Annotated in this window: 59 protein-coding genes and 1 other RNA gene (2 of these 60 only partly in view); 11 read left to right on the forward strand and 49 right to left on the reverse strand. The window is 66.6% G+C overall.

The window, feature by feature from the left end:
- Positions 1–1,934 carry the 5' portion of a preprotein translocase subunit SecA gene (secA, locus tag BM297_RS00525; protein ID WP_092427194.1) on the reverse strand. The gene continues 811 nt to the left of window position 1, outside the view, so 1,934 of the gene's 2,745 nt are visible here — the first part of the coding sequence; its start codon is at positions 1,932–1,934; its stop codon lies beyond the left edge, outside the window.
- A gap of 115 nt (positions 1,935–2,049) precedes the next feature.
- On the reverse strand, positions 2,050–2,976 hold the full coding sequence (locus tag BM297_RS00530) for a M23 family metallopeptidase (RefSeq protein WP_092427197.1): 927 nt from the start codon (positions 2,974–2,976) through the stop codon (positions 2,050–2,052).
- Between the two features lie 76 nt (positions 2,977–3,052).
- Here BM297_RS00530 and BM297_RS00535 point away from each other — a divergent pair, with 76 nt between their 5' ends.
- Complete coding sequence (locus tag BM297_RS00535) at positions 3,053–3,508, forward strand: DUF721 domain-containing protein (protein ID WP_092427200.1); 456 nt, start codon at positions 3,053–3,055, stop codon at positions 3,506–3,508.
- A gap of 72 nt (positions 3,509–3,580) precedes the next feature.
- Here the strand turns inward: BM297_RS00535 and lpxC are convergent, their stop codons facing one another.
- The 18 genes from lpxC to rsmI form a co-directional block, all read right to left on the reverse strand.
- Complete coding sequence (lpxC, locus tag BM297_RS00540; RefSeq protein ID WP_092427203.1) at positions 3,581–4,492, reverse strand: UDP-3-O-acyl-N-acetylglucosamine deacetylase; 912 nt, start codon at positions 4,490–4,492, stop codon at positions 3,581–3,583.
- Positions 4,493–4,603: 111 nt separating this feature from the next.
- Positions 4,604–5,770: a cell division protein FtsZ gene (gene ftsZ, locus BM297_RS00545; protein WP_092427206.1), complete on the reverse strand. Its 1,167-nt coding sequence runs from the start codon at positions 5,768–5,770 to the stop codon at positions 4,604–4,606.
- 59 nt (positions 5,771–5,829) lie between these two features.
- On the reverse strand, positions 5,830–7,074 hold the full coding sequence (gene ftsA / locus BM297_RS00550) for a cell division protein FtsA (protein WP_092427209.1): 1,245 nt from the start codon (positions 7,072–7,074) through the stop codon (positions 5,830–5,832).
- Positions 7,075–7,095: 21 nt separating this feature from the next.
- On the reverse strand, positions 7,096–7,956 hold the full coding sequence (locus tag BM297_RS00555; RefSeq protein ID WP_092427213.1) for a cell division protein FtsQ/DivIB: 861 nt from the start codon (positions 7,954–7,956) through the stop codon (positions 7,096–7,098).
- Between the two features lie 3 nt (positions 7,957–7,959).
- Positions 7,960–8,907 carry a D-alanine--D-alanine ligase gene (locus BM297_RS00560; protein WP_092427216.1) on the reverse strand — a complete coding sequence of 316 codons (948 nt, stop codon included), beginning with the start codon at positions 8,905–8,907 and terminating at the stop codon, positions 7,960–7,962.
- Positions 8,904–10,370: a UDP-N-acetylmuramate--L-alanine ligase gene (murC, locus tag BM297_RS00565; RefSeq protein WP_092427218.1), complete on the reverse strand. Its 1,467-nt coding sequence runs from the start codon at positions 10,368–10,370 to the stop codon at positions 8,904–8,906. The genes BM297_RS00560 and murC overlap by 4 nt, the downstream gene beginning before the upstream one ends.
- Entirely contained in the window at positions 10,363–11,433 is a 1,071-nt protein-coding gene (murG, locus tag BM297_RS00570; protein WP_092427221.1) for an undecaprenyldiphospho-muramoylpentapeptide beta-N-acetylglucosaminyltransferase, read from the reverse strand. The genes murC and murG overlap by 8 nt, the downstream gene beginning before the upstream one ends.
- The gene (gene ftsW / locus BM297_RS00575; protein ID WP_092427224.1) at positions 11,423–12,637 is read right to left on the reverse strand and encodes a putative lipid II flippase FtsW; all 1,215 of its coding nucleotides are present in this window, start codon (positions 12,635–12,637) and stop codon (positions 11,423–11,425) included. The genes murG and ftsW overlap by 11 nt, the downstream gene beginning before the upstream one ends.
- Positions 12,637–13,998, reverse strand: a complete 1,362-nt coding sequence (gene murD, locus BM297_RS00580) for a UDP-N-acetylmuramoyl-L-alanine--D-glutamate ligase (protein ID WP_092427227.1) — start codon at positions 13,996–13,998, stop codon at positions 12,637–12,639. Before murD ends, ftsW begins: the two co-directional genes overlap by 1 nt.
- Positions 13,999–14,004: 6 nt before the next feature.
- Positions 14,005–15,087 carry a phospho-N-acetylmuramoyl-pentapeptide-transferase gene (mraY, locus tag BM297_RS00585; RefSeq protein WP_092427230.1) on the reverse strand — a complete coding sequence of 361 codons (1,083 nt, stop codon included), beginning with the start codon at positions 15,085–15,087 and terminating at the stop codon, positions 14,005–14,007.
- Entirely contained in the window at positions 15,088–16,464 is a 1,377-nt protein-coding gene (locus tag BM297_RS00590; protein ID WP_092427233.1) for a UDP-N-acetylmuramoyl-tripeptide--D-alanyl-D-alanine ligase, read from the reverse strand. It abuts the gene before it with no gap.
- A complete protein-coding gene (locus tag BM297_RS00595) occupies positions 16,457–17,923 on the reverse strand; it encodes a UDP-N-acetylmuramoyl-L-alanyl-D-glutamate--2,6-diaminopimelate ligase (protein ID WP_092427236.1) in 1,467 nt (488 codons plus the stop codon). Before BM297_RS00595 ends, BM297_RS00590 begins: the two co-directional genes overlap by 8 nt.
- Entirely contained in the window at positions 17,923–19,659 is a 1,737-nt protein-coding gene (locus BM297_RS00600) for a peptidoglycan D,D-transpeptidase FtsI family protein (protein ID WP_092427240.1), read from the reverse strand. Before BM297_RS00600 ends, BM297_RS00595 begins: the two co-directional genes overlap by 1 nt.
- Positions 19,656–19,949, reverse strand: coding sequence for a cell division protein FtsL (gene ftsL, locus BM297_RS00605; RefSeq protein WP_092427243.1), 294 nt, complete (start codon positions 19,947–19,949; stop codon positions 19,656–19,658). Before ftsL ends, BM297_RS00600 begins: the two co-directional genes overlap by 4 nt.
- A complete protein-coding gene (gene rsmH, locus BM297_RS00610; protein WP_092427246.1) occupies positions 19,946–20,890 on the reverse strand; it encodes a 16S rRNA (cytosine(1402)-N(4))-methyltransferase RsmH in 945 nt (314 codons plus the stop codon). Before rsmH ends, ftsL begins: the two co-directional genes overlap by 4 nt.
- 1 nt (position 20,891) lies before the next feature.
- A complete protein-coding gene (gene mraZ, locus BM297_RS00615; RefSeq protein ID WP_092427249.1) occupies positions 20,892–21,347 on the reverse strand; it encodes a division/cell wall cluster transcriptional repressor MraZ in 456 nt (151 codons plus the stop codon).
- 309 nt (positions 21,348–21,656) lie between these two features.
- Positions 21,657–22,004, reverse strand: an RNA gene (rnpB, locus tag BM297_RS00620) — RNase P RNA component class A.
- 40 nt (positions 22,005–22,044) lie between these two features.
- Positions 22,045–22,899, reverse strand: coding sequence for a 16S rRNA (cytidine(1402)-2'-O)-methyltransferase (gene rsmI / locus BM297_RS00625; RefSeq protein WP_245768174.1), 855 nt, complete (start codon positions 22,897–22,899; stop codon positions 22,045–22,047).
- Positions 22,900–23,022: 123 nt separating this feature from the next.
- Between rsmI and BM297_RS00630 the strand changes: the two genes are divergently transcribed.
- The 4 genes from BM297_RS00630 to BM297_RS00645 are packed head-to-tail and all read left to right on the forward strand — an operon-like array spanning position 23,023 to position 26,347.
- On the forward strand, positions 23,023–24,828 hold the full coding sequence (locus BM297_RS00630) for a penicillin-binding protein activator (RefSeq protein ID WP_092427256.1): 1,806 nt from the start codon (positions 23,023–23,025) through the stop codon (positions 24,826–24,828).
- A complete protein-coding gene (locus tag BM297_RS00635) occupies positions 24,825–25,199 on the forward strand; it encodes a YraN family protein (RefSeq protein ID WP_092427259.1) in 375 nt (124 codons plus the stop codon). Before BM297_RS00630 ends, BM297_RS00635 begins: the two co-directional genes overlap by 4 nt.
- Before the next feature lie 24 nt (positions 25,200–25,223).
- Entirely contained in the window at positions 25,224–25,817 is a 594-nt protein-coding gene (locus BM297_RS00640; RefSeq protein WP_090305933.1) for a phosphoheptose isomerase, read from the forward strand.
- On the forward strand, positions 25,814–26,347 hold the full coding sequence (locus tag BM297_RS00645; protein ID WP_092427262.1) for a BON domain-containing protein: 534 nt from the start codon (positions 25,814–25,816) through the stop codon (positions 26,345–26,347). The genes BM297_RS00640 and BM297_RS00645 overlap by 4 nt, the downstream gene beginning before the upstream one ends.
- 83 nt (positions 26,348–26,430) lie before the next feature.
- On the opposite strand, the gene BM297_RS00650 is transcribed toward BM297_RS00645, so the two are convergent.
- The 11 genes from BM297_RS00650 to BM297_RS00700 all read right to left on the reverse strand — a co-directional run bounded on the left by BM297_RS00650 (position 26,431) and on the right by BM297_RS00700 (position 33,495).
- On the reverse strand, positions 26,431–26,829 hold the full coding sequence (locus tag BM297_RS00650) for a ClpXP protease specificity-enhancing factor (protein WP_092427265.1): 399 nt from the start codon (positions 26,827–26,829) through the stop codon (positions 26,431–26,433).
- A gap of 11 nt (positions 26,830–26,840) precedes the next feature.
- Positions 26,841–27,458, reverse strand: coding sequence for a glutathione S-transferase N-terminal domain-containing protein (locus tag BM297_RS00655; RefSeq protein WP_092427268.1), 618 nt, complete (start codon positions 27,456–27,458; stop codon positions 26,841–26,843).
- A gap of 89 nt (positions 27,459–27,547) precedes the next feature.
- Complete coding sequence (locus tag BM297_RS00660; protein ID WP_092427271.1) at positions 27,548–28,330, reverse strand: cytochrome c1; 783 nt, start codon at positions 28,328–28,330, stop codon at positions 27,548–27,550.
- The gene (locus tag BM297_RS00665) at positions 28,330–29,541 is read right to left on the reverse strand and encodes a cytochrome b (RefSeq protein ID WP_092427274.1); all 1,212 of its coding nucleotides are present in this window, start codon (positions 29,539–29,541) and stop codon (positions 28,330–28,332) included. Before BM297_RS00665 ends, BM297_RS00660 begins: the two co-directional genes overlap by 1 nt.
- Positions 29,541–30,134: a ubiquinol-cytochrome c reductase iron-sulfur subunit gene (gene petA / locus BM297_RS00670; protein WP_092427277.1), complete on the reverse strand. Its 594-nt coding sequence runs from the start codon at positions 30,132–30,134 to the stop codon at positions 29,541–29,543. The genes BM297_RS00665 and petA overlap by 1 nt, the downstream gene beginning before the upstream one ends.
- A gap of 251 nt (positions 30,135–30,385) precedes the next feature.
- The gene (gene rpsI / locus BM297_RS00675) at positions 30,386–30,778 is read right to left on the reverse strand and encodes a 30S ribosomal protein S9 (RefSeq protein WP_090305913.1); all 393 of its coding nucleotides are present in this window, start codon (positions 30,776–30,778) and stop codon (positions 30,386–30,388) included.
- Positions 30,779–30,794: 16 nt separating this feature from the next.
- Complete coding sequence (rplM, locus tag BM297_RS00680) at positions 30,795–31,223, reverse strand: 50S ribosomal protein L13 (protein ID WP_092427280.1); 429 nt, start codon at positions 31,221–31,223, stop codon at positions 30,795–30,797.
- A 267-nt stretch (positions 31,224–31,490) separates the two neighbouring features.
- Positions 31,491–32,312 carry a M48 family metallopeptidase gene (locus BM297_RS00685; protein WP_092427283.1) on the reverse strand — a complete coding sequence of 274 codons (822 nt, stop codon included), beginning with the start codon at positions 32,310–32,312 and terminating at the stop codon, positions 31,491–31,493.
- A gap of 77 nt (positions 32,313–32,389) precedes the next feature.
- Positions 32,390–33,007, reverse strand: a complete 618-nt coding sequence (locus BM297_RS00690) for an SOS response-associated peptidase (RefSeq protein WP_092427286.1) — start codon at positions 33,005–33,007, stop codon at positions 32,390–32,392.
- Between the two features lie 30 nt (positions 33,008–33,037).
- Complete coding sequence (locus tag BM297_RS00695) at positions 33,038–33,313, reverse strand: putative signal transducing protein (protein WP_092427289.1); 276 nt, start codon at positions 33,311–33,313, stop codon at positions 33,038–33,040.
- Positions 33,313–33,495: a CPXCG motif-containing cysteine-rich protein gene (locus BM297_RS00700; protein WP_092427292.1), complete on the reverse strand. Its 183-nt coding sequence runs from the start codon at positions 33,493–33,495 to the stop codon at positions 33,313–33,315. The genes BM297_RS00695 and BM297_RS00700 overlap by 1 nt, the downstream gene beginning before the upstream one ends.
- Before the next feature lie 93 nt (positions 33,496–33,588).
- On the opposite strand from BM297_RS00700, the gene BM297_RS00705 reads away from it, so the two are divergent.
- Entirely contained in the window at positions 33,589–34,749 is a 1,161-nt protein-coding gene (locus BM297_RS00705; RefSeq protein WP_092427295.1) for a 1-acyl-sn-glycerol-3-phosphate acyltransferase, read from the forward strand.
- A gap of 45 nt (positions 34,750–34,794) precedes the next feature.
- On the opposite strand, the gene BM297_RS00710 is transcribed toward BM297_RS00705, so the two are convergent.
- The 5 genes from BM297_RS00710 to BM297_RS00730 form a co-directional block, all read right to left on the reverse strand.
- On the reverse strand, positions 34,795–35,100 hold the full coding sequence (locus BM297_RS00710; protein ID WP_092427298.1) for a hypothetical protein: 306 nt from the start codon (positions 35,098–35,100) through the stop codon (positions 34,795–34,797).
- A 200-nt stretch (positions 35,101–35,300) separates the two neighbouring features.
- Entirely contained in the window at positions 35,301–35,888 is a 588-nt protein-coding gene (locus BM297_RS00715) for a YajG family lipoprotein (RefSeq protein ID WP_092427301.1), read from the reverse strand.
- Between the two features lie 155 nt (positions 35,889–36,043).
- Complete coding sequence (zapE, locus tag BM297_RS00720) at positions 36,044–37,138, reverse strand: cell division protein ZapE (RefSeq protein ID WP_092427304.1); 1,095 nt, start codon at positions 37,136–37,138, stop codon at positions 36,044–36,046.
- A 106-nt stretch (positions 37,139–37,244) separates the two neighbouring features.
- Positions 37,245–38,591, reverse strand: a complete 1,347-nt coding sequence (locus BM297_RS00725) for a tryptophan--tRNA ligase (protein WP_092427307.1) — start codon at positions 38,589–38,591, stop codon at positions 37,245–37,247.
- 23 nt (positions 38,592–38,614) lie between these two features.
- The gene (locus BM297_RS00730; RefSeq protein ID WP_092427310.1) at positions 38,615–39,250 is read right to left on the reverse strand and encodes an alpha/beta hydrolase; all 636 of its coding nucleotides are present in this window, start codon (positions 39,248–39,250) and stop codon (positions 38,615–38,617) included.
- Positions 39,251–39,363: 113 nt separating this feature from the next.
- On the opposite strand from BM297_RS00730, the gene BM297_RS00735 reads away from it, so the two are divergent.
- Entirely contained in the window at positions 39,364–39,789 is a 426-nt protein-coding gene (locus BM297_RS00735) for a Z-ring associated ZapG family protein (RefSeq protein WP_092427313.1), read from the forward strand.
- Between the two features lie 139 nt (positions 39,790–39,928).
- On the opposite strand, the gene cysN is transcribed toward BM297_RS00735, so the two are convergent.
- From cysN to BM297_RS00750, 3 genes are all read right to left on the reverse strand, one after another.
- Positions 39,929–41,830: a sulfate adenylyltransferase subunit CysN gene (cysN, locus tag BM297_RS00740; RefSeq protein WP_092427316.1), complete on the reverse strand. Its 1,902-nt coding sequence runs from the start codon at positions 41,828–41,830 to the stop codon at positions 39,929–39,931.
- An 11-nt stretch (positions 41,831–41,841) separates the two neighbouring features.
- The gene (cysD, locus tag BM297_RS00745; RefSeq protein ID WP_090347120.1) at positions 41,842–42,759 is read right to left on the reverse strand and encodes a sulfate adenylyltransferase subunit CysD; all 918 of its coding nucleotides are present in this window, start codon (positions 42,757–42,759) and stop codon (positions 41,842–41,844) included.
- A gap of 133 nt (positions 42,760–42,892) precedes the next feature.
- Positions 42,893–43,651: a Nif3-like dinuclear metal center hexameric protein gene (locus BM297_RS00750; protein ID WP_092427319.1), complete on the reverse strand. Its 759-nt coding sequence runs from the start codon at positions 43,649–43,651 to the stop codon at positions 42,893–42,895.
- 104 nt (positions 43,652–43,755) lie between these two features.
- Between BM297_RS00750 and algW the strand changes: the two genes are divergently transcribed.
- Positions 43,756–44,901 (forward strand): Do family serine endopeptidase AlgW, encoded by a 1,146-nt coding sequence (algW, locus tag BM297_RS00755; protein ID WP_092427322.1) that lies wholly within the window; start codon positions 43,756–43,758, stop codon positions 44,899–44,901.
- 68 nt (positions 44,902–44,969) lie between these two features.
- Here the strand turns inward: algW and hisC are convergent, their stop codons facing one another.
- The 10 genes from hisC to BM297_RS00805 form a co-directional block, all read right to left on the reverse strand.
- Positions 44,970–46,028, reverse strand: coding sequence for a histidinol-phosphate transaminase (hisC, locus tag BM297_RS00760; RefSeq protein WP_092427325.1), 1,059 nt, complete (start codon positions 46,026–46,028; stop codon positions 44,970–44,972).
- Between the two features lie 122 nt (positions 46,029–46,150).
- Positions 46,151–47,461, reverse strand: coding sequence for a histidinol dehydrogenase (gene hisD / locus BM297_RS00765; protein ID WP_092427328.1), 1,311 nt, complete (start codon positions 47,459–47,461; stop codon positions 46,151–46,153).
- Between the two features lie 191 nt (positions 47,462–47,652).
- A complete protein-coding gene (hisG, locus tag BM297_RS00770; protein WP_092427330.1) occupies positions 47,653–48,288 on the reverse strand; it encodes an ATP phosphoribosyltransferase in 636 nt (211 codons plus the stop codon).
- Between the two features lie 9 nt (positions 48,289–48,297).
- Positions 48,298–49,563, reverse strand: coding sequence for a UDP-N-acetylglucosamine 1-carboxyvinyltransferase (gene murA / locus BM297_RS00775; RefSeq protein WP_092427332.1), 1,266 nt, complete (start codon positions 49,561–49,563; stop codon positions 48,298–48,300).
- 22 nt (positions 49,564–49,585) lie between these two features.
- Positions 49,586–49,825 carry a BolA family protein gene (locus BM297_RS00780; RefSeq protein WP_092427335.1) on the reverse strand — a complete coding sequence of 80 codons (240 nt, stop codon included), beginning with the start codon at positions 49,823–49,825 and terminating at the stop codon, positions 49,586–49,588.
- Positions 49,826–49,930: 105 nt separating this feature from the next.
- A complete protein-coding gene (locus BM297_RS00785) occupies positions 49,931–50,239 on the reverse strand; it encodes an STAS domain-containing protein (RefSeq protein WP_092427337.1) in 309 nt (102 codons plus the stop codon).
- Positions 50,236–50,883 (reverse strand): MlaC/ttg2D family ABC transporter substrate-binding protein, encoded by a 648-nt coding sequence (locus BM297_RS00790; protein WP_092427339.1) that lies wholly within the window; start codon positions 50,881–50,883, stop codon positions 50,236–50,238. The genes BM297_RS00785 and BM297_RS00790 overlap by 4 nt, the downstream gene beginning before the upstream one ends.
- 19 nt (positions 50,884–50,902) lie before the next feature.
- Positions 50,903–51,373, reverse strand: coding sequence for an outer membrane lipid asymmetry maintenance protein MlaD (gene mlaD, locus BM297_RS00795; RefSeq protein ID WP_092427341.1), 471 nt, complete (start codon positions 51,371–51,373; stop codon positions 50,903–50,905).
- Entirely contained in the window at positions 51,373–52,170 is a 798-nt protein-coding gene (mlaE, locus tag BM297_RS00800) for a lipid asymmetry maintenance ABC transporter permease subunit MlaE (RefSeq protein WP_092427343.1), read from the reverse strand. The genes mlaD and mlaE overlap by 1 nt, the downstream gene beginning before the upstream one ends.
- Positions 52,170–52,979, reverse strand: coding sequence for an ATP-binding cassette domain-containing protein (locus BM297_RS00805; protein WP_092427344.1), 810 nt, complete (start codon positions 52,977–52,979; stop codon positions 52,170–52,172). The genes mlaE and BM297_RS00805 overlap by 1 nt, the downstream gene beginning before the upstream one ends.
- A gap of 205 nt (positions 52,980–53,184) precedes the next feature.
- Here BM297_RS00805 and BM297_RS00810 point away from each other — a divergent pair, with 205 nt between their 5' ends.
- The 3 genes in view from BM297_RS00810 to lptC are tightly spaced (at most 10 nt apart) and all read left to right on the forward strand, a layout consistent with a single transcriptional unit that may run on beyond the window.
- Positions 53,185–54,159 carry a KpsF/GutQ family sugar-phosphate isomerase gene (locus tag BM297_RS00810; protein WP_092427346.1) on the forward strand — a complete coding sequence of 325 codons (975 nt, stop codon included), beginning with the start codon at positions 53,185–53,187 and terminating at the stop codon, positions 54,157–54,159.
- A complete protein-coding gene (locus tag BM297_RS00815; RefSeq protein WP_092427348.1) occupies positions 54,160–54,684 on the forward strand; it encodes a KdsC family phosphatase in 525 nt (174 codons plus the stop codon).
- Positions 54,685–54,694: 10 nt separating this feature from the next.
- Positions 54,695–55,241, forward strand: the 5' portion of a protein-coding gene (lptC, locus tag BM297_RS00820) for an LPS export ABC transporter periplasmic protein LptC (protein WP_092427350.1). 23 nt of this gene lie beyond the right edge of the window; 547 of the gene's 570 nt are visible here — the first part of the coding sequence; the start codon lies at positions 54,695–54,697; the stop codon falls past the right edge of the window.

The following is a 55,241-nucleotide window of genomic DNA, read 5'->3' on the forward strand; positions in this document are numbered from 1 at the left end:
AGCTGCTTGCGGATGTCGAAGTTGCGCCCCTCGACCTTGCGCTGCGCCTTCTCGATGGCGTTGGTGACCATACGGTGCTCGATGGCCTCGCCGGACTGCATGCCGAGGGCCTTCATGAAGTTCTTCACCCGGTCGGAGGCGAAGATGCGCATCAGGTTGTCTTCCAGCGACAGGTAGAAGCGGCTGGAACCCGGGTCGCCCTGGCGACCGGCACGACCGCGCAGCTGGTTGTCGATGCGCCGCGATTCGTGGCGCTCGGAGGCGATCACGTGCAGGCCGCCGGCCTCGATCACCTGCTGGTGGCGCTTCTGCCATTCGGCCTTGACCTGGGCGATCTGCTCCTCGCTCGGATTTTCCAGGGCGGCGACTTCCACCTCCCAGTTGCCGCCGAGGAGGATGTCGGTACCGCGACCGGCCATGTTGGTGGCGATGGTCACCGCGCCGGGACGACCGGCCTGGGCGATGATCTCGGCCTCCTTGTCGTGGTACTTGGCGTTGAGCACCTTGTGCTCCATGCCGGCCTTGTGCAGCAGCTGGGAAAGATACTCGGAGCTGTCGATCGAGGCGGTGCCGACCAGTACCGGACGACCCTCGGCCCGGCAGGCCTTGACGTCCTCGATGACCGCCGCGTACTTCTCTTCCTGGGTCAGGTAGACCAGATCGTTGAAGTCCTTGCGCGCGACCGGCTTGTTGGTCGGGATCACCACCACGTCGAGACCGTAGATCTGGCGGAACTCGAAGGCCTCGGTATCGGCGGTACCGGTCATGCCGGCCAGCTTGTTGTACAGGCGGAAGTAGTTCTGGAAGGTGGTCGAGGCGAGGGTCTGGCTCTCGGCCTGGATCTGCACGCCTTCCTTGGCCTCGATGGCCTGGTGCAGGCCCTCGGACAGGCGGCGGCCCGGCATGGTGCGCCCGGTGTGCTCGTCGATCAGCACCACCTGGTTGTTCTGCACGATGTATTCGACGTCGCGATGGAACAGGGTGTGCGCGCGCAGGGCGGCGTAGACGTGGGTCAGCAGGCCGAGATTGTGCGCCGAATACAGGCTCTCGCCCTCGGCCAGCAGGCCGGCCTCGGTGAGCATGTCCTCGATGAACTGGTGGCCCTGCTCGGTGATTTCGACCTGGCGGGCCTTCTCGTCGATGCTGTAGTGGCCTTCCTGCTCGACCACGCCCTCTTCCGCCTCGACCTGACGCTTGAGGCGCGGGATCAGCTGGTTCATCTGCATGTACAGGCGCGAGCTGTCCTCGGCCGGGCCGGAAATGATCAGCGGGGTGCGCGCCTCGTCGATGAGGATCGAGTCCACCTCGTCGACCACGGCGAAGTTCAGCTCGCGCTGGAACTTGTCGTCCAGGCTGAACGCCATGTTGTCGCGCAGGTAGTCGAAGCCGAATTCGTTGTTGGTGCCGTAGGTGATGTCGGCGGCGTAGGCGGCGCGCTTGTCGACCGGGTCCTGGAACGGGCTGACCACGCCGACCGACAGGCCAAGGAACTCGTACAGCGGGCGCATCCAGTTGGCGTCGCGCCGGGCCAGGTAGTCGTTGACCGTGACCACGTGCACGCCCTTGCCTTCCAGCGCATTGAGGTACACCGCCAGGGTGCCCACCAGGGTCTTGCCCTCGCCGGTACGCATCTCGGCGATCTTGCCCTCGTGCAGGGTCATGCCGCCGATCAGCTGCACGTCGAAGTGGCGCATGCCCATCACCCGCTTGCCGGCCTCGCGGGCCACGGCAAAGGCTTCCGGCAGCAGCTTGTCGAGCGTTTCGCCCTGGGCCAGGCGCGCCTTGAACTCTTCGGTCTTGCCCCTGAGCTGCTCGTCGGAGAGCGCGACCATCTGCTCTTCCAGGGCGTTGATCGCCTGGACAGCCTTGGCCATGCGCTTGACTTCACGCTCGTTCTTGCTTCCAAAGAGTTTCTTCAACAAAGGCGCAAACATATCGGGAGGGTCTTCCATCTGTGGAAATGGAGGGCACTCCCGGGGAGTGCCCAGTGCCGGCGGCGCGGCAGCGAAGCAGGCATTCTACCCGGAAATGCCGACGAGAAAAGACGCCTCATTCACCACTGCTGGCACGGGCGATATAGCTGGCCGGATTGACCTGGCGACCGTTCTTCTTGACCTCGAAATGCACATGCGGACCGGTCGAGCGCCCGCTGCTGCCGACCAGGGCGATGGTCTGGCCGCGCTGCACCAGCTCGCCGACCTGCACCAGGTTGCGCTGGTTGTGCGCATAGAGGGTCGAGTAGCCGTCGGCATGGCCGACCTCGACGGTCCAGCCGTAGCCGGACTTGCGACCGGCCCAAGTCACCACTCCGGCGGCCACCGCGACGATCTCGGTGCCGCGCCGGGCGGCGAAGTCCACGCCCTTGTGGGCGCGGGCCCGGCCGTGAAACGGGTCGCTGCGCAGACCGTAGGCCGAGGACTGGTAGCCGCTGAGCACCGGCCGCCCGGCGACCTGGCTGGCGTCCTCGCGCTGGCGTGCTGCCAGCACCCGCTCCATCGCCTCCAGCTGCTGCTCGCGACCGTCGATTCGCGCCGCCAGCGCATCGAGACTGCCGAGCACTTCGCTGCCGCGGTACGGCTCGCTGTCCAGCCCTTCGTCCGGACCGCCCTGCCCGACCGGCTGGGAGAAGTCGAATTCGCCGCCATCCAGATCGGCCAGCTCGCTCAGCCGCTCACCCAGGGCATCGATGCGGATCATCCGCGCCTGCAGCTCGGCCAGATGCACGCCCAAGGCGTCCAGCTCGCGCTGGGCAGCGGCGCGCGCCTCGGCCAGTTCCTGCGGCAGGATACCGCTCGTCTCGCTGACCGCCTCGCCGGGAACCACCGGCAAGGGGTCGGGTCTTATCCACGAGCCCAGCACCACCCCGGCTGCCAGGCTGCAACCGAGCAGCAGGGTGGCCAGCAGCAGTCCGTGGCGAGGCGCCAGCGTCAGCGAACGCGCCGCGCCATGGCGACGACTCATGAAGATGATATGCATGGCGCATCCCGTATAGAAGTTTCGGTGCAGCCGTTTTGCTAAGATGGCCGCTCGGTTTTTCTCCAGGCGTCCTGCCATGTCTTTTCGTCCCCTGCCGGCCCGAGCTCCCGCGACACTGCTGCGCGAGACGAAAACGCTCAAGAACCTGCTCGGCGAAGCGCAGCGTCTCGGCCACCTGCAGCAACTGCTGGAAAGCCAGCTGCAGCCGGCCGCTCGCCCACACTGTCGGGTCGCAGCATGGCGCGATGACTGCCTGCTGCTGATCGTCACCGACGGCCAGTGGGCCACCCACCTGCGCTACCAGCAGAAACGCCTGCTGCGCCAACTGCGCAACCTCAAGGAATTCGCGAACTTAGCGAAGATTCTGTTCAAGATTCAACCAACAGCCGCCGAAAGGCATGCCACCGGTCGAAATCCGACGCTTTCCGCCAGCGCCGCCGACACCCTGCGCGCCGCCGCCAGCGGCATCGACGATCCGCAGTTGCGCGCCGCCCTGGAGCGTCTGGCCAGCCACACCCGACCGCCTGACTGAAGCGCGCAAAAAACGCGGACGAAAAAAAAGGCCACCCTAGGGGTGGCCTCAAGAGAAAGGGAGAGTCTTGCTTCAGCCGGCGGCTGCCGGGCGCATGTAGGAGATCGGCGCGGTGCTGGCGTCCTCGAAGGTCACCAGCTCCCAGGCATCCCGGTCGGCAAGCAGGGTACGCAGAAGGCGGTTGTTCAGGGCATGGCCAGACTTGATGCCACGGAACTCGCCGATCAGGCTGGTACCGAGCAGGTACAGGTCGCCGATGGCATCGAGGATCTTGTGCTTGACGAACTCATCCTCGTAGCGCAGGCCGTCTTCGTTGAGGACGCGGAACTCGTCGACCACGATGGCGTTGTCCACGCTGCCACCCAGGGCGAGGTTCTGCGAACGCAGGAACTCGATGTCGCGCATGAAGCCGAAGGTGCGCGCGCGGCTGACTTCCTTGACGAACGAGGTGCTGGAGAAGTCGACGCAGGCATGCTGGGTACGACCGTGGAACACCGGGTGATCGAAGTCGATCTCGAAGCTCACCTTGAAGCCGTCGAACGGCAGGAAGGTGGCGCTCTTGCCCTCCTCCTCCACGGTCACCGGGCGCTTGATGCGGATGAACTTCTTCGGCGCTTCCTGCTCCTGCAGACCGGCGGACTGGATGAGGAACACGAAGGGGCCGGCGCTGCCGTCCATGATCGGCACTTCCGGTGCCGACAGTTCGATATAGGCGTTGTCGATACCCAGGCCAGCCATGGCCGAAAGCAGGTGCTCAACGGTATCCACCTTGACGTCACCCTTGACCAGCGTGGTCGACAGGGTGGTCTCACCGACGTTCTCGGCCCGAGCCGGAATCTCCACCATGGGGTCGAGATCGGTACGGCAGAACACGATACCGGTATCCACCGGGGCCGGCTTCAGGGTGAGATAGACCTTCTCCCCCGAGTGCAGGCCGACGCCGGTGGCGCGGATGATGTTCTTCAAAGTGCGTTGTTTGATCATGGCTTTGGCCGTATCTGCACAAGTTGTGAACTGTTCTCAGTAATGGCGGGAATGATATCAGAGCCCGCCTTTACTGAATACCAATCACACCAATACTCCTGATATAGAAACTCAATCGGCCTGGCGACGCAGGAAGGCCGGAATATCCAGATAGTCGAGATCTTCCTGGGTGCTGGGCTTGACCGCCGGGGCCGCGCTACCGCCACCCTGACTGCTGCGCATCACGGTCGGACGCTCGAGGTCGCGGTAGTTCACCGAAGCGCCCTGCTGCACCGGAGTGGCTGCCGGCGCGTTGTCGACCACCTTGGTCGGCTTCTCCATGCGTGCGCCGAGACCGGTGGCGACCACGGTGACGTGCAGCTCGTCGCGCATTTCCGGATCGATGACCGCACCGATCTTGACGGTCGCGTGCTCGGAGGTGAACTGCTCGATGATGCTGCCGACTTCGGTGTACTCGCCCAGCGACAGGTCGAGGCCGGCGGTGATGTTGACCAGGATGCCGCGGGCGCCCTGCAGGTTGATGTCTTCCAGCAGCGGGTTGCGGATCGCCGCCTCAGCGGCTTCACGGGCGCGGTTCGGGCCGCTGGCGTGGCCGGTCCCCATCATCGCCATGCCCATCTCGCTCATCACGGTGCGCACGTCGGCGAAGTCGACGTTCATCAGGCCGGGGCGCTGCATGATGTCGGAGATGCCGCGCACGGCGCCGGCCAGCACGTCGTCGGCCTTGGCGAAGGCGGACAGCAGGCTGGCGTCCTTGCCGAGGATGGTCAGCAGCTTCTCGTTGGGAATGGTGATCAGCGAGTCGACATGCTCGGACAGGGCGCGGATGCCCTCGTCGGCGATCTGCATGCGCCGACGGCCCTCGAAGGGGAACGGGCGGGTAACCACGGCGACGGTGAGGATGCCCATCTCCTTGGCCACCTCGGCGATGATCGGCGCCGCACCGGTACCGGTGCCGCCGCCCATGCCGGTGGTGATGAACACCATGTTGGCGCCCTGCAGGACCTCGGCGATGCGCTCGCGGTCCTCCAGCGCGGCCTGGCGACCGACGTCGGGATTGGTGCCGGCACCGAGCCCCTTGGTCACGTTCATGCCCAGCTGCAGGATGGTCTTGGCGTCGACCTTCTTCAGTGCCTGGGCATCGGTGTTGGCACAGATGAAATCGATGTCGTCGATGTTGCTGCGCAGCATGTGGTTGACCGCGTTGCCGCCACCACCGCCTACACCGATGACCTTGATTACCGCATTCGATTCAACGTTATCGACTAATTCGAACATTTTCCCTCTCCTTTCCCTTTTTTCTTGTCCAACCGACCTGACCATGCGGTGGCCGACTGTCAGAAATTGCCTTGCACCCAGCGCTTGATGCGCTCGAATACCGGCGGTTTGCTCTCTTCGCTGCTGCTGCCACCGCCGGAATGGCTCGGCGAGCCCTGCTTGCGCAGGCCGTACAACAGCAGACCGACCCCTGTCGCATAGGCAGGGTTGCGCACGACATCCTCCAGGCCCCTGACACCTTGCGGCAGGCCCAGACGTACCGGCATGTGAAAGATTTCCTCGGCCAGCTCGACGGCACCTTCCATCTTCGCGGTGCCACCGGTGATCACGATCCCGGCCGGGAGCAGGTCCTCGTAGCCACTGCGGCGCAGTTCGCCCTGTACCAGCGAGAACAGCTCCTCGTAGCGCGGCTCGACCACTTCGGCCAGCGCCTGGCGGGACAGTTCGCGAGGCGGACGATCGCCGACGCTCGGCACCTTGATGGTCTGCCCGGCGCCGGCCAGTTTGGCCAGGGCGCAGGCATAGCGAATTTTGATCTCCTCAGCATACTGAGTCGGTGTACGCAGGGCCATGGCGATATCGTTGGTAACCTGGTCGCCAGCGATCGGAATTACCGCAGTGTGACGGATCGCACCCTCGGTGAAGATGGCGATATCGGTGGTACCACCGCCGATGTCCACCAGGCACACGCCCAGCTCCTTCTCGTCGTCGGTCAGCACCGAGTCGGACGAGGCCAGCTGCTCGAGGATGATGTCGTCCACCTCCAGCCCGCAGCGGCGCACGCACTTCTCGATGTTCTGCGCCGCATTCACCGCACAGGTGACCACGTGCACCTTGGCTTCCAGACGCACGCCCGACATCCCCAGCGGCTCGCGCACGCCTTCCTGGTTGTCGATCACGTAGTCCTGGGCCAGGGTGTGCAGCACCCGCTGGTCGGCCGGGATCGCCACCGCCTGAGCGGCGTCCAGGACCCGCTCGATGTCGGCGCGGTTCACCTCGCGCTCGCGAATGGCGACGATGCCGTGCGAGTTCAGGCTGCGGATATGGCTGCCCGCCACGCCGACGAATGCCGAGTGGATCCGGCAGCCGGCCATCTGCTGCGCCTCGTCGATGGCATGCTGGATGGCCTGTACGGTGGACTCGATGTTGACCACCACGCCCTTCTTCAGGCCCCGCGAGGGATGGGTGCCGATGCCGACGATTTCCAGCTGGCCATCGGCCGCCACCTCGCCGACCAGCGCCACCACCTTGGAGGTGCCGATATCCAGGCCGACGACCATTTTGCCGCTTTGCGCGCTTGCCATGATCCCAGTTCTCTCCTCAAGTCACTGCAGGGCCCCGGTGTTCGCACCGGGAACCGGCGCCGCCGGCATCTCGCGCCACGCCACGGCCAGGCCGTTGGGGTAGCGCAGGTCGACGCGCGCGATGTTCGTATTGTGTTCTTTCAGGGTCTTCTCATAGACGCTGACGAAACGGCGCATCTTTTCCACCACATGATCACGCCCGAGCAGCAGCTCGATGCCCTGGCCGGTGGTGAGGAACCAGCTGCCGCGCTCGCGCAGCTCCAGACTGGCTACCGTGAAGTCCAGCGGCCGCAGCAGCTGGCTGAGCATCTGGTACTGCTGCATGATCTGCTGCTGGGCGCGTTGCGGCCCCCACAGCTTGGGCAACTGCTCGTAGCCGCCCAGTTCGCCCGGGGCGAAGGCCACGCCCTGGTTGTTGAGCAGCGCCTCGTCGCCCCAGCGCGCCACCGGCAACTGCTCCTCCAGGCGGATCAACAGCTGATCGGGCCATACCCGGCGTACCTCGGCCTCGGCGATCCAGGGCATCTGTTCCAGTTCGCTGCGCATGCTCGCCAGGTCGACGCTGAAGAAACGGGCGTCGGTGAACGGCGCGACCTTGGCCGCCACCGCCTCGCGACTGACATAGTGCAGGTCGCCCTGCACGCTGACCCGCGCGATCGGCTGGTCGGCGTAGGGCAACAGACGCTCGCTCAGCTCATAGCCAGCAAAACCCAGGCCAAGCAGCGACAGCGGCCAGGCGAGATGCCTGAGACCACTCAGCGACAGGCGTGGCAGACGCAGGCGCAGAGGTTCGCGCACCACCATGCGGCTGGCCCCGCGAGGGGCCGGCTTGCGCAGCGGGCCTACCGGGCCCGGACGCTGGTGACGCAGCAGCGCGATCATGGATCAGCTCCTTGCCTCCAGGCTGTCGGCGAGGATCGCCAGCACCAGGTGCTGGAAATCCAGGCCGGCCGCCCGTGCGGCCATCGGGACCAGGCTGTGGTCGGTCATCCCCGGAACGGTGTTGACCTCCAGCAGCCAGAATTGCCCACCCGCATCCTGCATCACGTCGGCACGGGCCCAACCGCGGGTGCCGACCGCTTCGCAGGCGCGCGCAGTGAGCGCCTTGAGTTCCTCTTCCTTGTCCGCCGCCAGGCCGCAGGGGATCTGGTAGCGGGTGTCGTCGGCCAGGTACTTGGCCTCGTAGTCGTAGAAGCTGTGGGTGGTGCCCAGGCGGATCGGCGGCAGTACCTCGCCGCGCAGCATGGCGATGGTGAACTCCGGCCCGCTGATCCACTGCTCCACCAGCACCTGCGGGTCGTGACGGCGCGCGGCCTGCCAGGCTTCGAGCAGTTGCTCGAAGCTTTCCACCCGCGCCATGCCGATGCTCGACCCCTCGTGGGCCGGCTTGACGATCAGCGGGAAGCCCAGCTCGGCGGCCGCCAGTTCGCAGTCGGCGGCGCTGGCCAGCACCGCATGGCGCGGCGTGGGCAGACCCAGGCTCTGCCACACCTGCTTGGTGCGCAGCTTGTCCATGGCCAGCGCCGAGGCCAGCACGCCGCTGCCGGTGTAGGGAATGCCCAGACACTCGAGCAGGCCCTGCATGCTGCCGTCCTCGCCACCGCGGCCGTGCAGGACGATGAAGGCGCGATCGATCTTCTCGCTGGCCAGACGCTGCAGCAGGTCGGCGCCGACATCGATGCCGAAGGCGTCCACGCCGGCGGCCTGCAGGGCCGCCAGCACCGCCGCACCGGACTTCAGCGACACCTCGCGCTCGGCGCTGCGGCCGCCGTACAGCACGGCGACGCGACCAAAAACGGCGGGATCCAGATTGAGGGACAGGGTGTCGGTCATGCCGGTTTCCTCGCGGCGCCCGCCTCTGGGGCACCGAACAACGGGTTGTTGATCAGTTGCGGAGCGACGCCGCCGATGTCGCCGGCACCCTGGCAGAGCAGGATGTCGCCGGCACGCAGCAGCGGCTTGAGCAGCGGCGCCAGGTCGGCGCCGCGCTCGACGTAGATCGGATCGAGTACGCCGCGCTGGCGGATGCTGTGGCACAGCTGGCGGCTGTCGGCGCCGGGGATCGGCTCCTCGCCGGCCGGATAGACCTCCAGCAGCAGCAGCACGTTGGCCTCGCCGAGCACCTGGACGAAGTCCTCGTAGAGGTCGCGGGTGCGGCTGTAGCGGTGCGGCTGGTAGACCATCACCAGACGGCGCTCCGGCCAGCCGCCGCGCACGGCCTTGATCACCGCCGCCACTTCACGCGGGTGGTGGCCATAGTCGTCGACCAGCATCACGCTGCCGTTCTCGACCGGCAGTTCGCCGTACACCTGGAAGCGCCGGCCGACGCCCTGGAAGCCGGACAGGCCGGCGACGATGGCCTCGTCGGCGATGCCCTCGTCGGTGGCAATGGCGATGGTGGCCAGGGCATTCAGCACGTTGTGGTTGCCCGGCATGTTCACCGACACGTCGAGCGGCTCGCGGTCCTTGCGCAGCACGGTGAAGAAGGTGCGCATGCCTTCCTGGCGCACGTTGATGGCGCGCAGGTCAGCGCCCTCGTCGAAGCCGTATGTCACGGTCGGGCGGGCCACCTGCGGCAGGACCTCGCGCACCACCGGATCGTCGACGCAGAGCACCGCCAGACCGTAGAACGGCAGGTTGTGCAGGAACTCGACGAAGGTCTTCTTCAGCTTGTTGAAGTCGCCGCCGTAGGTGCTCATGTGGTCGGCGTCGATGTTGGTGACCACCGAGACCATCGGCTGCAGGTGCAGGAAGCTGGCGTCGCTCTCGTCGGCCTCGGCGATCAGGTAGCGGCTGGCACCGAGCTGGGCGTTGGTCCCGGCTGCATTCAGGCGGCCGCCGATGACGAAGGTCGGATCGAGGCCGGCGGCGGCGAACACCGAGGCGAGCAGGCTGGTGGTGGTGGTCTTGCCGTGGGTGCCGGCCACCGCGATGCCGTGGCGGTAGCGCATCAGCTCGGCGAGCATCTCGGCGCGCGGCACCACCGGGATGCGCCGCTCGAGGGCCTGGGCGACTTCCGGGTTGGCCGGATTGATGGCGCTGGACACCACCAGCACGTCGGCCTGCGCGACGTTCTCGGCGCGGTGGCCGAGGAAGATCTGCGCGCCGAAGCTTTCCAGCCGCGCGGTCACCGGCGAAGCCTTGAGGTCGGAGCCGGACACCTGGTAGCCGAGGTTGAGCAGCACCTCGGCGATGCCGCACATGCCCACCCCGCCGATGCCGACGAAGTGGATGCGGCGGATACGGCGCATGCGGCGCACTTCGGCCGCGTTGCTGTTGAGAGGCGCATCAGCCATGGGCCACCTCCAGGCAGATGTCCACCACCACGCGGGTGGCATCGGGCTTGGCCAGGCGGCGGGCGACGGTGCCCATGGCCACGAGTTTTTCACTGTGCATCAGGACCTCGGTCAGCTGCGCGGCCAACCCGGCCGCGTCAGTGGCATGTTGCGGCAAAAGCACGGCGGCGCCGGCCTTGGCCAGATATTCGGCATTGCGGGTCTGGTGGTCGTCGATCGCGTGGGGCAGCGGCACCAGCAGCGACGGCAGGCCGGCGGCGGCCAGTTCGCTGACCGTCAGCGCGCCGGCGCGGCAGATCACCAGGTCGGCCCAGGCGTAGGCGCGGGCCATGTCGCGGATGAACGGCACCACCTCGGCGTCGACACCGGCCTCGGCGTAGCGCGCCCGGGTCAACTCGGCGTGCTGCTTGCCGGCCTGGTGATAGACCTGCGGACGCAGCGTCTCGCCGACCTGGGCCAGCGCCGCCGGCAGCAGCTTGTTCAGCGGCTCGGCGCCGAGGCTACCGCCGAGCACCAGCAGGCGCGCCGGACGTCCGGCGCGGTCCTGCCGCGGCGTCTCGAGGAACAGCTCCTCGCGCACCGGATTGCCGGTGGTACGCCGCCTGGCGCTGGCGGCGAAGGTCTCCGGAAAGGCCTCGCAGACCCGGCTGGCGAACGGCGCCAGGCTGCGGTTGGCGGTACCGGCCACGGCATTCTGCTCGTGGATGATCAGCGGCACGCCGGCCAGCCGGGCGGCGATGCCGCCGGGGCCGGTGACGAAGCCGCCCATGCCCAGCACGCACACCGGCTGCAGCTCGCGCAGCACCCGGCGCGCCTGCCACAGCGCCTTGACGATCTGCAGCGGCGCCTTGAGCAGGGACAGCGCTCCCTTGCCACGCAGGCCGCTGATCTCGATACGGTGCAGCGGCAGCCCGGCCTGCGGCACCAGCTCGTTCTCGATGCCGCGCGGCGTGCCCAGCCAGTGCACGGCGTAGCCGCGCGCCTGGAACTCGCGGGCGCAGGCCAGCGCGGGGAACACGTGGCCACCGGTGCCGCCGGCCATGATCAGGACATTACCGGGCATGGCGCGGCTCCTCCTCGGCAAAATCCTCTTCGGTAAATTCCATCTCGGCATTTCCCAGCTGGTTGCGCCGTTCCCAGTCGATGCGCAGCAGCAGGGCCAGGCTGATGCAGCAGACCACCAGCGAACTGCCGCCGTAACTGAGGAACGGCAAGGTCAGACCCTTGGTCGGCAGCAGGCCGACGTTCACGCCGATGTTGATCAGGAACTGGCCGATCCACAGGATCGCCAGGCCGTAGGCCACATAGGCGGAGAAGTACTGCTGGTCCCTCTCGGCGCACAGACCGAGGTACAGGGCACGCAGGGTCACCAGCACGAACAGCGCCACGGTGAGCAGCGCACCGACCATGCCCAGCTCCTCGGCGAGCACGGCGAAGACGAAGTCGGTGTGCGCCTCGGGCAGGTAGAACTGCTTCTGCACGCTGTTGCCCAGGCCCACGCCCAGCCACTCGCCGCGGCCGAAGGCGATCAACGCCTGGCTGAGCTGATAGCCGGCGCCGAACTGATCGGCCCAGGGATCGATGAAGTTGGTCAGGCGCTTGAGGCGATAGGCCTGGCTGGTCATCACCACCACGCCGATCACCACCACGCCGGCCACCATCGGCAGGAAGCGCCACAGGCTGACGCCGCCGAGGAACAGCATGGTGATGCCGGCGCCGACCAGCACCACGGTGGCGCCGAAGTCCGGCTCGGAGAGCAGCAGGCCGGCCATCAGGCCGAGCACGATCAGCGGCATGAACAGGCCTTTCCAGCTGCTCCTGACATCCGCCTGGCGACGCACCAGATAGCCCGCCAGATAGATCACGGTGAACAGCTTGGCCAGCTCGGAAGGCTGGATGTTGGCGATGCCGAAGCCGATCCAGCGCCGCGCACCATTGACCTCGCGACCGATGCCCGGCACCAGCACCAGCACCAGCAGCACCAGCGCCGCGACCAGCAGCTTGCCGCTGTTCTTCTGCCAGGTGGACACCGGCACCAGCAGCACCAGCGCCGCGGCGCCGAAGCCGATGACCAGGTAGATCAGGTGGCGGATCATGTAGTACTGCGAATTGCCCGACTGCGCCGCCGCCACCTCGGAAGAGGCGGAAGAGACCATCACGAAGCCGAGACCGAGCAGCGCCAGACACCCCGCCAGCAGCGGAAAGTCCAGGTCGACGCCGCGGCGACTCAGCAGCGGCGACGGGCTCAGGCGCAGCAGGGCGCGCATCAGGGCAGCTCCTTCACGGCCTGGGCGAACAGGCGGCCGCGCTCTTCGAAATTCTTGAACATGTCGAGGCTCGCGCAGGCCGGCGACAGCAGCACGGCATCGCCCGCCTCGGCCAGCCCGGCGCAGCGCTGCACGGCCTCGTCAAGGGTCGCCACGCGCAGCAGCGGCACCACCGCCTCGCCATCCTCGCCCCTGAGCGCTTCGGCAAGCAGCTCGGCATCACGCCCGAGCAGCACCACCGCGCGGCAGTACTTCGCCACGCTGGCGCGCAGGGGGGTGAAGTCGGCGCCCTTGCCGTCACCACCGGCGATCAGCAGCAGCTTGCCGGCGATCTCCGCGCCCAGACCGTCGATCGCCGCCAGGGCGGCACCGACGTTGGTCGCCTTGGAGTCGTCGTAGTAGGTCACCCCGGCGCGCTCGCCCACCCACTGGCAGCGGTGGGCCAGCCCGGTGAAGCCGCGCAGGGTATCCAGCATCGGCGCCAGCGGCAGGCCGACGGCATGACCGAGGGCCAGCGCCGCCAGGGCGTTGGCCTGGTTGTGGGCGCCACGGATCTTCAGCTCGCCTACCGGCATCAGCCTGGAGAACTGGAAGGCGAGAAACTTCTCGCCGCCCTCCTCGAGGATGCCGAAGGACTTGAAGTCCGGCTTGTCCAGGCCAAAGCTCCAGCACGGCACCTGGTCGGCGATCAGCGGCCGCGACAGCGGATCCTGGCGATTGATCACCACCTGGCGGGCACCGCGGAACACCCGGTGCTTGGCCAGATGGTAGGTCTGCAGGCCGCTGTAGCGGTCCATGTGGTCATCGCTGACATTCAGGCAGGTGGCCACCTCGGCATTCAGCCGCTCGGTGCTTTCCAGCTGGAAGCTGGACAACTCGAGCACGTACAGCTCGACGTCATCGGCGAGCAGATCCAGCGCCGGCGTGCCGAGGTTGCCGCCCACCGCCACCTTCTTGCCGGCCGCCGCGGCCATTTCGCCGACCAGGGTGGTCACGGTGCTCTTGGCGTTGGAGCCGGTGATGGCGACGATCGGCGCCTGGGCATGGCGCACGAACAGGTCGATATCGCCGGACAGCTTCACGCCGCGGGCCGCCGCTTCCTGCAGCGCCGCGGTGGCCAGCGGCAGACCGGGACTGACGTACAGCTCGCTAGCGCGGCAGAGGAAGTCGACGTCCAGCGCGCCGCAGCGCACTTCCACCTGCGGATACTCGGCCTGCAGGGTGGACAGTTCCGGCGGGCTGGGGCGGGTGTCGACCACCGCGAAGGGCACGCCCTGGCGGGCGAGGAAGCGCACCAGCGACATGCCGCTCTTGCCGAGACCGACGACGATGCGGAACTGGTCGGAAGCAATCAGTGTCATCTGCGATTACCTCAGCTTCAGGGTGGACAGGCCGATCAGCACCAGCACCACGGTGATGATCCAGAAGCGCACGATCACCCGCGGCTCGGGCCAGCCCTTGAGTTCGAAATGGTGGTGGATCGGCGCCATGCGGAACACCCGGCGCCCGGTCAGCTTGAACGAGGCGACCTGGATCACCACCGACAGGGTTTCCATGACGAACACCCCGCCCATGATGAACAGCACCAGCTCCTGGCGGACGATCACCGCGATGGTGCCCAGCGCGGCGCCGAGGGCCAGGGCACCGACGTCGCCCATGAATACCTGGGCCGGATAGGTGTTGAACCACAGGAAGCCCAGGCCGGCACCGATCAGCGCGCCGCAGAACACGATCAGCTCGCCGGCGCCCGGCACGTAGGGAATCAGCAGGTATTCGGCGAAGCGCACGTTGCCCGCCAGGTAGCAGAAGATGCCCAGGGCGCCGCCGACCAGCACCGTCGGCAGGATTGCCAGGCCGTCGAGGCCGTCGGTGAGGTTCACCGCGTTGCTCGAGCCGACGATGACGAAGTAGGTCAGCACCACGAAGAGGATCCCCAGGGGGATCTCGATGTTCTTCAGCAGCGGCAGGAACAGGGTGGTTTCCACCGGGGTGGCAGCGGTCAGGTAGAGGAACAGCGCGGCGCCGAGACCGAACACCGACTGCCAGAAATACTTCCAGCGGCTCGGCAGGCCGCGGGAGTTCTTCTCGATCACCTTGCGGTAGTCGTCGACCCAGCCGATGGCGCCGAACAGCAGGGTCACCGCCAGCACCACCCACACGTAGCGGTTGGCGAGGTCGGCCCACAGCAGGGTGCTGATGGCGATGGAGGACAGGATCAGCGCGCCACCCATGGTCGGCGTGCCCTTCTTCGACAGGTGCGACTGCGGACCGTCGTCGCGCACCGCCTGGCCGATCTGGCGGCTGCGCAGGGTGTTGATCATCCAGGGACCCAGCCACAGCGACAGGGCCAGCGCGGTGAGCACGCCGAGGATCCCGCGCATGGTCAGGTACTGAAAGACCGCGAAGCCTTTGTGGAACTGTTGCAGATACTCGGCCAACAGCAGCAGCATTTAGTGTTCTCCAGCACTGGCACAGAACGCAGCCACGACGTTTTCCATCGCCGCGCTGCGCGAGCCTTTGATCAACAGGGTGGTTTCCGGAGACTGTTCGGCAGCCAGCACGGCAATCAGTTCAGCCTGATCGGCAAAATGTCGCGCGCCGGTACCGAACTCACTGACCGCATGGGCCATCTGCGGACCAACGGCATACAGCGCCGAGACCTTGCCACGGGCATAGGCGCCCACCTCGCGGTGACTCGCCTCGGCCCAGGCGCCCAGCTCGGCCATGTCGCCGAGCACCAGGACGGTGCGTCCGGAAAAGCCGGCCAGTATATCAATCGCCGCCTTGATTGACGCGGGATTGGCGTTGTAACTGTCGTCGATAACCCGCATTCCAGACGGCGCCAGCTGTGCCAGGGCGCGACCCTTGACCGGCTGCAGGTTTTCCAGCCCGGCACGGATCGCTGCCGGCGCCACGCCGAGGGCATGGGCAGCCGCCGCCGCGGCCAGGGCGTTGGCCACGTTGTGCTCGCCGAGCAGGTTGAGCTGGATGCGCCGCTCGCCGAACGGACCGACCAAGGTGAAGGCCGGGCAGCCGCGGGCGTCGCGGCCCAGGTCGCGGGCGGTGAAATCGGCGGGGGCGTGCAGGGCGAAGCTCAGCACGCGGCGCGCGCCGGCGCGCTGCGCCCAGCGGGCAAAGGCCGGATCGTCGCGATTGAGCACCGCCACGCCGTCGGCGTCCAGCCCCTCGAGAATCTCGCCCTTGGCCTCGACGATCTTTTCCGGTCCGCCGAACTCGCCGACATGCGCGGTGCCGGCGTTGGTGATGATGGTCACCTGCGGACGGGTCAGGCCGACGGTATAGGCGATCTCGCCGACATGCGAGGCGCCCAGCTCGATCACCGCGCTGCGGTGCTGCGGCGCCAGTTCGAGCAGGGTCAGCGGCGCACCGAGATCGTTGTTGAGATTGCCGCGGGTGGCCAGCACCGCCTCGCTGTCGCCGCCGTGGTCGGCACGCAGGATGCTGGCGAGCATCTCCTTGACCGTGGTCTTGCCGCTGGAACCGGTGACCGCCGCCACCCGGCCACGGAACGCGGCGCGATTCAGCGCGCCGAGCCGGCCAAGGGCCAGACGGGTGTCGGCGACCACCAGTTGCGGCAGCTCGACCTCCTCGACCTCATGCTCCACCAGCGCCGCGGCGGCACTCTTGCTGGCCACCTGCTCGAGATAGTCGTGGCCGTCGAAGCGTTCGCCGCTGAGGGCGACGAACAGCTGCCCGGGTTCGATCGAGCGACTGTCGATGCTCACGCCACTGAAGAAGGCATCGGCCCCGGCCAGTTTTCCCTTCAGTGCTCCCAGCACACTGCTCAGCATCCAGGCTTCAAGCATCCTGCACCTCGCGGGCGGCCAGCGCAGCGGCGGCCTGTTCGATATCGGAGAACGGGTGACGCACCCCGTCGATTTCCTGGTAATCCTCGTGGCCCTTGCCGGCCAGCAGGATCACGTCGTCGGCCGTGGCCGCCGCGATCAGCTGGTCAATCGCTGCGCCACGACCGGGGACGAAGTGCACCCGCTCGGGCTCGCGGAAGCCGGCGCGGATGTCGGCGATGATCTGCGCGCAGGGCTCGCTGCGCGGGTTGTCGTCGGTCACCCAGACGCCGTCGGCCAGCCCCTCGACCGCGGCGGCCATCAGCGGGCGCTTGCCGCGATCACGGTCGCCGCCGCAGCCGAACAGGCACAGCAGGCGGCCACGGGTGTGCGGGCGCAGCGCCTCGAGGACCTTTTCCAGGGCATCCGGGGTGTGCGCGTAATCCACCACCACCAGCGGCTGGGCGCCGCCGCCGAGGCGCTGCATGCGCCCCTGCGGCCCCTGCAGCTGCGGCAGGACATGGAGAATCTCGTCCAGCGGATGGTTCAGACCCATCAGTGCACCGACCACCGCCAGCAGGTTGCTCAGGTTGAAGCGCCCCAGCAGCGGGCTGACCAGCAGGCCGTCGCCCTGGGCGGTCACCAGGCGGGCGCGCACGCCCGCCTCGCTGAACTCGGCTTCGGCGCAGTACAGCGTCGCCTGCGGGTCGATCAGGCTGTAGCTGATCAGCCGCGACGGCGCCTCGCGCCCAGCCAGCTGGCGACCGAACAGGTCGTCGAGATTGATTACCCGACAGCACAGGCCCGGCCAGGCAAACAGGCGCGCCTTGGTCTCGCCGTAGGTCGCCATGTCGCCGTGATAGTCGAGATGGTCGCGCGACAGGTTGGTGAACACCGCCACGTCGAAGTCCAGCCCCTCGACCCGGCCCTGGTCCAGGCCGTGGGACGACACTTCCATCGCCACCGCCTTGGCCCCAGCCTGCTTCAGGCGGGCCAGCTGGGCCTGCACCGCCAGCGGGTCGGGAGTGGTGTGGCGACCGCTCTGCAGGTTGTCGTGGAAGCCGACGCCCAGGGTGCCGATCAGACCGCAACGCTGGCCGAGCAGGTCGAGCGCCTGGGCGAGCAGTTGGCTGACGCTGGTCTTGCCGTTGGTGCCGGTAACCCCGACCAGCTCCAGGCTGCGACTGGGGTCGCCGTAGAAGCGTCCGGCAATCGCCGACAACTGAGCCGCCAGGCCCTTGACCGGCACCATCACCACCGCCTCGGACGGCGGGATAGCCACCGCGCCTTCGGCCTCGTAGGCAATCGCCGCGGCCCCCCGGGCGATGGCATCGGCGATGTAGGCCCGGCCATCGCTGTGGTGGCCGGGAATGGCCAGAAACAGGTCGCCCGGACGCAGGGCCCGGCTGTCCAGGCTCAACTCGCGAATCAGCGCGTCACGCCGCGCCTCGGGAAACATCTTGAGCAGACTCATCGGCATCAGCCGCGTCCTCCATTGCCGGACACCGTGGCGGCCTGCTGCACTTCAGGCAGCGGCGGCAGGTTGTCCGGAGCTATGTTCATCAAGCGCAGGGCGCCGGCCATCACCTTGCTGAAGACCGGGGCGGAAACCAGGCCACCGTAGTAGCCCTCGCCCCCCGGCTCGTCGATCACCACCACGGCGGCGAGGCGCGGGTTGTTGGTCGGCCCGAAGCCGGCGAACAGCGAGCGGTAGGCATTCTGCTGGTAGCCCTTGCTGCCCGCGCTGGTCTTGCGCGCGGTACCGCTCTTGCCGGCGACGTGGTAGCCGGGCACCTGGGCGCGGTGGGCGCCGCCAGGGGCCTCGACCACCTGCTGCAGCATGCCCTGCACGGTCTTGGCCACCTCCTCGGGAACCACCTGGGTGAAGCTCGCCGCCTGATCGACCCGCGCCAGACTCAGCGGCACCATGCGGCCATTGTTGGCGATGGTGGCATAGGCATGCACCAGCTGGATCGCGGTCACCGACAGGCCGTAGCCATAGGAGAGGGTCGCGGTTTCCGCCTGGGGCCACTTGCGGTGGTTGGGCAGATTGCCGACCTGCTCGCCGGGGAAGCCGAGGCCGGTGTCCTGACCGAGGCCGACCTGCTGCATGACGCGATAGATCGACTCGCCGCCGATATCGAAGGCGATCTTGCTGATGCCCACGTTGCTGGAGCGGATCAGGATGCCGGCCAGGTCGAGCACCGGGCCGCCGCCGCGGGACACGTCGCGAATGGTGAAGCGGCCGATGCGCAGGCTGTGCGGGTAGACCTCGACGGTATCGGTGGGCTGCCAGCGCCCACTCTGCAGCGCCGCCAGCATCGAGATCGGCTTCACCGTCGAGCCCGGCTCGAACACGTCGATCATCGCCCGGTTGCGCATCGCCTGCGGCTGCAGGGTGCGCTTGTTGTTGGGGTTGTAGGTCGGGTGGTTGACCATCGCCAGCACCTCGCCGGTCTGCACGTCGAGGATGACCAGACTGCCAGCCTTGGCCTTGTTCTCCACCAACGCGTTGCGCAGCTCGCGGTGCGCCAGGTACTGCAGGCGCAGGTCGATGGACAGCGCCAGCTCGCGGCCCGGCTTGGCGTTGCGTGCCACGCCGACGTCCTTGATCAGTCGCCCGCGGCGGTCTTTGAGTACCTCGCGCTGCCCCGGCACACCCGCCAGCCACTGCTCGAAGGCCAGCTCGACCCCTTCGCGACCGCGGTCGTCGATGTCGGTGAAGCCAACCATATGGGCGGTGACCTCACCGGCCGGGTAGAAACGGCGAAACTCCTCGAGGCTGTAGACCCCGGGAATCTTGTGGGCGAGCACCGCCTCGCCCTGCTCGGGGGTCAGCCCGCGCGCCAGGTAGAGGAACTCGCGCCCGGCATTCTGCTGCAGACGCCGACTCAGCACCTCGACATCCTGCCCCAGTGCAGCCGCCAACGCCGGCCACTGCTCGCGCTTGCGCATCAGTTCCTTGGGATTGCCCCACAGAGTGATCACCGGAGTACTGACTGCCAGCGGCTCGCCATTGCGATCGGTGATCAGCCCGCGATGCGCCGGGATCGGGATGTGCCGCACGCTGCGCGCATCGCCGTGGGCCTTGAGGAAGTCGTGGTCGAACACGTGCAGGTCGACGATGCGCCAGGCGATCACCCCGACCATACCCAGCAGGACCGCGATCACCAGGCGGAAGCGCCAGGGGTAGAGGGCGCCATCGAGGCTGATCATGGCGCCACCATCCGTACTTCGCCCGGCTCGGGGATGCGCATCTGCAGCTGCTCGCTGGCCAGCGTCTCGATGCGACTGTGGGCCGTCCAGGTGCTCTGTTCGAGGATCAGCCGGCCCCACTCGGCCTGTGCCTTGTCGCGCACGCTGAGTTCGGCGTACAGCTGATTGAGCAGCTGACGGTTCCAGTGCGCGCTCCACGCCACGGCCACGGCCGAGGCCAGCACGATGCCGAACAGCACCAGCATCAGCAGACTGCCGCTGGGCATGCTGTCGCTGGTGCGCGGGATCATCGCAGCTTCTCCGCCACGCGCATGACCGCGCTGCGCGAGCGCGGATTGACCTTGAGTTCGGCCGCCGAGGCGTACTGCGGCTTGCCCAGCAGCTTGAGGCGCGGATCGAACTTCGCCACCTGCACCGGCAGGTCGCGCGGCAGGTTGTCGGTCTCGCCCTTGACCTGACGGCGCATGAACTGCTTGACGATGCGGTCCTCCAGCGAGTGGAAGCTGATCACCACCAGGCGGCCGCCGACCGCGAGCGCCTCGAGCGCCGCCTCGAGGCCGCGCTCGAGATCGCCCAGCTCGTTGTTGATATGAATGCGCAGGCCCTGGAAGGCGCGGGTCGCCGGATTCTTGCCCTTCTCCCAGGCCGGATTGGCCACGGTGATCACTTCGGCCAGATCGGCGGTGCGGGTGAACGGGCGCTCGGCGCGGCGCTGCACGATGGCCCGCGCCATGCGCCGGGAAAAGCGCTCCTCGCCGTACTCGTAGAACACCCGGGCGATTTCCTCCTCGCTGGCGGTGGCGATCCACTCGGCCGCGCTGACCCCGGCATCCGGGTTCATGCGCATGTCCAGCGGACCGTCGTTCATGAAGCTGAAGCCACGCTCGGGATCGTCCAGTTGCGGCGAGGACACGCCGAGGTCGAGCAGGACCCCATCGACCTTGCCCTGCAGGCCGCGGGCCGCCACTTCATCGCCGAGCTCGGCGAAGCTGCGCTGGACGATCTGGAAGCGACTGTCCTCGGCGGCCAGCTCGAGACCGGTGGCGATCGCCAGCGGGTCCTTGTCGAAGCCCAGCAGGCGTCCGCCCGGACCGAGTTGACGCAGCACTTCGCGGCTGTGGCCGCCGCGCCCGAAGGTGCCATCCAGGTAACAGCCCTCCGCGCGCACGGCAAGCGCCTCTACGGCTTCGTGGAGCAGGACGGTTACATGGCTGAAAGTGGCTGCATTCATATCAAAGAGTCAGGTTGAGTAATTCGTCCGGCAGACCGCCGGGGCTCTTGATGGCCTGGAGATCCTCCGCGCAGCGCGCATCCCAGGCTTGCTCGTCCCACAACTGGAACTTGTTGAGTTGGCCGACCAGTACCGCGCGCTTATCCAGCCCCGCGTACTCACGCAGCCGCGGTGGCACCAGAAAGCGCCCCGCCGCATCCAACTCCAGATCCACCGCATTGCCGATCAGCAGGCGCTGCAAACGGCGGTTCTCTTCGCGCAGCGACGGCAACTCGCGCAGCTTGGTCTCGATCAATTCCCATTCGGTCAGGGGATAAACGCTCAGGCAGGGATCGACGGCATCGATAGTCACGATGAGCTGGCCAGCACAGCGCGCCATGAACTCGTCGCGATACCGGCTCGGCATCGTCAGACGACCCTTGGCGTCAAGACTTATGGCATTGGCTCCGCGAAACACGACGGCAACTCCCCCAGTGGACAGCCTTATATAGCTGATAAATCCACTTTCACCCACTTTCCCCCACCCTCACACACTATAGGAACCCCCCCTTGACCCAGTCAAGGCGGGCCCCACAGGAAAAACCCTTACTGGACCGCAACTTAGAGAGGAGGCCGACAGACGGAAATTGAGGGACAGTGAATCCGAGGGATAAAGTCAATTAGCAGCAAGGGGCCACGCCCCGAACTTAAAGTTCTTCATGAAGGGCAATAGCATTTTGGAATTAAAAAGGGCGGGCAACAGCGACAATAGCGGAGGGATAAAAAGGAGGAGAGCCGGCCTGTAAGCCGGGTTTTGTCGAGGACAGTCATTCCTCTAGGACCGCCATCACTGACGGCCTCAAGCAACCTACCCGGATCCAGCGCGGGCCACGCCAATGGATCCCTATTTGGTCTTGCTCCGAGTGGGGTTTACCTAGCCACGAACTGTTGCCAGTCGTGCGGTGCGCTCTTACCGCACCTTTTCACCCTTACCGGCGCTTGCGCGCTTAGGCGGTTATTTTCTGTGGCACTTTCCGTAGGCTCGCGCCTCCCAGGCGTTACCTGGCACTCTGCCCTATGGAGCCCGGACTTTCCTCCCCCCTGCAAGCAGGGCGGCGACTGTCCAGCCGACTCTCCGGCGCGCAGGGTACTCACTGCGCGCGCGGATAACAAGCTCAATCCGCGGCCTTCTGTCGCTCCAGCGCCTGCTGGTAGAGCAGGTTCTTGCGCACCCCGGTGATTTTCGCGGCCAGCGCCGCCGCCCGCTTGAGCGGCAGTTCGGCCAGCAGCAGGTCGAGCACCCGCAGCGCCTCGGCGCTCAGCGCGTCCTCGCCCTCCGGCGCCTGCCAGCCCTCGACCAGCAGCACGCACTCGCCACGCTGCTGGTTGCTGTCGGCCGCCACCCAGTCATGCAGCTCGCCGAGCGGCGCTCCCTTGATGGTCTCGAAGGTCTTGGTCAGCTCGCGCCCCAGCACCGCCGGGCGCTCGACGCCAAACAGCTCGCGCAGGTCGGCCAGGCATTCGAGCAGGCGGTGCGGCGCTTCGTAGAAGATCAGCGTGCGCGGCTCCTCCACCACGGCCTGCAGGCGTTGCCGGCGCGCGGTGCTGCGCGCCGGCAGGAAACCCTCGAAGACGAAGCGGTCGGACGGCAGACCGGAGGCCGACAGGGCCGCGATCAGCGCACAGGCACCGGGCACCGGCACCACGCGCACGCCGGCGGCGCGCGCATTGCGCACCAGGTGATAGCCGGGATCGGAAATCAGCGGTGTGCCGGCGTCCGACACCAGGGCCAGGTCGTCACCGCCCAGCAGGCGCTGGACCAGCCGCGAGCCTTCCTCGCGCTCATTGTGCTCGTGGCAGGCGGTCAGCGGCGTATTGATACCGAAGTGCTGCAGCAGACGGGCGCTGTGGCGGGTGTCCTCGGCGGCGATCAGCTTCACCTCGCGCAGCACGCGCAGCGCCCGCGCACTGATGTCCTCGAGATTGCCGATCGGCGTGGCCACGACATAAAGGGTACCCGGAGCGTTCACATCGCCATCCCGTTGCCAGACAAAGTGCGGCATTGTAGCGGGTTTCGCCGCGGCAAGATCGCACCCGCTTCGGGGCTTGGGTACAATTGCCCCCTTTCAAGCCTGCGAATCGGAATCTCCCCCATGATCGCCAGACTGCGCCCCCTTCCCGTCCTCTGCCTGGCCGCCCTGCTGAGCGCCTGTGCCGGCAAGCAAACCGCCGGCCTCGGCGAACTGCCGGGCCAGCCCCAGGGCAGCACTGCGCAGCTGCTGCAACAGGCCGCGCAAGGCAAGCCGGAACAGGCCATCCTGCTGCGCCTGGCTGCCGCCGACCAGGCGCTGGCCCAGCGCGACCTGGCCCAGAGCCAGCAGATCCTCGACCTGCTGAATATCGACGAACTGAAACCAGCCCAGCAGATCTTCGCCAGCACCCTGCAGGCCGAACTGGCCTTGGCGCGCAACAAGCCCAAGGCCGCCCTGCAGGCCCTACAGCACCCGAGCTTCGCCCGCCTCGGCGAGCTGCCGCTCAGCCAGCAGACCCGCAGCCAGCTGGCTCGCGCCAACGCCCTGCAGGCCGACCAGCAGCCGCTGGCCGCCGCCCGCGAGCGCGTGTTCATCGCCCCGCTGCTGGAGGGCCAGGCCGCCGCCGGCAACCACGAAGCGATCTGGGCCCTGGTATCCGGCCTTTCCAGCACCCAGCTGGGCAGCGCCGAGCCAACCGGCGACGACCTCGCCGGCTGGCTCGAGCTGGCCGCCCTCGCCCGCAGTAATGCCACGCCAGCCCAGCAGGTCACGCGCATCGGCGAGTGGCAGGCCCAGCATCCGCAACACCCGGCGGCCCGCCAGCTGCCGCAGGCCCTGGTCGCCCTGCAGGAAATCGCCGCCCGCCCGCTGACCCGCATCGCCCTGCTGCTGCCGAGCCAGGGCCCTCTCGCCGGTCCGGCGCAGGCGCTGCGCGACGGCTTCCTGGCGGCGCACTACCAGAGCGGCAGCGAAGTGCACATCAGCCTGCACGACAGCAGCAACCTGACCAACCTGAACGACTTCTACCGCCAGGCGCAGGCCGCCGGCGTGCAACTGGTGGTCGGCCCGCTGGAAAAGCCGCTGGTCGGCCAGCTCAGCCAGCAGGAGCAACTGCCGATCCCCACCCTGGCCCTCAACTACAACGAGAGCGGCGCCGAAGGTCCGGCACAGCTGTTCCAGTTCGGCCTCGCCGCCGAGGACGAGGCCCGCGCCGTCGCCGCGCGCGCCTGGCAGGACGGTCAGCGCCGCGCCGTGGCCATGGTGCCGAGTGGCGCCTGGGGCAACCGCGTGCTGGCCGCCTTCCGCCAGGACTGGGAAGCCCGCGGCGGCAGCCTGATCGCCGCCGAACACGTCGACCAGCCGGTGCGCCTGGCCCAGCAGATCGCCGACCTGCTCCAGCTGCGCGCCAGTGAGGCGCGCGCCAAGCGTCTGAGCGAGACCCTGGGCAGTCCCGTCGAGGCCCAGCCGGCGCGCCGCCAGGATGTCGATTTCGTGTTCCTGGCCGCCACCCCGGCGCAGGCCCGGCAGATCAAGCCGACCCTGGCCTTCCAGTACGCCGGCGACCTGCCGGTGTATGCCACCTCGCACCTGTTCAGCGGCAGCAACGACCCCAGCGAGAACCTCGACCTCGACGGCATCCGCTTCTGCGAAACCCCCTGGCTGCTCGGCGAGCCTGACCCGCTGCGCGAACAGGTCGTTGGCCAGTGGCCAGCGGCGGCTGGCAGCCTGGGCCGCCTGTACGCCATGGGCGCCGACGCCTACCGCCTGGCCCCGCGCCTGGGCCAGCTGCAGACCCTGCCGAGCTCGCGCCTCGACGGGCTGTCCGGCAGCCTGAGCCTGGCTCCCGGCCAGCGCATCGTGCGCAGCCTGCCGTGGGCGGAGTACCGCAACGGCCAGGTCTATCGTCTGGAAACCGCCACGCAGTGAGCGACACTCCACGCCAGGCCATTGGCCAGGCCGCCGAAGGCTGGGCGCTGACCCATCTGGAGGAGCACGGCCTGCGCCTGCTGGCGCGCAACTGGCGCTGCCGCCTCGGCGAGCTGGATCTGGTCATGCTCGACGGCGATACCGTAGTATTCGTTGAAGTGCGTTATCGACGCCATAACGCCTGGGGCGGCGCCGAAGCCAGCGTCGACGCGCGCAAGCGTGCCCGCGTCAGCGCCGCTGCCCAGGTTTTCCTGCAACAGCAACCGCGCTGGGCCCGCCGCCCCTGCCGGTTCGATGTAGTCGCGCTCGGCCCCGCCGAACGTGACTCGCCCCCGCGGCTGAACTGGATCCGCAGCGCGTTCGACGCCTGAACAGCCGCCCAACCGAAGGTCACCATGGACATGCAATCCCGTATTCGCCAGCTTTTCCAGGACAGCATCGAAACCAAACGCCAGGCCATGGAAGTGCTCATTCCGCATATCGAGCAGGCCAGCCAGGTGATGGTCAATGCCCTGCTCAGCGAGGGCAAGATCCTTTCCTGTGGCAACGGCGGCTCGGCCGGCGATGCCCAGCACTTCTCCTCGGAACTGCTCAATCGCTTCGAGCGCGAGCGGCCGAGCCTGCCGGCCGTGGCTCTGACCACCGACAGCTCGACCATCACCTCGATCGCCAACGACTACAGCTACAACGAGATCTTCTCCAAGCAGATCCGTGCCCTCGGCCAGCCCGGTGACGTGCTGCTGGCGATCTCCACCAGCGGCAACTCCGGCAACGTGATCCAGGCCATCCAGGCCGCCCACGACCGCGAAATGACCGTGGTCGCCCTGACCGGCCGCGACGGCGGTGGCATGGCCTCGCTGCTGCTGCCCGAGGATGTCGAGATCCGCGTGCCGGCGCGCGTCACCGCGCGCATCCAGGAGGTCCACCTGCTGGCTATCCACTGCCTGTGCGACCTGATCGACCGTCAACTGTTCGGGAGTGAAGAATGAAACGATCCCCCCTGCTTCTCGCCACCCTCGCCCTGAGCCTGCTGCTGGCCGGCTGCGGCGCCCGCAGCATCGGCAACAAGATCGACGACCAGTTCATCCCTGGCCGGGTCGCCAGCGAGATCCGCGCCAGCCATGCCGATCTCAACGACACCACCTCGCACATCGTGGTGACCAGCTACAACGGCGTGGTCCTGCTCGCCGGCCAGACCCCGCGCGCCGACCTCAAGGCCCTCGCCGAACAGGCCGCCCGCCGCGCCCAGGGCGTCAAGCTGGTGCACAACCACCTGCAGGTGCTGCAGCCTTCCTCGCCGCTGGCGCGTAGCACCGACGTTGCGCTGACCACGCAGATCAAGACCGCCATGCTCGCCGACAACACCGTGCCCAGCACCAAGATCAAGGTGGTCACCGAGAACGGTATGGTTTACCTGCTCGGCGTGGTCACCCGCGCCGAAGCCAACCGCGCCACCGCCGTGGTCCAGGGCGTCGGTGGCGTCCAGGGCATCGTGCGCCTGTTCGAGTACGTCGACTGACGCCAGCCGGCAACACACGCAGAACCCAGGCACAAAAAAGGCGATCCGCAGATCGCCTTTTTTGTTTTGTGCCTGCCGGCAGCCTACTTGACCACCTTCAGGCTGGGCCGGCCGCTCGGACGCGGCGGCTCGTCGTCACCGGACGGGCCATTGCCCTCCTCGCCCTCTTCCGCCCCCTCCAGCACGAAGGACATGCCCTCGCCATTCTCGCGGGCGTAGATGGCCTGCACCGCAGCCACCGGGATATACAGGCTCTGCGCCACCCCGCCGAAGCGGCCTTCGAAGGTCAGCACCTCGTTGCCCATCTCCAGATAGCGCACCGCACTGGGCGACACGTTGAGCACGATCTGCCCGTCCTTGGCGTAGCCGGCCGGCACCCGGGCGCCTGGATATTCGGCAGCCACCAGCAGATGCGGGGTGCAGTTGTTGTCGACGATCCACTCGTAGAGGGCTCGCAGCAGGTAGGGACGACTCGAATTCATCATCTGACTCCTCAGCGCATCGCGCGCTCGGTGGTGGTCAGGCTGGCCTGGAAGGCGGGGCGGGCGAACAGCCGCTCCATGTAGTCCAGCAGTGGTTTGGCCTGGCGCGGCAACTCGATGCCGAGCTGCGGCAGACGCCAGAGAATCGGCAGCAGGCAGCAGTCGACCATGCTGAACTCCTCGCTGAGGAAGAACGGCTTGTCGGCGAACAGCGCCGCCACGCCGACCAGACTCTCGCGCAGCTCCTTGCGCGCCTGCACGCGAACACTCTCCACAGTGCGTGCATCCAGCACCTGATCGACCCGCGTACACCAGTCGCGCTGGATGCGATGCATCAGCAGACGACTGTTGGCCCTCGCCACCGGATAGACCGGCAACAACGGCGGATGCGGATAGCGTTCGTCCAGATATTCCATCACTACGCCCGGCTCGTACAGCGCCAGGTCGCGATCCACCAGGGTCGGCAGACTGGTGTAGGGGTTCACCTCGGCCAACTGCGCGGGACACTGCCCCGGCAGAACCTCGATGATTTCGGCATTCACACCCTTCTCGGCGAGCACGATGCGCACCCGGTGCGAGTAGTGATCGGCGGGATCGGAATAACAGGCCAGGCGATTGATCGCAGCCATCGGCTCTCCCTCCAGTCAGGACATTTTCATAGGGCAGAAACACATGCGCGCCCCGGAGGGCGCGCATGCGTGGAGGCTGGAGCGACGTATCAGTGCACGTCTTTCCAGTACTCGCGCTTCAGCAGGTAGGCGAACACGAAGAAGAACGCCAGGAACAGCAGCACGTAGGTACCGATGCGCTGGCTCTCCAGCTTCACCGGGTTGGCCGAGTAGGCCAGGAAGCTGACGAGATTCTTGATCTTCTCGTCGAACTCCGCCTCGCTCAGTTCACCGGTCTTCGGCACGATGGTCAGCTGGTCGCAGGCCTCCTCGGTCACCGGGGTGCCGGTCAACGGATCGAAGACCTTCTTGCCATCCTCGACCATCTGCACCTGCTTGCAGCCGATGACCTGACGGCCCTGCAGGCTGCTCAGCACGTTGGGCATGCCGACGTTCGGGAACACCTTGTTGTTCACACCGTACGGACGCGTCGGATCTTCATAGAAGGTGCGCAGGTAGGTGTACAGCCAGTCCTCGCCACGCACGCGGGCCACCAGGGTCAGATCCGGCGGCGCAGCGCCGAACCATACCTTGGCGTCGCTCGCCTGCATACCGGTCTTCATGTGGTCGCCGATCTTGGCGCCGGTGAACACCAGGTTCTCCAGCATCACGTCTTCGGGAATGCCCAGGTCGGTGGCGACACGCTCGTAGCGCTGGTATTCGGCGCCATGGCAACCCATGCAGTAGTTGGCGAAGGTACGCGCGCCATCCTGCAGGGCAGCCTTGTCACGTAGGTCGACGTCGACCTTGTCCAGCGGATACTCCAGACCGCCAGCGGCAAACGAAAAGGTCGGCAGCAGCGCGAAAATCAGTGCAGCAAATTGCTTTTTCATCAGCCAGTCACCCTTTCCGGAACCGGTTTGGTCTTTTCCATCCGGGTGTAGAACGGCATCAGGATGAAGAAGGCGAAGTACAGAACAGTGCACACCTGGGACAGCAGGGTACGACCCGGAGTCGGCGCCAGCACACCCAGCACGCCGAGGATCACGAAGGATACGCAGAACACCAGCAGCCAGATCTTGCTCAGCCAGCCCTTGTAGCGCATCGAACGCACCGGGCTACGATCCAGCCACGGCAGGACGAACAGCACGGCAATCGCACCACCCATGGCGATGACGCCGAGCAGCTTGTCCGGAACGGCACGCAGGATCGCGTAGAACGGGGTGAAGTACCACACCGGAGCGATGTGTGCCGGGGTCTTGAACGGGTTGGCCGTTTCGAAGTTCGGCTTCTCGAGGAAATAGCCGCCCATCTCCGGGAAGAAGAAGATCACGGTGCAGAACACGAACAGGAACACCACCACGCCGACGATGTCCTTGACGGTGTAGTAGGGGTGGAACGGGATGCCGTCCAGCGGAATGCCGTTCTCGTCCTTCTTCTTCTTGATGTCCACGCCATCGGGGTTGTTCGAACCCACTTCGTGCAGCGCCAGGATGTGCAGGACAACCAGGCCCAGGATCACGATCGGCAGGGCGATCACGTGCAGGGCGAAGAAGCGGTTCAGGGTGATCCCGGAGATCAGGTAGTCACCACGGATCCACTGGGTCAGATCGGCACCGATCACCGGGATCGCACCGAACAGCGAGATGATCACCTGGGCGCCCCAGTAGGACATCTGGCCCCACGGCAGCAGGTAGCCCATGAAGGCTTCGGCCATCAGCGCCAGGTAGATCAGCATGCCGAAGATCCACACCAGCTCGCGCGGCTTCTGGTAGGAGCCGTACAGCAGGCCGCGGAACATGTGCAGGTACACCACCACGAAGAACGCCGAGGCGCCGGTGGAGTGCATGTAGCGCAGGATCCAGCCGTACTCCACATCACGCATGATGTATTCGACGGAGGCGAAGGCGCCTTCGGCGGACGGCTCGAAGCTCATGGTCAGCCAGATACCGGTGAGGATCTGGTTGACCAGCACCAGCAGTGCCAGGGAGCCGAAGAAGTACCAGAAGTTGAAGTTCTTCGGGGCGTAGTACTTGGACAGATGGTCTTCCCACATCTTGGTCGCGGGGAAGCGCGCATCGACCCATTCCATGAATTTGCTCATCAGGCTTTCTCCTGATCCACACCGACGATGATCACATCATCGGACTCGTAGGTGTGTGGGGGGACCGGCAGGTTCAAGGGCGCGGGTTGCGCCTTGTACACGCGGCCAGCCAGGTCGTAGCGGGAGCCGTGGCAGGGGCAGAAGTAGCCACCCACCCACTCGGCCCCCAGGTCCGCCGGAGCGACTTCGGGACGGAAGGACGGCGCGCAGCCCAGGTGGGTGCACAGGCCTTCGACGATCAGCAGCTCAGGCTTGATCGAGCGAACCTTGGGGTCCACATAGGTCGGTTGCTCGGAAGCCTTGGACTCCGGATCCGCCACCGCACCCTCGAGCTTGACCAGGTTGGCCAGGATCTCCTCGGTGCGACGCACGATGAACACCGGCTTGCCGCGCCATTCAGCAACGATCTGCTGACCTGGTTCGATCTTGCCCACGTTCACCTTCACCGGAGCACCGGCTGCCTTGGCCTTGGCACTGGGGAACCATGACCCCACGAACGGGACCGCAGCTCCGACAGCTCCAGCCGCCCCCACCACCGAAGTGGCGGCGACGAGGAACCGACGTCGGCCCACATTCACGCCGTCATTACTCATTCAGTCGTCTCCCATCAGCTTTCTGTGACCTGCCCGGGCAGGCACTCTAGTTAAAACCAGCTGCGCAAAAAATCCGCCAGATGGTAATGAAAAGCCCCTTTTCTGACAAGGCAATAACTGGCAACAAATGCCGGCAAGCCCTTGAAACACAAGCCCTTCGCGACTGCGGCAGACTGTCGCAGACAAATCCGGCGCATAAAAAAACGCCCAGATCCCTACGGAACCTGGGCGTTTCTCTGAAGCGTAGTCGATTAACGCTTCGAGTACTGCGGACGCTTGCGCGCCTTGCGCAGACCGATCTTCTTACGCTCGACCTCACGCGCGTCACGAGTGACGTAGCCGGCCTTGCGCAGCGAGCTGCGCAGGGTTTCGTCGTACTCGATCAGAGCGCGGGTGATGCCATGACGAATGGCGCCAGCCTGACCGCTCACACCACCACCAGCAACGGTGACGTAGATGTCGAACTTCTCGACATTCTCGGTCAGCTCGAGCGGCTGACGAACCACCATGCGGGCGGTTTCACGGCCGAAGAACTGGTCCAGGCTGCGATTGTTGATGGAGATCTTGCCAGTACCCGGACGCAGGAATACACGCGCGGTAGCGGTCTTGCGACGGCCGGTGCCGTAGTTTTGAGTCGCCGACATTGTTGAGCCTACTCCGTTAAATCTTCAGTTCTTGGGGCTGCTGAGCGGTATGCGGGTGGTTGGCACCAGCGTAGACCTTCAGCTTGCGATACATGTCGCGACCCAGCGGGTTCTTCGGCAACATGCCCTTTACGGCGGTCTCGAGGACGCGCTCAGGAGCACGAGCGATCAGCTTTTCAAAGTTGATCGACTTGATGCCGCCCGGGAAACCGGAGTGGTGGTAGTACATCTTGTCGGTGGTTTTGGCACCGGTCACACGCACCTGCTCGGCATTGATCACGACGATGTAGTCGCCGGTATCGACATGCGGAGTGTACTCGGGCTTGTGCTTGCCACGCAGACGGGTAGCGATTTCAGTGGCAAGACGACCCAGGGTCTTGCCAGCAGCGTCGACAACGTACCAGTCGCGCTTAACAGTTTCCGGTTTCGCAGAGAAAGTTTTCATTCGTTATAGCCTCAGGGGCCACCTGAAATATCAAGCAGCAAATCATACTGGACAGTACTTGCCTTTACAACAAGGCAACCGCGGCCAACTGCAGACACTAAATCGGGGGGGGGGCTCGGGTCAGTGCGTCTGCATTCGGCAAAATCGGCAGGTTAGGCATTCCCACCGAGCAGGACGGGCTAGGCATCCCCGTCACGAAAGCCGGGGAATTTTACCGAGCCCGCCAGAAATTACAAGCTGCAATTGACATCGTCTATAGCCCGCACCTCAACGCTGGCCGCGGGCCTGCTGGTAGAGCGGCATCACCCGCGGAATGGTTGCCCTGAGGTTGCTCATGCGGGTCGAGGAGGACGGGTGGGTGCTCATGAATTCCGGCGGCGCGCCGTTGCCCGCACCAGCCATCTTCTCCCACAGGGTGAGCGCCGCATTCGGGTCATAGCCGGCACGCGCCGCCAGCTCCAGACCGATCAGGTCGGCCTCGTTCTCGTTACCGCGACTGTTGGGCAGGGTCATGCCGTACTGCACCGCCGCATCGGCCAACTGCCCGCCGGCCTGACCGAGGCCGAGCAGCGCCACTGCGCCCTGCTTGGCCAGCTCGGCACCATAGGCCTTGGACATCGCCTCGCGACTGTGCTCGCGCAGGGCGTGGGCGATCTCGTGGCCGAGCACGGCCGCCAGCTCGTCGTCGCTCAGCTTGAGCTTCTCGACCAGCCCGCTATAGACGATGATCTTGCCACCCGGACCGACGTTGGCGTTCAGCTCGTCGCTGGCAATCAGGCTGGTCTGCCAGTCCCAGCCGGCAGCATCGGGGCGGAACACCGGAGTCTGCGCGATCAGCCGGCGGGCCACGTTGTTGACCCGCTGGGCCAGCGCGCTGCTCTTGTCCAGCTTGCCGGCACTGGCCGCCTTGCTCAGGGTCTGCTGGTAGGACTGCGCATACATCTGGTCCAGCTGCTGACTGGAGAGCATGCTGAACATGTACTGCTTGCGCTCGACACCCACCGCGCCAGCACTGGTTGTATTCACCGCCTGGCAACCGGCCAGCAGCAGGGCGCCGGCGACGCCGGCAAGACGAAACACGTAACGCATGGACAATCTCTCCTCAAGGCGCTGGGCCACCAGCGTAGGCCTCAACCTTGTCTGAGACAATCTCCGCAGAACCGAGTTCATGCCGGCGTCAGGCACTGCGGCCCCTCCTCCTGCGGATTGTTGCCCAGCCCGGCGAGCAGCCGCTCGCGCAGCGGCAGCGCCGGCGACGCCAGCAGCGCCTGCAGATCCTCCGGCGCGGCGGCCGGATCCAGCCACAGCGCCTCGCCGGCGGCATCCAGCAGCAGCGGCCGGCGCTGCGGCCCGGCCGCGACGGTGACCACCGCAGCGCTCAGGTAGACCCGCTCGCCGACCGGATAGGCCTCCCACAATGCCGCCATCGACAGCAGCGGAAATTCGCCCGAGCTCATCCAGAACGGCCGACGCCGCGGCCCGCGCCACTCGTAGAAGCCATTGGCCGGCAGCAGGCCGCGACGCAGGGCGAACGCCTCGCGAAACAGCGGCTGCTCGGCCAGGGTCTCCGCGCGCGCCTGCGCTGGCGCGCGCGACAGATCGCGCAGCCAGGCCGGCGTCAGCCCCCAGTGCACCAGCGCGGCCTCGCGCCCGGCGGCGGCACCACGCAGCAGCAGCACCTGCTGGGCAGGCGCGATATTCCAGCGCGGCTCCAGGCCGACCGGGAAGCCGGGCAGCGCCGCCAGCGACGGCGACCAGCGAAACAGGGCAAAACGTCCACACATGGGCGAAAGACTACCGGGAGGAGAAGGGATTCAGCACAGCAGCACACCCGGCCGACTGCCGGGGTCGTCAGCGACCGGCGGCTCCGCCGGCAGCGGCTCGGCGGCATTGTACGCAGCTATCAGCGCCCTGGCCCGCGACGCATCCTCGTCGGCGACCAGAATGGCCAGCAGGCCGCTGGCCGGCAACTCGCCCAGCGCACCCAGCAGGTGCTGACCGAGCAGATGAGCACTGATGCCCTCACTGCCCAGCATGGCGACCAGCAGCTCGCCCTCGCCCAGGCCCGCCGGCTCATGGATACGCTGCATCAGTCATCCTCGCGGCGCAGCACCAGCGTCCAGGCGATGCCATCGGTGCGCAGCTCGAAGACGATCGGCTGGCAGCACACCGGACAATCCTCGACGTAGCACTGATCGCCCGCGGACAGATCGAGCACGGCCTCGGCCGGCTCTCCGCAATACGGGCAGTGATAGCGCTCGACTTCCAGCATCCACGCCTCCCGATGGTCTTCGTTTATAATTGTCGCCCCACCGGGCGGAACTTCCAGCCGCCGCACAGCAAATTCCCTGGTCAAGAGACACTAATGGGCGAGTTCGAAGCCATCCGACCCTATGCAGACGCGGAAGTCCGCCCCGTCCTCGAGCGCCTGCTCGCCGACGACGCCTTCCTCTCCACCCTCACCCGCTACCGCTTCCCGCGCCTGGCCGGCCCGCTCGGCTGGCTGCTCAAGCCGGTGATTGCCCACTACCTGCGCCGCGAAATCCACGGCGTCGACAGCGTGACCGCCCTGCAGGGCAAGATCGAACCCTACGTCGATCGCAGCATCGAGCACGCCAGCGACGGCATCAGCTACTCGGGACTGGAGCAGCTGCAGAAGGGCCGCCCCTACCTGTTCCTCAGCAACCACCGCGACATCGTCATGGATCCGGCGTTCGTCAACTATGCGCTGTACCACGCCGGACTGCCCACGCCGCGCCTGGCCATCGGCGACAACCTGCTGCAGAAACCCTTCGTCAGCGACCTGATGCGCTTGAACAAGTGCTTCATCGTGCACCGCTCGCTGACCGGCCGACGCGAGAAGCTGGCGGCCTTCCAGACCCTCTCCGCCTACATCAACCACTCGATCCGCAACGAAGGCGAGTCGATCTGGATCGCCCAGGCCGAAGGCCGTGCCAAGGACGGCGACGACCGTACCGACTCGGCGATCCTCAAGATGTTCCACATGAGCCGCAAGGACGAGGAGTTCGCCAGCACCCTGCGCGACCTGCACCTGGTGCCGATCTCGATCAGCTACGAATACGACCCCTGCGACCAGGCCAAGGCCCGCGAGCTGTACATCCGCGCCACTACCGGCAGCTACAGCAAGGCGCAGGGCGAGGACGACGCCAGCATCGCGCTGGGCATCACCGGCTACAAGGGCCGCGTGCACATCGGCTTCAACCCCGAGGTGACGGCGCCCGACGCCGATGCCAAGCAGCTGGCACAACGCATCGACCAGGCGATCCTCGTCAACTACCGCCTGTTCCCGGTGAACTACCTGGCCTATGCCATGTGGGATGAGCGCGACCCGCAGCTGCAGGTGCCGACCGCCAGCGAGCTGTTCGAGGCCGCCGAGCTGGCGCGCGCCGAAGCCGAGTGGCAGCGCCGCCTGGGCGCCTGCCCGGTCGAGCAGCGCCCGTATCTGGTGATGCAGTACGCCAACCCGGTACGTAATCAGTACCTCAGCCGCGCCGGACTGCTGTAAGGCGGCAGCCAGCCGGCGCGCACCAGCCGCTGTGGGTGGCGATGTTCAGCGCAGCGCCGCGGCCTGCAGGCTGGTGCTCAGCCAGGACAGCAGCAGCGCCGCCAGCAGGCTGGCGGCGCCGAAAGCGTAGAAGAAGCGGTTGAGTCGCTCGCTGCGCGCGTCGCCGGCCAGTCCCGCCTCCGCCAGCGTCGCCAGTTCGCCGTCGAGGAGCAGGCGCGCTGCCGCCCGCTGCTCGCGCAGGCGCGTCGCCAACAGCAACCAGCCTCCCGCCAGCGCCAGGAACAATGCCAGACCGTTGACCACCTGCGCCGGATAGCTCAGACACATCAACCACAACTGCTGCAACGACATCCACAACCTCCCGACAACGCCCCACGGCCCTGCCAAGCAACCAGCACGCGATCCGCCGGCAGCGCCGGCGCCCCTGAAAAAGCGCCCAAGTCTATCCCCCGCCGCACCCCGCGCTCACCGGCTTTCCGACCGGCGCAGCAACCGCCGGGCAGAAAAAAGGCGATGGGATCACCACCGCCTTTTTTCGCTATCGACCGGACTTACTGGTTGTTCAGCAGCTGGCCGATGGTCGGATCCTTGAACACCCGGGTCAGCGCGTCGCTGAGCACATCGCTGACCAGCTTGGTGTTGGTCTGCTGGTTCGGCGCCATGCCGAAGCGTTGATTCAGGGTCGCGGCGTAGCGGCCGCTGTAGCGGCGCACGCTGTTCTGCACATCGGCGCGGATGCTGGCACTGATGTTGGCCTCGGTGACATAGCTGCCGTCCCGGGGCGACTGGTATTTCATGTCGGTCAGGGTCAGGGTCAGCTGCGGCGCATTGTAGGCATTGGGCGTCGGCGTGAAACCGAGCAGGCGCACCGCCGCCTCGGCCTGGCCCTGCAGCTTGGGCACGATGTCCTGGCCGGCCACGCTGATCGCACTGGTTTCCGGGTACAGGCCGCCACGGGTGCCGAGCACCGGCGAGGAGCGCCCGTCGACCACGCGCACCACCACCGGCTGGCCCTGACCGATCGGGTTGAGCTGGGCGGTGACCATGGGTTGCAGACTCAGGTGTTGCGGGCTGTGGGCACAGCCGACCAAGGCCAGACTGGCAGCAGCAAGCAGGCCAAACAGCAGACGGGGCAGCATGTTCATCTCTCCGGAGGTTGGACAGGAAATGCGCGGCAGTATACCCAGCCAGACAGGGCGCCGCGACAGAGGCCACTTATTTGCGACCATCGCCGGCGGGCAGAGTTGCACCGCCCACAAACGACAAGGGCGCCCGATCGGGGCGCCCTCTTGGGTCACGGCTTGTGCGGCCGGCTGAGGAACTCGTGGGACTGCATCTCGAGCAGGCGGCTCAGGGTGCGCTGGAACTCGAACTCCAGGCGCCCGCCGGTGTACAGGTCCTTCAATTCCACTTCGGCGGAGAGGATCAGCTTGACGTTGCGGTCGTAGAACTCGTCCACCAGGTTGATGAAGCGCCGCGCCATGTCGTCCTTGCTCACGCCCATCTGCTCGACATTCGACACCAGTACGGCGCCGAATATCTTGCCCAGCTCGATGTAGTCGTTCTGGCTGCGCGGACCGTCGCACAGCTCGCGGAACTCGAACCAGGCGACGTCGTTGGCCACCTTGCGTGCGCGGATCTCGCGGTTCTCGATCAGCAGCACCTCGTTGTCCTGCACGTGGCAGTTCTCGGTCAGCAGGCTGCGGAAGCTCCGGTCCAGGCTCAGCTCGGCCTCGGCATCCAGCGGGAAGTGGTACAGCTCGGCCTGCTCGAGGGCACGCAGGCGGTAGTCGATGCCGCTGTCGACGTTGACGATCTCGGTGTGCTGCTTGAGCAGGGCGATCGCCGGCAGGAAGCGCGCGCGCTGCAGACCGTCGCGGTACAGGCCGTCCGGAACGATGTTGGAGGTCGCCACCAGGCTCACGCCGTTCTTGAACAGCTCGTCGAGCAGGGTGGCGAGGATCATCGCGTCGGTGATGTCGGAGACGAAGAACTCGTCGAAGCAGATCACCCGTGCCTCGTCGGCGAAGCGCTTGCCGATGATGGTCAGCGGGTTCTTCTCGCCCTTGAGGGTCTTCATTTCCTCGTGCACGCGCTTCATGAAGCGGTGGAAGTGGGTGCGCATCTTCTGCTTGAACGGCAGCGCGTCGAAGAAGGTGTCGACCAGGTAGGTCTTGCCGCGACCCACGCCGCCCCAGAAGTAGATGCCCTTGATCGGCGCCGGGTTCTTCTTGCGACCGAACAGCTTGCCCAGCAAGCCCGGATCCTGCTGCTCGGCCACCAGATCGTCGTACAGACGCTGCAGATGGCGCACGGCGTTTTCCTGTGCGGCATCGTGGAAGAAGTCGGGGCGTTTCAGATCAGCCTGGTAGCGTTCGAGCGGGGTCATGACGGCAACGTGGTTAAGAAACGGGGCCGACACTTTAACCACGCACCCCGCTCTTGGCAATTCGCCACTGCGCCCGGCGGCCGCAGGCGCCGCCGCCGGACTGCCTTCAGGCTTCCTGCGCGGCCAGCGCCTCTGCCAGGCGCGCCATCGCCGCCTCGCGCTCGTCGGCCGCGACGTAGGCCGGGCTGTGCGCCACCGGCGCATCGTCCAGCCACAAGGCGAAGCCCTCGCCCTCGGCACGCAGGTCCAGCTCGCCACCCTGCAGGCGCTTGCTGACCATGCCCGCGCTCTTGCCATCGGCGAAGCTCACCGACAGCAGCAGCTGGCTGCCGTCGGCATCCAGCAGGCGGAAGCGGAAGCTGCCGTCGTCGTCGCGGAAGCTGACGAAGCGCGCGCCCTTGGCCGCCTTCTTCTTCGCGCCGCCCGCCACCTGCACCTCGTTGCGGAACGAGCGCAGGCCGACCGCCTCGCGCAGCTCGTTGAGGAACGGCGTGGCGATCCGGCGCGCCTTGGCGGCACCGGCGAGGAGGATGTCCTCGAGATCGGCGGGACGGGCGATCAGCGTGTTGTAGCGCTCGCGGGCCTCGCCCAGCTCGCTTTCCAGCAGCTCGTACAGGCGCTGCTTGGCCTCGCCCCAGGCCAGGCCGCCCAGCAGCTCGGCACGGAACGCGGCACTCTGCTCGGCACTGGCGAAGGCCTGATGCAGGGTGAACAGGTGCGAGCTGTCGGCATCCTTCGGCTCGCCCGGCAGGCGCGAGTCGGTGACGATGCGCGCCACGGCGTCCTTGAGCTGTTTGCTGGTGCCGAACAGCGGGATGGTGTTGTCGTAGCTCTTGCTCATCTTGCGCCCGTCGAGGCCCGGCAGGGTCGCCACGCTCTCCTCGATCAGCGCCTCGGGCAGGGTGAACAGCTCGCGCCCCGCACCGAACAGGTGGTTGAAGCGCTGGCCGATGTCGCGGGCCATCTCCACGTGCTGGATCTGGTCGCGGCCGACCGGCACCTGGTGAGCGTTGAACATCAGGATGTCGGCGGCCATCAGCACCGGATAGCTGAACAGGCCCATGGTCACCCCGGCGTCCGGGTCCTCGCCCTTGGCCACGTTCTGGTCGACCGAGGCCTTGTAGGCGTGGGCGCGGTTGAGCAGGCCCTTGGCCGCCACACAGGTGAGCAGCCAGGTCAGCTCGGGAATCTCGGGAATGTCCGACTGGCGATAGAAGGTCACCCGCTCGGGATCGAGGCCGCAGGCCAGCCAGGTGGCGGCGATCTCCAGGCGCGAACGCTGGATGCGCTGCGGGTCGTCGCACTTGATCAGCGCGTGGTAGTCGGCGAGGAAATAGAAGGAGTCCACGTTGTCCGCACGGCTGGCACGGATCGCCGGGCGGATGGCGCCGGCGTAGTTGCCCAGGTGAGGAGTACCGGTGGTGGTGATGCCGGTGAGAATACGGGTGGTCATGGTCGATCGCTTGTCGTACTGGATCAGGATTGGAGGCGCGGCAGAACCAGCGCTTTCAGCTCGTTCAGCTTGCCGTGAAAGAAGTGGCCGCATTCTGCCACTTTGAGCAGCTCATGGGCACGTTCCAGCGCCGCCGACCAGGCGTACACCGCCTCGGGGGTGACCACCTCGTCGGCCTCGGGCTGGATCACCGTCAGCGCCGCGCGCTGCGGCAAGCGGCCGTCGACGCTGAAGCGCTGCACCGGCGGCGCCAGCATGAACAGGCGCTCGACGGCGATGCCCTGGCCTTCCAGGCGCCCGGCCAGGCAGGCCGCCACGCAGGAGCCGAAGGAGAAGCCGAGCAGGCTCAGCGGCAGACCGGGATGCTGCGCCAGCAGCCAGCGCGCCGCGGCTTCGGCGTCGTCGATCTCGCCCTCGCCATGGGCGTGCTCGCCGACACTCTGCCCGACGCCGCGGAAGTTGAAGCGCAGGGTGGCGTAGCCGGCATCGCGCGCGGTGCGCTGCAGGGTGGCGACCACCTTGTTGTGCATACTGCCGGCATGCAGCGGGTGGGGATGGCAGATCAGCGCCAGGCCGCGGGCATCGGCGCGACCCAGATACAAGGCTTCGAGCGCGCCGCAGGGGCCCTCGAGCAGCAGGGGAATTTCGGTCAATGACACTGGAAGCTCCGTGACCCCAGCAGGGGGAGACTCGTCTAGCACACTGCCAGTGCTATACAGCGCCGGCCTGACCCGCTAACGTAATGCAAATCCCGTGTATAGAGGAAGGATTCGTGGAACAGTCATTTGCTGCCTGGCTGCTGCCAGCCCTGGCCCTGGTTGTCGGGGTTGCCATCGGTTTTCTGCTCGCCCGCCTGCTGCCGGGCGCTGCCCCCGGCGGCGTCCAGAACAAGCTGGACGAGATGCAGGAGCGCTTCGAGGCCTATCAGAGCGAAGTGGTCAGCCACTTCAACACCACGGCCAGCCTGGTGCAGAAGCTCACCCAGAACTATCAGGACATCCAGGAGCACCTGTCCGAGGGTGCCAGCCGCCTGGCCCTCGACGAGCTGACCCGCCAGCGCCTGCTCGCCGCCCTCAGCGAGAGCAGCCAGCCGGCCCGCGAGCGCATCACCGCGCCGGCCAGCACCGAGCCGCCGAAGGACTACGCCCCGGGCAACTCCGGCTCCCTGCACGACGAAGAGGTGCTGAAGAAGGCCTGACGCGCCCGCCGCGCCCCGCCAAGCCCCGCCCTGCGGGGCTTCTTTTTGCCTGCAGGAAAGTCCCGGTGACTTTGCGCCACCCCACAAACGACAAGGCCCCGGCACTGCTGCCGGGGCCTTATCGTTCAGTGCCGCAGGATCAGATCGCGCCGCGCGTGCGCAGCAGCGCCAGCACCTGACGCACGCCCTCTTCCACCGAGACGGACTGGGTGTCGATCACCAGATCGGCATCCAGCGGCACGTCGTAGGCGAACGACTCGCCGGGGATGTTGTCCTCGCCGGCCGCGTACAGGCCCTGCGGATCGCGTTCGCGGCAGACCTGCGGCGAGGCCTGCACGTAGACGGTGATCAGCCGCTCGGCACCGATCGCCGCGCGCGCCTGCTCACGCCCTTCGGCATCCGGAGCGACGAAGGCGGCCAGGGTCAACAGGCCGGCCTCGTTGAACTGCTTGGCCACCTGCGCGGCACGCCGCCAGTTCTCGGTGCGCCCGGCGCGATCCAGCGGCAGGCCCTTGTTCAGGTCATGACGCAGGTTCTGGCCGTCCAGCACGTAGACCGCACGGCCGCTGTCGAACAGCTTGCGCTCCACGGCGTAGGCCAGGGTGCTCTTGCCGGCGCCGGACAGGCCGCTGAACAGCACGGTGACCGGCTGCTGACCAAGACGCGCGGCGCGTTCCTCGGCGCTGACGTGGGCCAGCTGGCCGTGGTGGCCGACGGTGTTCTGTCCGGCCAGCGGTTCGGCGATGATCATGCCGGCACCGACGGTGCCGTTGGTCAGGCGGTCGATGACGATGAACGCGCCGGTGGTGCGATTGTGCTCGTAGCCGTCGAGGGCGATCGGCGCATCCAGGCTGACGCGCACCTTGCCGATCTCGTTGAGCTTGAGCTCGCTGGCGGCCAGCTGCTCGAGGCTGTTGACGTCGACGCGGTGCTCGATGCCGACGATGTTGCCCGGCACGTAGCTGGTGGCGCGCTTGATGTCGTACTTCTTGCCCGGCAGCAGCGGCTCCTCGGCCATCCACACCAGCATGGCGTCGAAGCTGTCGGCAACCCGCGGACGGTTGTCGACATGCACCAGCATGTCGCCGCGCGACACGTCGATCTCGTCTTCCAGGGTCAGGGTCACCGCCTGGCCGGGAATCGCCTGCTCCAGCTCGCCATCGAAGGTGACGATGGAGCGCACCTTGCTGGTCTTGCCCGACGGCAGCACGGCGACCTCGTCGCCCTTGTGCACGATACCGCTGGCCAGGGTGCCGGCGAAGCCGCGGAAGTTCAGGTTCGGCCGGTTGACGTACTGCACCGGGAAACGCATGTCGGTCAGGTTGCGGTCGGCGGCGATCTCGACGGTCTCGAGGATCTCCATCAGCGTTGGCCCCTGGTACCAGGGCGCGCGCTCGCAGTGATTGACCACGTTGTCGCCCTTCAGCGCCGACATCGGCACGAAGTGCAGCGAGCTGGGCTTGAGGTTGATGCGCTCGGCGAACTGCAGGTAGTCGGCCTTGATGCTCTCGAACACGCCCTGATCGAAGTCCATCAGGTCCATCTTGTTGATGGCTACGACGATGTGCTTGATGCCCAGCAAGGAGGCGATGAAGCTGTGCCGGCGGGTCTGGGTCTGCACGCCGTAGCGGGCGTCGATCAGGATGATCGCCAGATCGCAGGTCGACGCGCCGGTGGCCATGTTGCGGGTGTACTGCTCATGGCCGGGGGTGTCGGCGATGATGAACTTGCGCTTGGCGGTCGAGAAGTAGCGATAGGCCACGTCGATGGTGATGCCCTGCTCGCGCTCGGCCTGCAGGCCGTCGACCAGCAACGCCAGGTCGACGTCATCGCCGGTGGTGCCGACCTTCTTGGAATCGCGGGTGATGGCTTCCAGATGATCCTCGTAGATCATCTTGGAGTCGTGCAGCAGGCGCCCGATCAGGGTGCTCTTGCCGTCGTCGACGTTGCCGCAGGTGAGAAAGCGCAGCAGTTCCTTGCGTTCGTGCTGGGCCAGGTAGGCGAGGATGTCCTCGCTGATCAGATCAGATTGATGCGACATGATGCGAAACCTTAGAAGTAGCCCTGACGTTTCTTTTCTTCCATCGAGCCGGCCTGGTCGTGGTCGATGACCCGGCCCTGGCGCTCGGAGGTGCGGGTCAGGAGCATCTCCTGGATGATTTCCGGCAGGGTGGTCGCGGTGGACTCCACGGCGCCGGTCAGCGGGTAGCAGCCCAGGGTGCGGAAACGCACCATCTTCTTGGTGATGCTGGCCTTCTGTTCCGGAGTCAGGTGCTCAAGGATGCGCTCGTCATCGATCATGATCAGCGCACCGTTGAGTTCGACCACCTCGCGTTCGGCGGCGAAGTACAGCGGCACGATCGGGATCTGCTCGAGGTAGATGTACTGCCAGATGTCCAGCTCGGTCCAGTTGGACAGCGGGAACACGCGGATCGACTCGCCCTTCTTGACCTTGCCGTTGTAGACGTTCCACAGCTCGGGGCGCTGGTTCTTCGGGTCCCAGCGGTGCTTGCTGTCGCGGAACGAGTAGACGCGCTCCTTGGCCCGCGACTTCTCCTCGTCGCGGCGCGCACCGCCGAAGGCGGCGTCGAAACCGTACTTGTCCAGCGCCTGCTTGAGCCCCTCGGTCTTCATCACGTCAGTGTGCTTGGCACTGCCGTAGGTGAACGGGTTCATGTCCTGGGCGACGCCGTCCGGATTGATGTGGGTGATCAGCTCAAGGCCCATCTCCTCGACCATCTTGCTGCGAAACTCGTACATCTCCTGGAACTTCCAGCGCGTGTCGACGTGCAACACCGGGAACGGCAGCTTGCCGGGGAAGAAGGCCTTGCGGGCCAGATGCAGCATGACGGCAGAATCCTTGCCGATCGAGTACAGCATCACCGGGTTATCGAACTCGGCGGCCACCTCACGGATGATGTGGATGCTTTCCGCCTCCAGCTGTTTCAGATGCGTCAGTTTGTCGACCATGGCTACTCACATAAGACATACGGGTTGCGGCCGGCGGGCCGTGAACGTGCGCGCACGATAGCACGCCACCCAACTTCTAATAAGGCGACGCACTAGAACCAATCATTCTATAAATATGCCCAAGCGCGGCCGCTCAGACCGGGTTGTCGCAATCGATAAAGCGGTGCTCGACACCGAAGCGCTGCGCCAGATAGTCGCCCAGCGCCTGCACCCCGTAGCGCTCGGTGGCGTGATGACCGGCGGCGAGGAAACTGAGTCCGCTCTCGCGCGCACTGTGCACGGTGGACTCGGACACCTCGCCGCTCAGATAGGCATCCACGCCGGCAGCGATCGCCTGCTCGATGTAGCCCTGCGCCGCGCCGGTGCACCAGGCCACCCGGCGAATCGGCCCGCAGCCGGGCACTAGCAGCGGCTCGCGACCCAGCACCGCGGCCACCCGCGCGGCAAAGGCGGCCGGCGCCAGAGGCTCGGTGAGGCTGCCCAGCAGGCCGACCGAACGCGGATTGCCCGGCTCCAGCGGCCCCTCCACCTGCAGGCCGAGGCGCCGGGCCAGCTGCACGTTGTTGCCCACCTCGGGGTGCAGGTCCAGCGGCAGGTGGTAGGCCAGCAGGCTGATGTCGTGACTGAGCAGGGTCTTCAGGCGGCGCTGCTTGATGCCGGTGACGCAGGGATTCTCGTTCTTCCAGAAATAGCCGTGGTGCACCAGCACCACATCGGCCTGCGCCTCGACCGCGGCATCCAGCAGCGCCTGGCTGGCGGTGACCCCGCTGACGATGCGCCGCACCTCGGCGCGGCCCTCGACCTGCAGGCCGTTGGGGCAGTAGTCGGCGATGCGCGCGGCATCCAGGTAGCGATCGCACTCGGCGACCAGGGTATTCAGGGCAATGGCCATGGTGATGCTCCGTAACAGTTGGCGACTGCTTCCCGCGCGCCGGCCTCGTATAATGCCGCCACCTTAAAGGCCACCTTCCGCCCCCGCAACCTCAAGGACTCCCGATGCACAAGGCGCTGCGTTTTCTCGGCTGGCCGGTTATCGCCGGCCTGCTGCTGGCCCTGCTGGTGATCCAGCTGTTCCCCCAGTGGGTCGGCCGCGACCAGCAGGACCTCGAACTGCGCCAGGCGCCGGCCCTCGGCCTGCCGGCGCTGGGGCCGGTGTCCTACAGCGACGCGGTGGAGCTGGCCGCCCCGGCGGTGGCCAACCTGTACACCACCAAGGTGGTCGACAAGCCCAGTCACCCGCTGTTCGACGATCCGCAGTTCCGCCGCTTCTTCGGCGACAACCTGCCCCGTCAGCGGCGCATGGAGTCCAGCCTCGGCTCGGCGGTGATCATGAGCCCCAAGGGCTACCTGCTGACCAACAACCACGTCACCGCCGGCGCCGACCAGATCATCGTCGCCCTCAAGGACGGCCGCGAGACCCTGGCGCGGGTGATCGGCAGCGACCCGGAAACCGACCTGGCGGTGCTCAAGATCGACCTGCCCGACCTGCCGGCGATCACCCTCGGCCGCTCCGACAACATCCGCATCGGCGACGTCACCCTGGCCATCGGCAACCCGTTCGGCGTCGGCCAGACGGTGACCATGGGCATCATCAGCGCCACCGGGCGCAACCAGCTCGGCCTCAACACCTACGAGGACTTCATCCAGACCGATGCGGCGATCAATCCAGGCAACTCCGGCGGCGCCCTGGTGGATGCCCGCGGCAACCTGATCGGCATCAACACGGCGATCTTCTCCCGCTCCGGCGGTTCGCAGGGCATCGGTTTCGCCATCCCGACCCGACTGGCCCAGGAGGTGATGGAAGCGATCATCGCCCACGGCCAGGTGATCCGCGGCTGGCTCGGCCTCGAGGTGCAGCCGCTGACCGCCGAACTGGCCGAATCCATCGGTCTGCAGCACGGCCAGACCGGTATCATCGTCGCCGGCATCTACCGCGGCAGCCCGGCCCTGCGTGCCGGCCTGCAGCCGGGCGACGTGATCCTCGCCATCGACGGCGAACCGGCCAGTGACGGCCGCCGGACGATGAACCAAGTGGCGCGCAAGCGGCCGGGCGAGAAGATCCGCATCGAGGTCATGCGCGGTGGCGAGACCCACCAGCTCAGCGCCGAGGTCGGCCTGCGCCCGGCGGTGAGCAACGAGTAATCCCGTGCCCGACAACAACAACGGCGCCCGCAGGCGCCGTTGTCGTTTTGTCGCCAGGTGCGGCGGGGTCAGCGCACCAGTGGCGTCAGCGCTTCCTGCAACGCCATGTTCTGCTCGGCGGTGCCGATGGTGATGCGCAGGAACTGGCTGATGCGCGCCTGCTTGAAGTGGCGCACGATCACCCCCTGCTCGCGCAGCGCCGCAGCCAGGGTGGCGGCATCGTGCTGCGGGTGGCGGGCGAAGATGAAGTTGGCCGCCGACGGCAGCACCTCGAAGCCCAGATCCTGCAACTCGCTGACCAGCTGCTCGCGGCTGGCGATCACCGCCTGGCAGGTCTGCTCGAAGTAGTCCTGATCCTCGAACGCCGCCACCGCGCCGGCCAGCGCCAGGCGATCGAGCGGGTAGGAGTTGAAGCTGTTCTTGATCCGCTCCAGCGCCTCGATCAGTTCGGCATTGCCGACCGCCAGGCCGACGCGCAGACCGGCCAGCGAGCGCGACTTGGACAGGGTCTGGGTCACCAGCAGGTTGGGGTACTGGTCGACCAGGCTGATCGCGCTCTCGCCGCCGAAGTCGACGTAGGCCTCGTCGACCACCACCACCGACTCGCGGTTGGCCTCGAGCAGCTGGCGGATCGCCGTCAGCGGCAGCAGGCAACCGGTCGGCGCATTGGGGTTGGGGAAGATGATGCCGCCGTTGGGCCGCGCGTAGTCCGCCACGTTGATCTGGAACTGCTCGTCCAGCGCCACGGTCTCGAACGGGATGCCATACAGGCCGCAGTACACCGGATAGAAGCTGTAGCTGACGTCGGGAAACAGCAGCGGCCGACCGTGCTGGAACAGGCCGTGGAACACGTGCGCCAGTACCTCGTCGGAACCGTTGCCGACGAACACCTGGGCGGGCTGCACGCCATAGTAGTCGGCGATGGTCTGCTTGAGGCGCTCGCCGTTGGGGTCCGGGTACAGGCGCAGATTGTCGTCCAGTTCGGCGCCGATCGCCTCGAGCACCTTCGGCGATGGGCCGTAGGGGTTCTCGTTGGTGTTGAGCTTGACCAGCCGTTCCAGCTTGGGCTGCTCGCCCGGCACGTAGGGCACCAGGTCCTTGACGAAGGGACTCCAGAATTTGCTCACGCCCTTCTCTCCTCGAATGATTTTCGCAGGGTGGGTCAGCCGTGCGACGGCGTGACCCACCGGAATGATCTACATCCCGCTACGGTGGGTTACGACCAGCGGCCTGCCCCCACCCTGCGGATTCAATTCTTGATGCGGTACTCGGCGCTGCGCGCGTGGGCGGTCAGCGACTCGCCGCGGGCCAGCACCGAGGCGGTTTTGCCCAGTTCGGAGGCGCCGGCAGCGGAGCAGTAGATGATCGACGAGCGCTTCTGGAAGTCGTAGACCCCCAGCGGCGAGGAGAAGCGCGCGGTGCCGGAGGTCGGCAGCACGTGGTTCGGCCCGGCGCAGTAGTCGCCCAGCGCCTCGGCGGTGTACCTGCCCATGAAGATCGCGCCAGCGTGACGGATCTGCGCCAGCCACTGCTGCGGTTCGGCCACCGACAGCTCGAGGTGCTCGGGGGCGATGCGGTTGGCCACGGCGATGGCTTGCGCCATGTCGGCGACCCGGATCAGCGCACCGCGGGCCTCCAGCGAGGTGCGGATGATCTCGGCACGCTCCATGGTCGGCAGCAGCCGGGCGATGCTCTCGGCCACCCTGTCGAGGAAGGCGGCGTCCGGGCTGACCAGGATCGACTGGGCGTCCTCGTCGTGCTCGGCCTGGGAGAACAGGTCCATGGCGATCCAGTCCGGATCGGTCTGACCGTCGCAGACTACGAGGATCTCCGAAGGACCAGCGATCATGTCGATACCGACCTGGCCGAACACGTGGCGCTTGGCGGTGGCCACGTAGATGTTGCCCGGACCGACCACCTTGTCCACCTGCGGCACACTTTCGGTGCCGTAGGCCAGCGCGGCCACGGCCTGGGCGCCGCCGATGGTGAACACGCGGTCGACGCCGGCCACGCAGGCGGCGGCCAGCACCAGCTCGTTGAGTTCGCCGCGCGGGGTCGGCACCACCATCACCACCTCGGCGACGCCGGCCACCTTGGCCGGGATGGCGTTCATCAGCACCGAGGACGGATAGGCCGCCTTGCCGCCCGGCACGTACAGACCGGCGCGATCCAGCGGGGTGACCTGCTGGCCGAGCACGGTGCCGTCGGCTTCGGTGTAGGTCCAGGAGTCCTGCTTCTGCCGCTCGTGGTACAGGCGCACGCGTTCGGCAGCCTGCTCCAGCGCCGTGCGCTGCTCGGCGCTGATGCGGGTCAGGGCCAGCTCGAGACGCTCACGCGGCAGGATCAGCTCGGCCATCGACGTCGCCTCGACGCCATCGAAGCGCCGGGTGAACTCGACCAGCGCGGCATCGCCGCGCTCGCGCACGCCCTTGATGATCTCCAGCACGCGCTGGTTGACCGCATCGTCAGACACGCTTTCCCAGCTCAGCAGATGATCCAGATGGCGGGCAAACTGCGGATCGGCGGCGTCGAGTCGGCGGATGGCGATTGGTGCGGTCATGGCAAAGCCTCTCTGGCGTAAGCGGGGTCGGGCGCCGCTAGACTAGCAGGCCTTCCGTGCGGGCACCCGGCAATTGTGGCTATGACACGGATAGGCTGTCGCGACCGATGGTCGCGTCTGGAAAACAGCAAATGGTCGACCGCACTGGGAGACGCGTCGACAGCGGCGCCGTCCCTGGCGCCGGGTATGGCTCACGCCGGCCGACGCGATTCCACGGCCTGGCGCAGGGTGTCGATCAGCGCCTGGATGCGCGCGTGCTGCATCTTCATCGAGGCCTTGTTGACCACCAGCCGCGAGCTGACGTGGCAGATCAGCTCCTGGGGCTCCAGGCCGTTGGCGCGCAGGGTGTTGCCGGTGTCGACCACGTCGATGATCTTGTCGGCCAGCCCTACCAGCGGCGCCAGCTCCATGGAGCCGTACAGCTTGATGATGTCGACCTGGCGGCCCTGCTCGGCGTAGTAGCGCTTGGCGACGTTGACGAACTTGGTCGCCACCCGCAGACGACCCCTGGGCTCAGGCTCGCCGACCTTGCCGGCGGTCATCAGCTTGCACTGCGCGATCTGCAGGTCCAGCGGCTCGTAGAGGCCCTGGCCGCCGTATTCCAGCAGCACATCCTTGCCGGCCACGCCAAGGTCGGCGGCGCCGTGCTCGACGTAGGTCGGCACATCGGTGGCGCGCACGATCAGCAAGCGCACGTCGGCCTGGGTGGTCGGGATGATCAGCTTGCGGCTCTTGTCCGGATTCTCGGTCGGCACGATGCCGGCAGCCGCCAGCAGCGGCAGGGTATCGTCGAGGATACGGCCCTTGGACAGCGCGATGGTCAGCATGACTTACCCCTAGCCCGGTACACGGCGGATCTTGGCGCCGAGCAGTTGCAGTTTTTCCTCGATGCACTCGTAGCCACGATCGATGTGGTAGATGCGGTCGATCAGGGTATCGCCATCGGCGACCAGCGCGGCGATCACCAGGCTGGCGGAAGCGCGCAGGTCGGTAGCCATCACCGGAGCAGCCTTGAGACGCGGCACACCGGTAACGATGGCGGTATTGCCCTCGATCTGGATGTGCGCACCCATGCGCTGCATTTCCTGCACGTGCATGAAGCGGTTCTCGAAGATGGTCTCGATCACCGTGCCGGTACCTTCGGCCACCGCATTCATGGCGATGAACTGCGCCTGCATGTCGGTGGGGAACGCCGGGTACGGTGCGGTACGCACGTTGACCGCCTTGGGCCGCTTGCCCTTCATGTCCAGCTCGATCCAGTCCTCACCGGTAGTGATCTCGGCGCCGGCTTCCTGCAGCTTGAGCAGCACCGCCTCGAGGATGGTCGGATCGGTGTCCTTGAGCTTGACCCGGCCGCGACTGGCCGCCGCGGCGACCAGGAAGGTGCCGGTCTCGATGCGGTCGGGCATCACCGCGTAGCTGCCACCGCCCAGACGTTTGACGCCATCGACGGTGATGGTCGAGGTGCCGGCACCCTGGATCTGCGCGCCCATGGCGATCAGCATATTGGCCAGGTCGACCACCTCCGGCTCGCGCGCGGCGTTCTCGAGGACGCTGCGGCCGTTGGCCAGGGTGGCGGCCATCAGGATGTTCTCGGTGCCGGTCACGCTGACGGTATCGAAGCAGAAGTGCGCGCCGCGCAGGCCACCTTCTGGGGCGCGTGCCTTGATGTAGCCGCCATCGACGTCGATGATCGCGCCCATCGCCTCGAGGCCGCGGATGTGCAGGTCGACCGGACGGCTGCCGATGGCACAGCCGCCCGGCAGGGCCACTTCGGCCTGACCGAAGCGGGCGACCATCGGACCGAGGACCAGGATCGAGGCGCGCATGGTCTTGACCAGCTCGTAGGGCGCCACCAGGGTCTTGATGGTGGTGGCATCGACCTGGACGTCGAGCTTCTCGTTGATCACCGGCTCGACCCCCATGCGACCGAACAGCTCGATCATGGTGGTGATGTCGTGCAGGTGCGGCAGGTTGCGCACGGTGACCGGGGTATCGGCCAGCAGAGTCGCGGCGAGGATCGGCAGGGCCGCGTTCTTTGCGCCGGAAATGCGGATTTCCCCGTCAAGCGGGGCGCCACCGGTAATGATCAGTTTATCCATTGGGGATCTCGTTCGCCGGCGCTCAGGCGCGCTCGGCCCAGGCAGCCTGGGTGAAGAATTTCATGGTCACTGCGTGGATGCTGCCATCGGCGATCCAGGCATTGAGATGGGCATAGATCTGCTGCTGGCGCTTGACCGGGCTGAGGGCAGCCAGTTCGTCGCTGACCAGGTTCAGCTGGAAATCGCAGCCCTGCCCTTCGACTTCCACTCGGGTGCCGGGCAACTGGGTTTCCAGATGGCGTTTGACGTCTTCAGCCTGCATAACTCAACCTCGATTGGGGACCGGCACGAACGGGCCGGACATCATACAAAAAAGCCCCCGAGCTGCGAACCCCACGCGCCGGCGCCATGGCACGCCGGCAGCGCATCAATCGGCCAACGGCAACAGCTCGAGCAGACCGTAGACTTCGGCGACCTGCCGCATGTCCTCCGGCAGGTTGCGCACCTGCAGGGTCTTGCCGGTCGCCCGGGCGTCGCGCAGCAGGCACAGCAGCAGCGACAGACCGACACTGCTGCTCTGGGTGATGGCCGCACAATCGATCCACACCTCGGAGCTGCGACTGGCGGCGAGCAGCCGGCGCCCGGCGTCGCGCAGCTCGGCGCCGACATGCATGTCGATCACGCCGTGCAGCGCCAGACCACCGTCCTGCACCTCGCGAAGCGAGCCTCGACTCATTGCTGGCCGGCCTTCACGTCGGCACTTTCCTGAGCCCGCGCCACGGCGTCACCCCAGGTGGCGATGACCTTGTCCAGATCGTTGCCGTGGCTGCGCATGGACTCGGCGAACTGGTCGCGGAACAGCTTGCCGATGTTGATGCCGTTGATGATCACGTTGCGCACCTTCCAGCCATCCGCCTTCTGCTCGAGGGTGTAGGTCAGCGGATAGATGGCGCCGTTGCGACCGACCACTTCCATGTTCACCGTGGCCCGCCCCGGCTCGCGCGCCGCCACCGGCGGCAGCATGCGGATCTGCTGGTTGTCGTACTCGAGCAGGGCGCCGCCGTAGAACTTGACCAGACTGCGCTTGAAGCTGTCCTGGAAGGCCTGCATCTGCTGTGGCGTGGCCTGGCGGCTGTAACGCACGGTCATCACCCCGCGGGCAAAGCCGTCGAAGTCGATCACCGGACCGAGAATGCCGTCGAGCGCCTGATAGAAGGCCTCCGGATCCTGCTTGAACTGCTCGCGCTTGCTGGTCAGCTCGCCCAGCACTTGATCGGTGGTGTTCTGCACCAGCTGCTGCGGAGTGGTCGCCACAGCATGGACGGTGAACGGCAGGCAGGCCAGCAGTACCAGCAGGCTGCGACGCAGAATCTTGAGCATGTTTGAGTTCCCCAATGGCTTACTTGGCGGGTTCTTTGTTGACGGTATTGAGCAGGAACTTGCCGATCAGATCTTCCAGTACCAGTGCCGACTGGGTATCGCGGATCACCCCGCCATCCTTCAGCACTTCCTCCTCGCCACCGATGCTGATGCCGATGTACTTCTCGCCGAGCAGGCCGGCGGTGAGAATCGAGGCGGTGGAGTCAGTCGGTAGATTGTCGACACGCCGGTCGAGTTCCATGGTCACGCGCCCCATGAAGCTGTCGTGATCCAGATCGACGGCCACCACCTTGCCGATGGTCACCCCGGCCATGGTCACCTTGGCCCGCGAGCTGACGCCGGCGGTGTTGTCGAAGTAGGCATACAGACGGTAGGTATCGTCTGCCGCACCGATGGTCAGACCGCTGACGCGCAGGGCCAGCAGCAGCAGAGCCAGCAGACCGGCCAGCAGGAACAGGCCGACACCGATTTCCAGGGAACGGGATTGCATCAGAAGTCTCCGAACATCAGAGCAGTAAGAATGAAGTCGAGGCCGAGCACGGCCAACGAGGCGTAGACCACGGTACGCGTGGTGGCACGACTGATCCCCTCGGACGTCGGCTCGCAGTCGTAGCCCTGGAACACCGCGATCCAGGTCACCACCACGGCGAATACCAGGCTCTTGATCACACCATTGAGCACATCCTCCTGGAACTCGACGCTGCGCTGCATGTTGCCCCAGTAGGAACCCTCGTAGACGCCGAGCCAGTCGACAGCGACCATCGCCCCGCCCCAGATGCCAACCACGGTGAAGATCGCCGAGAGCAGCGGCATGGAAATGAAGCCGGCCCACAGCCGCGGCGCGATGATGTACTTGAGCGGGTCGACACCGATCATTTCCAGACTGGACAGCTGCTCGGTGGACTTCATGTTGCCGATCTCGGCGGTCAGCGCCGAGCCGGCGCGACCAGCGAACAGCAGCGCGGTGACCACCGGCCCCAGCTCGCGCAGCAGGGTCAGTGCGACCATCTGCCCGACCGCCTCCTCGGAGGCGAAGTCGACCAGGATGTTGTAGCCCTGCAGGGCCAGCACCATGCCGATGAAGATGCCGGAGACGATGATGATCGCCAGCGACAGCACGCCGACCGCATAGAGCTGCTTGACCAGCAGTTGCGGGAAGCTACCGGCGCCGTTGCGGCCGAACAGGGCACGCACGAGAAACAGGGTCGAGCGGCCGAGCGCCTCGAGCACATCCAGGCCGGAGCGGCCGAGCAGGCGCACGCGCTCGATGGGTGAGGTCTTGCGCATCAGGCACCCCCCAGCAGGTCGCGGCGGTAGTCCGCAGCGGGATAGTGGAAGGGCACCGGGCCGTCGGCGATCCCCTGCATGAACTGGCGGATACGCGGGTTGTCGGATTCCATCAGCTCGGCCGGCGTGCCCTGACCGAGCACCTCGCTGTCGCCGACCACGTACAGGTAGTCGGCGATGCTGGCGGTCTCCACCAGATCGTGGGATACCACTATGCTGGTCAGGCCGAGCGCATCGTTGAGCAGGCGGATCAGGCGCACCAGCACGCCCATGGCGATCGGATCCTGACCGACGAAAGGCTCGTCGTACATGAGGATCTGCGGATCCAGGGCGATCGCCCGGGCCAGCGCCACGCGGCGCTTCATGCCGCCGGACAGCTCGTCGGGCATCAGCTCGATGGCGCCACGCAGGCCGACCGCCTGCAGCTTCATCAGCACGATGTCGCGGATCATTTCCTCGGGCAGGTCGGTGTGCACCCGCAGCGGGAAGGCAACGTTCTCGAACACGTCGAGATCGGTGAACAGGGCGCCGCTCTGGAACAGCACGCCCATCTGCTTGCGCATGTCGAACAGCTCGCTGCGCGACAGCGACGGGAGGTTCTGGCCATTGACGATGACCTGGCCCGCAGCCGGGCGCAGCTGCGCGCCGATCAGGCGCAGCAGGGTAGTCTTGCCGCATCCGGATGGACCCATGATGCCGGTCACCTTGCCGCGCGGAAAAACCAGGTCCACATTATCGAAGATGGTGCGCGTACCGCGCTTGAAGGTCACACCTTTCAGCTCGACGGCATACGCGTTGTCGCTACTCATCGGAACTCCTTGCGTGCCGGCCTTCCGTGCTGACGCCCGCGCCCACGGCTGAGCATCCGCCAGCCAGTGGCCGAATAGCGGCGAACTATACACCGAGCCAGCGGATGCGCCCAAGCACTCTCCCGCCCCGCCGACGGCAGATGATGAGCCCTCGACACTTTGGCGGTATAATCGGCCGCTTCATCAGCCAACCCTGTTCGCGCCCATGCCCCAGACGCCTTCCTTCATCCAATCGGCCCAGCGCACCATCCGCCTGGAACTGGACGCCGTGAACGATCTGCTGGCACGGATCAATGGCGACTTCGTCCGCGCCTGCGAACTGCTGCTGGCCTGCAAGGGCCGTGTGGTGGTGGTCGGCATGGGCAAGTCCGGGCATATCGGCCGCAAGATCGCCGCCACCCTGGCCAGCACCGGCACCACGGCATTCTTCGTCCATCCGGCCGAAGCCAGCCACGGCGACATGGGCATGATCACCCGCGACGACGTGGTCATGGCGCTGTCCAACTCCGGCAGCACCGCCGAGATCGTCACCCTGCTGCCGCTGATCAAGCGCCTGGGCATCACCCTGATCAGCATGACCGGCAACCCCGACTCGCCGCTGGCCAAGGCCGCCGAAGTCAATCTGGATGCCAGCGTGGCGCAGGAAGCCTGCCCGCTGAACCTGGCACCGACCTCCTCGACCACCGTCTCGCTGGTACTCGGCGACGCCCTGGCCATCGCCCTGCTGGAAGCGCGCGGCTTCACCGCCGAAGACTTCGCCTTCTCCCATCCGGGTGGCGCCCTGGGCCGCCGCCTGCTGCTCAAGGTCGAGAACATCATGCACAGCGGCGAGCGCCTGCCGCAGGTGCGCCGCGGCACCCCGCTGCGCGAGGCGCTGCTGGAGATGACCCGCAAGGGCCTGGGCATGACCGTGGTCACCGAGGCCGACGGCCGCCTGGCCGGCATCTTCACCGACGGCGACCTGCGCCGCGCTCTGGATCGCGGCGTCGACGTGCGCCATGCGCTGATCGACGAACTGATGACCGTCGGCGGCAAGACCGTGCGCCCCGACATGCTCGCCGCCGAGGCCCTGAAGATCATGGAAGACCACAAGATCAGCGCCCTGGTGGCGATCGACCCGGGGCAGCATGCGGTCGGCGCCCTGAACATGCACGATCTGCTGCGCGCGGGAGTGATGTAAATGAACTGCGACCTGCAGCAACGCGCCGCCGCCATCCGCCTGGCAATCTTCGATGTCGACGGCGTGCTCACCGACGGCAGACTGTATTTCCTGCCCGAGGGCGGCGAATTCAAGACCTTCAACACCCTGGACGGTCAGGGGATCAAGATGCTGATCAACTCCGGCGTGCGCACCGCGATCATCAGCGGGCGCAAGACCCCGGTGGTCGAGCGCCGGGCGCAGAACCTCGGCATCCAGCACCTGTATCAGGGCCGCGAGGACAAGTTGGTGGTGCTCGATGAACTGCTGGCCGAACTGGGACTCTCATACCAACAGGTCGCCTATCTGGGCGACGACCTGCCCGACCTGCCGGTGATCCGCCGGGTCGGCCTGGGCATGGCGGTGGCCAGCGCCGACGCCTTCGTGCGCCAGCACGCCGTCGGTGTGACCCAGGCACGCGGCGGCGAAGGCGCCGCCCGCGAGTTTTGCGAACTGATCATGCGCGCCCAGGGCACGCTGGAGGCGGCCCAGGCCGCCTACCTGTAACGGAACCTCGATGAATCCCAAGCTGCGCACCTTCCTGCCGTTCGCCGTGATTGCCGCCCTGCTGGTGGCCATCGGCTACTGGAACATCCGCCCGGAAAGCTTCATGGAGCGCACCAACGCGCCGCAAGCCGACAGCGCCATCGACTTCTATGTCGAGAACGCCCGCAGCGTGCAGTTCCAGGCCGACGGCGCCCTGCACTACCGACTGAGCGCCGAGCGTCTGGAACACCTGCAGAGCAGCGACGTCACCCTGCTGACCCGTCCGGACCTGCACCTGCATCGGGGCAGCGACTATCCCTGGCACGTGCAGAGCGCCCGCGGCGAGGTGGCGCCCGGCGGCACCGAGGTGGAACTGATCGACGCCGTGCGCGTTGAGCGCACCGATGCCCGGGGCCGCCCGACCATCCTGACCACCAGCCGACTGACCGTATTCCCCGAGCGGGAGTATGCCCAGACCAGCCAACCGGTTCGCATCGAGGCCGCCAACGGCGTGACCACGGCCTCCGGTATGCAGGCCTATCTCAAAGACGGCAGGATGCTCCTGCAGTCCAACGTAC

This window comes from Geopseudomonas sagittaria, from assembly GCF_900115715.1.
Taxonomy (GTDB): domain Bacteria; phylum Pseudomonadota; class Gammaproteobacteria; order Pseudomonadales; family Pseudomonadaceae; genus Geopseudomonas; species Geopseudomonas sagittaria.

Bases quoted from the DNA above. Each gene is read 5' to 3' on its own strand.
- BM297_RS00690 (WP_092427286.1), bottom strand. From the start codon at position 33,007: ATGTGTGGACGTTTTGCCCTGTTTCGCTGGTCGCCGTCGCTGGCGGCG.
- BM297_RS00655 (WP_092427268.1), bottom strand. From the start codon at position 27,458: ATGGCTGCGATCAATCGCCTGGCCTGTTATTCCGATCCCGCCGATCAC.
- BM297_RS00705 (WP_092427295.1), top strand. From the start codon at position 33,589: ATGGGCGAGTTCGAAGCCATCCGACCCTATGCAGACGCGGAAGTCCGC.
- BM297_RS00750 (WP_092427319.1), bottom strand. From the start codon at position 43,651: ATGGCCATTGCCCTGAATACCCTGGTCGCCGAGTGCGATCGCTACCTG.
- hisD (WP_092427328.1), bottom strand. From the start codon at position 47,461: ATGACCGCACCAATCGCCATCCGCCGACTCGACGCCGCCGATCCGCAG.
- mlaE (WP_092427343.1), bottom strand. From the start codon at position 52,170: ATGCGCAAGACCTCACCCATCGAGCGCGTGCGCCTGCTCGGCCGCTCC.
- algW (WP_092427322.1), top strand. From the start codon at position 43,756: ATGCACAAGGCGCTGCGTTTTCTCGGCTGGCCGGTTATCGCCGGCCTG.
- BM297_RS00560 (WP_092427216.1), bottom strand. From the start codon at position 8,907: ATGACCGACACCCTGTCCCTCAATCTGGATCCCGCCGTTTTTGGTCGC.
- ftsW (WP_092427224.1), bottom strand. From the start codon at position 12,637: ATGCGCGCCCTGCTGCGCCTGAGCCCGTCGCCGCTGCTGAGTCGCCGC.
- BM297_RS00665 (WP_092427274.1), bottom strand. From the start codon at position 29,541: ATGAGCAAATTCATGGAATGGGTCGATGCGCGCTTCCCCGCGACCAAG.
- BM297_RS00695 (WP_092427289.1), bottom strand. From the start codon at position 33,313: ATGCAGCGTATCCATGAGCCGGCGGGCCTGGGCGAGGGCGAGCTGCTG.
- BM297_RS00710 (WP_092427298.1), bottom strand. From the start codon at position 35,100: ATGTCGTTGCAGCAGTTGTGGTTGATGTGTCTGAGCTATCCGGCGCAG.
- ftsZ (WP_092427206.1), bottom strand. From the start codon at position 5,770: ATGTTCGAATTAGTCGATAACGTTGAATCGAATGCGGTAATCAAGGTC.
- rplM (WP_092427280.1), bottom strand. From the start codon at position 31,223: ATGAAAACTTTCTCTGCGAAACCGGAAACTGTTAAGCGCGACTGGTAC.
- BM297_RS00595 (WP_092427236.1), bottom strand. From the start codon at position 17,923: ATGCCGATGAGTCTGCTCAAGATGTTTCCCGAGGCGCGGCGTGACGCG.
- BM297_RS00780 (WP_092427335.1), bottom strand. From the start codon at position 49,825: ATGCAGGCTGAAGACGTCAAACGCCATCTGGAAACCCAGTTGCCCGGC.
- murD (WP_092427227.1), bottom strand. From the start codon at position 13,998: ATGACACTGATTGCTTCCGACCAGTTCCGCATCGTCGTCGGTCTCGGC.
- rpsI (WP_090305913.1), bottom strand. From the start codon at position 30,778: ATGTCGGCGACTCAAAACTACGGCACCGGCCGTCGCAAGACCGCTACC.
- cysD (WP_090347120.1), bottom strand. From the start codon at position 42,759: ATGGTCGACAAACTGACGCATCTGAAACAGCTGGAGGCGGAAAGCATC.
- BM297_RS00660 (WP_092427271.1), bottom strand. From the start codon at position 28,330: ATGAAAAAGCAATTTGCTGCACTGATTTTCGCGCTGCTGCCGACCTTT.
- BM297_RS00725 (WP_092427307.1), bottom strand. From the start codon at position 38,591: ATGACCACCCGTATTCTCACCGGCATCACCACCACCGGTACTCCTCAC.
- BM297_RS00790 (WP_092427339.1), bottom strand. From the start codon at position 50,883: ATGCTCAAGATTCTGCGTCGCAGCCTGCTGGTACTGCTGGCCTGCCTG.
- BM297_RS00530 (WP_092427197.1), bottom strand. From the start codon at position 2,976: ATGCATATCATCTTCATGAGTCGTCGCCATGGCGCGGCGCGTTCGCTG.
- ftsL (WP_092427243.1), bottom strand. From the start codon at position 19,949: ATGATCCCGCGCACCAGCGACAGCATGCCCAGCGGCAGTCTGCTGATG.
- murG (WP_092427221.1), bottom strand. From the start codon at position 11,433: ATGCCCGGTAATGTCCTGATCATGGCCGGCGGCACCGGTGGCCACGTG.
- BM297_RS00645 (WP_092427262.1), top strand. From the start codon at position 25,814: ATGAAACGATCCCCCCTGCTTCTCGCCACCCTCGCCCTGAGCCTGCTG.
- BM297_RS00785 (WP_092427337.1), bottom strand. From the start codon at position 50,239: ATGAGTCGAGGCTCGCTTCGCGAGGTGCAGGACGGTGGTCTGGCGCTG.
- BM297_RS00640 (WP_090305933.1), top strand. From the start codon at position 25,224: ATGGACATGCAATCCCGTATTCGCCAGCTTTTCCAGGACAGCATCGAA.
- hisG (WP_092427330.1), bottom strand. From the start codon at position 48,288: ATGCTGACCATCGCGCTGTCCAAGGGCCGTATCCTCGACGATACCCTG.
- cysN (WP_092427316.1), bottom strand. From the start codon at position 41,830: ATGTCGCATCAATCTGATCTGATCAGCGAGGACATCCTCGCCTACCTG.
- murA (WP_092427332.1), bottom strand. From the start codon at position 49,563: ATGGATAAACTGATCATTACCGGTGGCGCCCCGCTTGACGGGGAAATC.
- BM297_RS00590 (WP_092427233.1), bottom strand. From the start codon at position 16,464: ATGCTTGAAGCCTGGATGCTGAGCAGTGTGCTGGGAGCACTGAAGGGA.
- BM297_RS00700 (WP_092427292.1), bottom strand. From the start codon at position 33,495: ATGCTGGAAGTCGAGCGCTATCACTGCCCGTATTGCGGAGAGCCGGCC.
- ftsA (WP_092427209.1), bottom strand. From the start codon at position 7,074: ATGGCAAGCGCGCAAAGCGGCAAAATGGTCGTCGGCCTGGATATCGGC.
- mraY (WP_092427230.1), bottom strand. From the start codon at position 15,087: ATGCTGCTGCTGTTGGCCGAGTATCTGCAACAGTTCCACAAAGGCTTC.
- BM297_RS00810 (WP_092427346.1), top strand. From the start codon at position 53,185: ATGCCCCAGACGCCTTCCTTCATCCAATCGGCCCAGCGCACCATCCGC.
- BM297_RS00815 (WP_092427348.1), top strand. From the start codon at position 54,160: ATGAACTGCGACCTGCAGCAACGCGCCGCCGCCATCCGCCTGGCAATC.
- BM297_RS00650 (WP_092427265.1), bottom strand. From the start codon at position 26,829: ATGAATTCGAGTCGTCCCTACCTGCTGCGAGCCCTCTACGAGTGGATC.
- BM297_RS00630 (WP_092427256.1), top strand. From the start codon at position 23,023: ATGATCGCCAGACTGCGCCCCCTTCCCGTCCTCTGCCTGGCCGCCCTG.
- murC (WP_092427218.1), bottom strand. From the start codon at position 10,370: ATGGCTGATGCGCCTCTCAACAGCAACGCGGCCGAAGTGCGCCGCATG.
- BM297_RS00535 (WP_092427200.1), top strand. From the start codon at position 3,053: ATGTCTTTTCGTCCCCTGCCGGCCCGAGCTCCCGCGACACTGCTGCGC.
- BM297_RS00805 (WP_092427344.1), bottom strand. From the start codon at position 52,979: ATGAGTAGCGACAACGCGTATGCCGTCGAGCTGAAAGGTGTGACCTTC.
- petA (WP_092427277.1), bottom strand. From the start codon at position 30,134: ATGAGTAATGACGGCGTGAATGTGGGCCGACGTCGGTTCCTCGTCGCC.
- BM297_RS00555 (WP_092427213.1), bottom strand. From the start codon at position 7,956: ATGATCGCGCTGCTGCGTCACCAGCGTCCGGGCCCGGTAGGCCCGCTG.
- BM297_RS00685 (WP_092427283.1), bottom strand. From the start codon at position 32,312: ATGCGTTACGTGTTTCGTCTTGCCGGCGTCGCCGGCGCCCTGCTGCTG.
- lpxC (WP_092427203.1), bottom strand. From the start codon at position 4,492: ATGATCAAACAACGCACTTTGAAGAACATCATCCGCGCCACCGGCGTC.
- BM297_RS00715 (WP_092427301.1), bottom strand. From the start codon at position 35,888: ATGCTGCCCCGTCTGCTGTTTGGCCTGCTTGCTGCTGCCAGTCTGGCC.
- BM297_RS00600 (WP_092427240.1), bottom strand. From the start codon at position 19,659: ATGATCAGCCTCGATGGCGCCCTCTACCCCTGGCGCTTCCGCCTGGTG.
- mlaD (WP_092427341.1), bottom strand. From the start codon at position 51,373: ATGCAATCCCGTTCCCTGGAAATCGGTGTCGGCCTGTTCCTGCTGGCC.
- zapE (WP_092427304.1), bottom strand. From the start codon at position 37,138: ATGACCCCGCTCGAACGCTACCAGGCTGATCTGAAACGCCCCGACTTC.
- rsmH (WP_092427246.1), bottom strand. From the start codon at position 20,890: ATGAATGCAGCCACTTTCAGCCATGTAACCGTCCTGCTCCACGAAGCC.